The sequence below is a fragment of the Flavobacterium pedocola genome (assembly GCF_053764385.1).
Window position 1 is genome coordinate 346,029 of sequence record NZ_JBSNCR010000004.1, and the last position, 57,671, is coordinate 403,699.

General features: G+C 40.0%; 52 protein-coding genes and 3 tRNA genes (2 of these 55 cut by a window edge). 28 read left to right on the forward strand and 27 right to left on the reverse strand.

Annotated elements, in window-relative coordinates:
* From secA to ACWPKD_RS11535, 5 genes are all read right to left on the reverse strand, one after another.
* Positions 1–2,998 carry the 5' portion of a preprotein translocase subunit SecA gene (gene secA / locus ACWPKD_RS11515; protein WP_455412826.1) on the reverse strand. Its footprint begins 359 nt before the window's first position, so the window shows 2,998 of its 3,357 coding nt (coding positions 1–2,998); the start codon lies at positions 2,996–2,998; its stop codon lies beyond the left edge, outside the window.
* An 89-nt stretch (positions 2,999–3,087) separates the two neighbouring features.
* Positions 3,088–3,309: a DUF2795 domain-containing protein gene (locus ACWPKD_RS11520; protein ID WP_002986941.1), complete on the reverse strand. Its 222-nt coding sequence runs from the start codon at positions 3,307–3,309 to the stop codon at positions 3,088–3,090.
* A gap of 157 nt (positions 3,310–3,466) precedes the next feature.
* Complete coding sequence (locus tag ACWPKD_RS11525) at positions 3,467–4,039, reverse strand: cob(I)yrinic acid a,c-diamide adenosyltransferase (protein WP_455412827.1); 573 nt, start codon at positions 4,037–4,039, stop codon at positions 3,467–3,469.
* A 245-nt stretch (positions 4,040–4,284) separates the two neighbouring features.
* Positions 4,285–4,974: an ABC transporter ATP-binding protein gene (locus ACWPKD_RS11530; protein WP_455412828.1), complete on the reverse strand. Its 690-nt coding sequence runs from the start codon at positions 4,972–4,974 to the stop codon at positions 4,285–4,287.
* A gap of 342 nt (positions 4,975–5,316) precedes the next feature.
* A complete protein-coding gene (locus tag ACWPKD_RS11535; protein WP_455412829.1) occupies positions 5,317–6,096 on the reverse strand; it encodes an O-methyltransferase in 780 nt (259 codons plus the stop codon).
* Between the two features lie 146 nt (positions 6,097–6,242).
* Here ACWPKD_RS11535 and ACWPKD_RS11540 point away from each other — a divergent pair, with 146 nt between their 5' ends.
* Positions 6,243–7,796, forward strand: coding sequence for an SDR family NAD(P)-dependent oxidoreductase (locus tag ACWPKD_RS11540; RefSeq protein WP_455412830.1), 1,554 nt, complete (start codon positions 6,243–6,245; stop codon positions 7,794–7,796).
* 179 nt (positions 7,797–7,975) lie between these two features.
* On the opposite strand, the gene ACWPKD_RS11545 is transcribed toward ACWPKD_RS11540, so the two are convergent.
* Entirely contained in the window at positions 7,976–8,695 is a 720-nt protein-coding gene (locus ACWPKD_RS11545) for a hypothetical protein (RefSeq protein WP_455412831.1), read from the reverse strand.
* A 2-nt stretch (positions 8,696–8,697) separates the two neighbouring features.
* The gene (locus ACWPKD_RS11550) at positions 8,698–10,554 is read right to left on the reverse strand and encodes an ABC-F family ATP-binding cassette domain-containing protein (protein ID WP_455412832.1); all 1,857 of its coding nucleotides are present in this window, start codon (positions 10,552–10,554) and stop codon (positions 8,698–8,700) included.
* 111 nt (positions 10,555–10,665) lie between these two features.
* On the opposite strand from ACWPKD_RS11550, the gene ACWPKD_RS11555 reads away from it, so the two are divergent.
* The 14 genes from ACWPKD_RS11555 to ACWPKD_RS11620 all read left to right on the forward strand — a co-directional run bounded on the left by ACWPKD_RS11555 (position 10,666) and on the right by ACWPKD_RS11620 (position 20,427).
* Positions 10,666–11,826, forward strand: coding sequence for a glycosyltransferase family 2 protein (locus ACWPKD_RS11555; protein WP_455412833.1), 1,161 nt, complete (start codon positions 10,666–10,668; stop codon positions 11,824–11,826).
* 84 nt (positions 11,827–11,910) lie between these two features.
* Entirely contained in the window at positions 11,911–13,209 is a 1,299-nt protein-coding gene (locus tag ACWPKD_RS11560) for a dihydrolipoamide acetyltransferase family protein (protein ID WP_455412834.1), read from the forward strand.
* Between the two features lie 84 nt (positions 13,210–13,293).
* Positions 13,294–14,235, forward strand: coding sequence for a YARHG domain-containing protein (locus ACWPKD_RS11565; protein WP_455412835.1), 942 nt, complete (start codon positions 13,294–13,296; stop codon positions 14,233–14,235).
* Positions 14,236–14,859 carry a DUF2306 domain-containing protein gene (locus tag ACWPKD_RS11570; RefSeq protein ID WP_455412836.1) on the forward strand — a complete coding sequence of 208 codons (624 nt, stop codon included), beginning with the start codon at positions 14,236–14,238 and terminating at the stop codon, positions 14,857–14,859. It abuts the gene before it with no gap.
* A gap of 41 nt (positions 14,860–14,900) precedes the next feature.
* On the forward strand, positions 14,901–15,674 hold the full coding sequence (locus ACWPKD_RS11575) for an exonuclease domain-containing protein (protein WP_455412837.1): 774 nt from the start codon (positions 14,901–14,903) through the stop codon (positions 15,672–15,674).
* Between the two features lie 70 nt (positions 15,675–15,744).
* Positions 15,745–16,356 carry a fumarylacetoacetate hydrolase family protein gene (locus ACWPKD_RS11580; RefSeq protein ID WP_455412838.1) on the forward strand — a complete coding sequence of 204 codons (612 nt, stop codon included), beginning with the start codon at positions 15,745–15,747 and terminating at the stop codon, positions 16,354–16,356.
* A complete protein-coding gene (locus ACWPKD_RS11585) occupies positions 16,356–16,700 on the forward strand; it encodes an Hpt domain-containing protein (protein WP_455412839.1) in 345 nt (114 codons plus the stop codon). The genes ACWPKD_RS11580 and ACWPKD_RS11585 overlap by 1 nt, the downstream gene beginning before the upstream one ends.
* A 12-nt stretch (positions 16,701–16,712) precedes the next feature.
* Complete coding sequence (locus ACWPKD_RS11590; RefSeq protein WP_455412840.1) at positions 16,713–17,039, forward strand: hypothetical protein; 327 nt, start codon at positions 16,713–16,715, stop codon at positions 17,037–17,039.
* A gap of 82 nt (positions 17,040–17,121) precedes the next feature.
* On the forward strand, positions 17,122–18,369 hold the full coding sequence (locus ACWPKD_RS11595) for a competence/damage-inducible protein A (RefSeq protein WP_455412841.1): 1,248 nt from the start codon (positions 17,122–17,124) through the stop codon (positions 18,367–18,369).
* Between the two features lie 79 nt (positions 18,370–18,448).
* On the forward strand, positions 18,449–18,685 hold the full coding sequence (rpmB, locus tag ACWPKD_RS11600; RefSeq protein ID WP_026981159.1) for a 50S ribosomal protein L28: 237 nt from the start codon (positions 18,449–18,451) through the stop codon (positions 18,683–18,685).
* A 27-nt stretch (positions 18,686–18,712) separates the two neighbouring features.
* Positions 18,713–18,895: a 50S ribosomal protein L33 gene (gene rpmG, locus ACWPKD_RS11605; RefSeq protein WP_008253902.1), complete on the forward strand. Its 183-nt coding sequence runs from the start codon at positions 18,713–18,715 to the stop codon at positions 18,893–18,895.
* Positions 18,896–18,904: 9 nt separating this feature from the next.
* The gene (locus ACWPKD_RS11610; RefSeq protein ID WP_023570098.1) at positions 18,905–19,057 is read left to right on the forward strand and encodes a DUF4295 domain-containing protein; all 153 of its coding nucleotides are present in this window, start codon (positions 18,905–18,907) and stop codon (positions 19,055–19,057) included.
* A gap of 228 nt (positions 19,058–19,285) precedes the next feature.
* On the forward strand, positions 19,286–20,239 hold the full coding sequence (gene ftsY / locus ACWPKD_RS11615; protein WP_455412842.1) for a signal recognition particle-docking protein FtsY: 954 nt from the start codon (positions 19,286–19,288) through the stop codon (positions 20,237–20,239).
* Between the two features lie 5 nt (positions 20,240–20,244).
* Entirely contained in the window at positions 20,245–20,427 is a 183-nt protein-coding gene (locus tag ACWPKD_RS11620; protein WP_455412843.1) for a hypothetical protein, read from the forward strand.
* Positions 20,428–20,437: 10 nt separating this feature from the next.
* Here the strand turns inward: ACWPKD_RS11620 and ACWPKD_RS11625 are convergent, their stop codons facing one another.
* Entirely contained in the window at positions 20,438–21,505 is a 1,068-nt protein-coding gene (locus ACWPKD_RS11625) for a serine hydrolase domain-containing protein (RefSeq protein WP_455412844.1), read from the reverse strand.
* A 111-nt stretch (positions 21,506–21,616) separates the two neighbouring features.
* Between ACWPKD_RS11625 and ACWPKD_RS11630 the strand changes: the two genes are divergently transcribed.
* The 4 genes from ACWPKD_RS11630 to ACWPKD_RS11645 all read left to right on the forward strand — a co-directional run bounded on the left by ACWPKD_RS11630 (position 21,617) and on the right by ACWPKD_RS11645 (position 25,461).
* A complete protein-coding gene (locus tag ACWPKD_RS11630; RefSeq protein ID WP_455412845.1) occupies positions 21,617–22,036 on the forward strand; it encodes a lipocalin family protein in 420 nt (139 codons plus the stop codon).
* Positions 22,036–22,332, forward strand: coding sequence for a DUF721 domain-containing protein (locus ACWPKD_RS11635; protein ID WP_455412846.1), 297 nt, complete (start codon positions 22,036–22,038; stop codon positions 22,330–22,332). The genes ACWPKD_RS11630 and ACWPKD_RS11635 overlap by 1 nt, the downstream gene beginning before the upstream one ends.
* A gap of 113 nt (positions 22,333–22,445) precedes the next feature.
* Positions 22,446–24,899: a TonB-dependent siderophore receptor gene (locus ACWPKD_RS11640; protein ID WP_455412847.1), complete on the forward strand. Its 2,454-nt coding sequence runs from the start codon at positions 22,446–22,448 to the stop codon at positions 24,897–24,899.
* 4 nt (positions 24,900–24,903) lie between these two features.
* On the forward strand, positions 24,904–25,461 hold the full coding sequence (locus ACWPKD_RS11645) for a PepSY-associated TM helix domain-containing protein (protein ID WP_455412848.1): 558 nt from the start codon (positions 24,904–24,906) through the stop codon (positions 25,459–25,461).
* 298 nt (positions 25,462–25,759) lie between these two features.
* On the opposite strand, the gene ACWPKD_RS11650 is transcribed toward ACWPKD_RS11645, so the two are convergent.
* The 3 genes from ACWPKD_RS11650 to bshC form a co-directional block, all read right to left on the reverse strand.
* Positions 25,760–26,179, reverse strand: coding sequence for a nucleoside-diphosphate kinase (locus ACWPKD_RS11650; protein WP_455412849.1), 420 nt, complete (start codon positions 26,177–26,179; stop codon positions 25,760–25,762).
* 68 nt (positions 26,180–26,247) lie between these two features.
* A complete protein-coding gene (locus tag ACWPKD_RS11655; RefSeq protein ID WP_455412850.1) occupies positions 26,248–27,084 on the reverse strand; it encodes a formylglycine-generating enzyme family protein in 837 nt (278 codons plus the stop codon).
* A gap of 138 nt (positions 27,085–27,222) precedes the next feature.
* On the reverse strand, positions 27,223–28,815 hold the full coding sequence (bshC, locus tag ACWPKD_RS11660) for a bacillithiol biosynthesis cysteine-adding enzyme BshC (protein ID WP_455412851.1): 1,593 nt from the start codon (positions 28,813–28,815) through the stop codon (positions 27,223–27,225).
* 113 nt (positions 28,816–28,928) lie between these two features.
* Here bshC and ACWPKD_RS11665 point away from each other — a divergent pair, with 113 nt between their 5' ends.
* Positions 28,929–31,118 (forward strand): B12-binding domain-containing radical SAM protein, encoded by a 2,190-nt coding sequence (locus ACWPKD_RS11665; protein WP_455412852.1) that lies wholly within the window; start codon positions 28,929–28,931, stop codon positions 31,116–31,118.
* 78 nt (positions 31,119–31,196) lie between these two features.
* Positions 31,197–33,320, forward strand: coding sequence for an ATP-binding protein (locus ACWPKD_RS11670; RefSeq protein ID WP_455412853.1), 2,124 nt, complete (start codon positions 31,197–31,199; stop codon positions 33,318–33,320).
* Between the two features lie 61 nt (positions 33,321–33,381).
* On the opposite strand, the gene ACWPKD_RS11675 is transcribed toward ACWPKD_RS11670, so the two are convergent.
* The 3 genes from ACWPKD_RS11675 to ACWPKD_RS11685 form a co-directional block, all read right to left on the reverse strand.
* On the reverse strand, positions 33,382–33,927 hold the full coding sequence (locus ACWPKD_RS11675) for a YfbU family protein (protein WP_455412854.1): 546 nt from the start codon (positions 33,925–33,927) through the stop codon (positions 33,382–33,384).
* Between the two features lie 103 nt (positions 33,928–34,030).
* Positions 34,031–34,720, reverse strand: coding sequence for a response regulator transcription factor (locus ACWPKD_RS11680; protein ID WP_455412855.1), 690 nt, complete (start codon positions 34,718–34,720; stop codon positions 34,031–34,033).
* On the reverse strand, positions 34,707–35,978 hold the full coding sequence (locus tag ACWPKD_RS11685; protein WP_455412856.1) for a sensor histidine kinase: 1,272 nt from the start codon (positions 35,976–35,978) through the stop codon (positions 34,707–34,709). The genes ACWPKD_RS11680 and ACWPKD_RS11685 overlap by 14 nt, the downstream gene beginning before the upstream one ends.
* Before the next feature lie 180 nt (positions 35,979–36,158).
* Between ACWPKD_RS11685 and ACWPKD_RS11690 the strand changes: the two genes are divergently transcribed.
* Positions 36,159–36,566 (forward strand): DUF1573 domain-containing protein, encoded by a 408-nt coding sequence (locus tag ACWPKD_RS11690; RefSeq protein ID WP_455412857.1) that lies wholly within the window; start codon positions 36,159–36,161, stop codon positions 36,564–36,566.
* A gap of 74 nt (positions 36,567–36,640) precedes the next feature.
* Here ACWPKD_RS11690 and rimO read toward each other — a convergent pair whose 3' ends face one another.
* From rimO to ACWPKD_RS11705, 3 genes are all read right to left on the reverse strand, one after another.
* Positions 36,641–37,945 carry a 30S ribosomal protein S12 methylthiotransferase RimO gene (gene rimO, locus ACWPKD_RS11695; RefSeq protein WP_455412858.1) on the reverse strand — a complete coding sequence of 435 codons (1,305 nt, stop codon included), beginning with the start codon at positions 37,943–37,945 and terminating at the stop codon, positions 36,641–36,643.
* A 243-nt stretch (positions 37,946–38,188) separates the two neighbouring features.
* Positions 38,189–39,751 carry an OmpP1/FadL family transporter gene (locus ACWPKD_RS11700; protein ID WP_455412859.1) on the reverse strand — a complete coding sequence of 521 codons (1,563 nt, stop codon included), beginning with the start codon at positions 39,749–39,751 and terminating at the stop codon, positions 38,189–38,191.
* Positions 39,752–39,818: 67 nt separating this feature from the next.
* Entirely contained in the window at positions 39,819–40,892 is a 1,074-nt protein-coding gene (locus ACWPKD_RS11705) for a hypothetical protein (protein WP_455412860.1), read from the reverse strand.
* A gap of 101 nt (positions 40,893–40,993) precedes the next feature.
* Here ACWPKD_RS11705 and proS point away from each other — a divergent pair, with 101 nt between their 5' ends.
* From proS to typA, 6 genes are all read left to right on the forward strand, one after another.
* Positions 40,994–42,472 carry a proline--tRNA ligase gene (gene proS, locus ACWPKD_RS11710; RefSeq protein ID WP_455412861.1) on the forward strand — a complete coding sequence of 493 codons (1,479 nt, stop codon included), beginning with the start codon at positions 40,994–40,996 and terminating at the stop codon, positions 42,470–42,472.
* Between the two features lie 77 nt (positions 42,473–42,549).
* Positions 42,550–42,621: transfer RNA gene (locus tag ACWPKD_RS11715), tRNA-Glu, on the forward strand.
* Between the two features lie 18 nt (positions 42,622–42,639).
* Positions 42,640–42,711 (forward strand) — tRNA-Glu (locus ACWPKD_RS11720).
* Positions 42,712–42,743: 32 nt separating this feature from the next.
* Positions 42,744–42,815: transfer RNA gene (locus tag ACWPKD_RS11725), tRNA-Glu, on the forward strand.
* A gap of 158 nt (positions 42,816–42,973) precedes the next feature.
* Positions 42,974–43,225: a 30S ribosomal protein S20 gene (gene rpsT / locus ACWPKD_RS11730; protein ID WP_367230775.1), complete on the forward strand. Its 252-nt coding sequence runs from the start codon at positions 42,974–42,976 to the stop codon at positions 43,223–43,225.
* Between the two features lie 145 nt (positions 43,226–43,370).
* Entirely contained in the window at positions 43,371–45,170 is a 1,800-nt protein-coding gene (gene typA, locus ACWPKD_RS11735; protein ID WP_455412862.1) for a translational GTPase TypA, read from the forward strand.
* A 63-nt stretch (positions 45,171–45,233) separates the two neighbouring features.
* On the opposite strand, the gene ACWPKD_RS11740 is transcribed toward typA, so the two are convergent.
* From ACWPKD_RS11740 to gloA2, 10 genes are all read right to left on the reverse strand, one after another.
* The gene (locus tag ACWPKD_RS11740) at positions 45,234–47,639 is read right to left on the reverse strand and encodes a T9SS type B sorting domain-containing protein (protein WP_455412863.1); all 2,406 of its coding nucleotides are present in this window, start codon (positions 47,637–47,639) and stop codon (positions 45,234–45,236) included.
* 34 nt (positions 47,640–47,673) lie between these two features.
* Positions 47,674–49,956: a choice-of-anchor L domain-containing protein gene (locus ACWPKD_RS11745; RefSeq protein ID WP_455412864.1), complete on the reverse strand. Its 2,283-nt coding sequence runs from the start codon at positions 49,954–49,956 to the stop codon at positions 47,674–47,676.
* Between the two features lie 55 nt (positions 49,957–50,011).
* Positions 50,012–50,851: an ABC transporter permease gene (locus tag ACWPKD_RS11750; protein ID WP_455412865.1), complete on the reverse strand. Its 840-nt coding sequence runs from the start codon at positions 50,849–50,851 to the stop codon at positions 50,012–50,014.
* A 110-nt stretch (positions 50,852–50,961) separates the two neighbouring features.
* Positions 50,962–51,861: an ABC transporter ATP-binding protein gene (locus ACWPKD_RS11755; protein ID WP_455412866.1), complete on the reverse strand. Its 900-nt coding sequence runs from the start codon at positions 51,859–51,861 to the stop codon at positions 50,962–50,964.
* 53 nt (positions 51,862–51,914) lie between these two features.
* Positions 51,915–53,747, reverse strand: coding sequence for a hypothetical protein (locus tag ACWPKD_RS11760; protein ID WP_455412867.1), 1,833 nt, complete (start codon positions 53,745–53,747; stop codon positions 51,915–51,917).
* Between the two features lie 101 nt (positions 53,748–53,848).
* Positions 53,849–54,121, reverse strand: coding sequence for a DUF4242 domain-containing protein (locus tag ACWPKD_RS11765; RefSeq protein WP_455412868.1), 273 nt, complete (start codon positions 54,119–54,121; stop codon positions 53,849–53,851).
* Positions 54,122–54,368: 247 nt separating this feature from the next.
* Entirely contained in the window at positions 54,369–55,634 is a 1,266-nt protein-coding gene (locus tag ACWPKD_RS11770; RefSeq protein WP_455412869.1) for a DUF3887 domain-containing protein, read from the reverse strand.
* Between the two features lie 112 nt (positions 55,635–55,746).
* Positions 55,747–56,805, reverse strand: a complete 1,059-nt coding sequence (locus tag ACWPKD_RS11775) for a nucleoid-associated protein (RefSeq protein ID WP_455412870.1) — start codon at positions 56,803–56,805, stop codon at positions 55,747–55,749.
* Positions 56,806–56,918: 113 nt separating this feature from the next.
* Positions 56,919–57,467, reverse strand: coding sequence for an IS1096 element passenger TnpR family protein (locus ACWPKD_RS11780; RefSeq protein WP_455412871.1), 549 nt, complete (start codon positions 57,465–57,467; stop codon positions 56,919–56,921).
* Positions 57,468–57,553: 86 nt separating this feature from the next.
* Positions 57,554–57,671: the 3' end of an SMU1112c/YaeR family gloxylase I-like metalloprotein gene (gene gloA2, locus ACWPKD_RS11785; protein ID WP_455412872.1), read on the reverse strand. It continues 272 nt past the right edge of the window; 118 of the gene's 390 nt are visible here — the last part of the coding sequence; the start codon falls outside the window, past its right edge; the stop codon is at positions 57,554–57,556.

Below are 57,671 nucleotides of genomic sequence, written 5' to 3' on the forward strand. Positions count from 1 at the left end.
ACAGGTTGAACGCTTCGAATTTGTAGATCAATAGCGGATCTTTTTGCTCGTGTACGGCCAACTGAACCGATTGTTTCAATTCGTCCATTTTACGTAAGTGCTTTTTCCACGCTTCGTCAACAATGGCTAAAGTGATGTTCTTTTCGAAATCGGTCAATAATGTTTTTCCTTCGCTGGTGTAAGCTTTTTCCAGATCGGTAACCACATTCAGTGATTTGATACCGTCTGTGAAAGGTACTACGATACGCTCGTACTGGCCATTGTTGTTTTCGTATACATTTTTGATAACCGGGAAAGCATCTTTTGCATTGCGCACTTGTTTGCTCTCGTAAGTTTCCATTGCTGCTTTGTACACTTTTCCGGCAATTTCAACCTCAGTAAGTCTGTTGAAATCGTTTTCTGATACCGGTGATTCGATAGCGAAATTACGGATTAACTCGAACTCAAAGTTTTTGAAATCTTTGGTTATTTTGTTGCTTTCGGTAATCAATTCTGCCAAGTCATACATCATGTTCGCGATATCCACTTTCAAACGTTCTCCGTGTAAAGCATGACGACGGCGTTTGTAAACCACTTCACGTTGCGCGTTCATTACGTCGTCATATTCTAACAAACGTTTACGAACCCCGAAGTTGTTTTCCTCTACTTTTTTCTGTGCTCTTTCGATGGATTTGGTCATCATCGAGTGCTGAATTACTTCACCTTCTTTGATTCCCATTCGGTCCATGATTTTCGCCACACGCTCCGAACCGAACAAACGCATCAGGTTATCTTCCAAAGACACATAGAACTGTGAACTTCCCGGATCTCCCTGACGACCCGCACGACCACGTAACTGACGGTCTACACGACGCGAATCGTGACGCTCCGTACCGATGATGGCTAAACCACCAGCCGCTTTTACTTCCGGAGACAATTTAATATCGGTTCCACGACCGGCCATGTTGGTTGCGATGGTTACAACGCCCGGATTACCAGCTTCAGCAACGATTTGTGCCTCTTGTTTGTGTAATTTCGCATTCAATACGTTGTGCTGGATGCCTTTCATTTTTAGCATACGGCTCAACAATTCGGAGATTTCTACCGAAGTCGTACCGATCAATACCGGACGGCCTTCTGCCACCAATTGTTGTACATCTTCTGCCACCGCGTTGAATTTCTCACGAACGGTGCGGTAGATTAGATCCTCTTTATCTTTACGGGCAATTCCTCTGTTGGTTGGAATTTCCACTACGTCTAATTTGTAGATTTCCCAGAACTCACCAGCCTCAGTTACCGCAGTACCGGTCATACCTCCCAATTTGTTGTACATACGGAAGTAGTTCTGAAGGGTAATGGTTGCAAAAGTTTGGGTTGCTGCCTCGATTTTTACGTTTTCTTTAGCTTCAATCGCCTGGTGTAAACCGTCGGAATAACGGCGTCCGTCCATGATACGTCCGGTTTGCTCATCAACAATCAAAATTTTGTTGTCCATGATTACGTATTCCGTATCTTTTTCGAATAGGGTATAGGCTTTTAAAAGTTGCGTTAACGTGTGGATACGCTCGCTTTTCACACCGAAGTCCTGGAATAAAACTTCTTTGGCTTCTGCTTCCTGTTCTTTTGGAAGGTTTTGTCTTTCGATGTTGGCGATTTCTGTACCGATGTCCGGTAAGATGAAGAAATCGTCCGACGTATCTTTGGACATGAATTTGATACCGTTATCGGTCAATTCTACCTGATTGTTTTTCTCTTCAATTACAAAATACAAAGCTTCGTCAACCTGTGGCATTTTACGGTTGTTGTCCTGCATGTATTCGTTTTCCGTTTTCTGAAGGATTTGTTTTACCCCTTCTTCAGAAAGGAATTTGATCAAGGCTTTGTTTTTTGGTAAAGCACGGTAAGCTCTTAATAATTGGAAACCGCCGTCTTTAGTATTTCCTTCTTTGATCAAACGTTTTGCTTCCGTTAAGAAACCGTTCGCCAATTGACGCTGAAGGTTGTATAAGTTTTCGATTTTCGGTTTTAATTCGTTGAATTCGTGACGGTCTCCCTGAGGAACCGGTCCTGAGATGATTAGCGGGGTACGGGCATCGTCAATCAATACGGAATCCACCTCATCGACAATCGCGTAGTTGTGTTTTCTTTGTACCAATTCACCCGGCGTGTGTGCCATGTTATCACGTAAATAGTCGAAACCGAATTCATTATTGGTTCCATAAGTGATATCCGCTTCGTAGGCTTTTCTACGGGCATCGGTGTTTGGTTGGTGGTTGTCGATACAATCTACGGTCATCCCGTGGAACTCGAACAACGGTGCTTTCCAGGTGCTGTCACGTTTGGCAAGGTAATCATTCACGGTTACCAGGTGAACACCGTTTCCGGTTAAAGCATTTAAATACAACGGCAAGGTTGCCACTAATGTTTTTCCTTCCCCGGTCTGCATCTCGGAGATTTTCCCCTGGTGTAATACCGTACCACCAATCAACTGAACGTCGTAGTGGATCATGTCCCAGGTGATGGCTTTTCCGGCGGCATCCCAGGAGTTGGCCCAAACCGCGTTGTCGCCTTCAATAGATATATAGGATTTTGCTCCCGATAATTCGCGGTCTTTTGCCGTAGCCGTAACCGTGATCTGGGTGTTTTCTTTGAAACGGCGTGCGGTTTCTTTTACTACTGCGAAAGCTTCCGGTAAAATATCGTTCAATATTTTTTCTGAGATTTCATACGCTTCTTTTTCCAAAGCATCGATAGCAGCATAGATATCTTCTCTTGTGTCGATGTTGTCAGTAGCTTCAGCTTCCTGTTTTAATTCTTCAATCTTGGCATCTTTTTCTGCTCTTGCATTTTTGATCTGCTCTTTGAAGAAAGTGGTCTTAGCTCTTAATTCATCATGGGAAAGCGCCGCTAAAGCACTTTCGTAAGATTTAATCTTCGTAATGATGGGCTGGATAGCCTTTACGTCTTTCTGGGATTTGTCTCCCACAAAAGCCTTTATTATGCTGTTTATGAAACTCATAATTCTGTTGGTTTATATACTGATAAATGTGTGCAAATTTACACAAAAAAAAAGCCTCATCTGAGACTTTTTCGCTGTGTGTTTATTTTTTAATACTCATCCTCGTTCCAAAGGTAATCTTCATCGGTAGGATAGTCAGGCCAAATCTCTTCCATTGATTCGTAGATTTCACCTTCGTCTTCGATAGACTGTAAGTTTTCTACAACTTCTAAAGGAGCTCCTGTTCTGATCGCATAGTCGATTAGTTCATCTTTTGTGGCTGGCCACGGAGCATCGCTTAGATAAGATGCTAATTCTAATGTCCAATACATCTTTTATATCGATTTATAGTTTTATGCAAAAATAAATTTTATACTGAAAAAATCAAGTAAAATTCGTTTTATTTTAAAAAAAGTTAAGAACGTCGTTTTTTAGTGCTCAGTTTTCAGTTGCAGTTTTCAGTTTCTGAATGCTGAATACTGTGACTGATTACTGTTTACGCGGAATCCATTTTACTTCATCAGCGTGCAAGTCAAACGACAACTTCCGTGCCAAGACAAAAAGGTAGTCAGAAAGTCGGTTCAGATAGGTTAAAACCAGTTCATCGATGGCCTCAATTTCGTTCAGATGCGTGGTTAAACGCTCGGCACGACGGCACACACAGCGTGCTATATGACAATATGACACGGTAGTATGACCACCTGGCAAAACAAAGTGCGTCATAGGGGGTAAAGCGGTGTCCATCGCATCGATTTCGTTTTCCAGAAGCGTAATGTCTTCAGGAGAAATGCGGTTGATGTTTAAACGTTGTTGCCCGTTTTTAAGCACTTCTTTTTCCGGTGGTGTGGCTAAAATGGCTCCGAGGGTGAAAAGACGGTCCTGAACTTCTATCAGAATGTTTTTGTACAACGGATTGATGTCCTGATCACGGATTAAGCCGATATAGGAGTTTAATTCGTCTACGGTACCGTAACTTTCAATGCGGATATGGTGTTTCGGAACACGGGTGCCTCCGAAAAGTGCAGTGGTTCCTTTGTCGCCGGTTTTGGTATATACTTTCATGAATTGGTTATTTGTGGTTTGGTTATTCGTAATTCGTAATTAATCTAGTCGCTAAGTTACTGAGTTTTTCAAGGACTATCCAAACACAAAAGACAAAAACTCCCTAGCCCTGACAGCAGCGGCACGAAGTACAGCGGATGGCAGGAACATGGTTTGCCGGTTAGCCAAAACCATTCGCTCCCATTTAAAACGGTTGTTGATTATTGCTTTTTTCAGAAATTGAAAACTGCGACTGTAAACAGTGACTACCTGTTCGGATTATCACTCTCGATCATGCCGTCTTTTAAACGGATGATGCGGTGGGCATGTCTAGCAATGTCTTCCTCGTGGGTTACCAGGATTACCGTGTTTCCGTTGGCATGGATTTCGTCGAAAAGGTTCATGATTTCCACCGACGTTTTACTGTCAAGGTTTCCGGTTGGTTCATCGGCTAAAATAATGGACGGATGATTAACCAAGGCTCGCGCAACCGCTACGCGCTGACGTTGTCCTCCGGAAAGTTGGTTGGGTTTGTGGTCCATACGATCGGCAAGGCCTACCTGGGTTAAAACGGTAGTAGCGCGTTTGTCACGGCTTTCTTTATTGTGCCCGGCATAAATCATTGGTAAAGCCACGTTGTCTAACGCAGTGGTTCTGGGCATCAGGTTGAAGGTCTGGAACACGAAACCGATTTCTTTGTTACGGATTCCGGCCAGTTCGTCGTCTTCCATTTTGCTGACATCTTTTCCGTTAAGAATGTAACTGCCGGCAGTTGGGGTGTCAAGGCATCCCAAAAGATTCATCAAAGTTGATTTACCGGACCCGGAAGGCCCCATCAAGGCTACGTATTCACCTTTGTTGATTTGTAAATCGATTCCTTTTAAAACGTAAACGATTTCGTTACCAAGCGGGAAATCGCGGGTAATTCCTTTGATGTTGATGATGGGCTGTGACATTGCTGGCTTTTTTTCGGATTAAAAATACAAAAACGGATTCTGATACGATAATAAGTAGCCAATTTTTAAGAGTTGTTACAGCCTTACATAAAAACTCCCCACTCGTGAAAGCAGGGAGATTAAAAAAAGTATGATGTGCGATGAGTTATAACTCATCTCTGATGGGTCGTAACTCAATGTAAAGTTATTGATTTTTAGTAAGTTACAATTTTAAAATATGTTATTTGTTTGTTAAAATTCTGTCTTTTAAGGGATTAAAAGAATACTTTGTAATACCGCCAAAACTTTAGGGAATTGATGCTGTTTCAGGTATAATTTCGAAATGATCAGGTAGGAAGCGGCTTAAATCCGGATGGTGAAATGCTCTTTTTCCTGCTCGTAACGGAAGAATACGAAGCCCCATTGAAAAGTGTCGATGGTTACCGTTACTTTCGGATGGTTTTTGATGATTTCCCAGGCTTCCTCCATAGCTGCAGACCAATGAATGTCGTCGAAAATCCAAACGGTGTCGTTGGTGATGGTAGGTAAAAGCAATTCAAAATACGTAAGTGTAGCTTCTTTGGAATGGTTGCCGTCGAAGTAAATGAGTTTCCAGTCGCAATTTCCGGTCGCAGTTTTTGAAAAATAGTCTTTGAATTCCGTTACCTGAGCTTCAATATTAGTAAGATTGAATTTCTGAAATTGGCTTTGTGCCACGCCTGATGTTTCCGGGCAGCCCTCAAGTGTTACGATTTTGGCTTTAGGATTACCTGTCGAAAGGGCGGAAGTTGCCAGTCCTAACGAAGTCCCGATTTCTAAAATGGTATCCGGTTGGAAATAAGTAACGGTTCTGTATAATAATTCCGCTCGTTTTGGTGTAATTCCGGCGGTTTGTGCAATTTTAGAAATTTGTCTTGTGTTCGATTTGAAAACCCTTGAGCCAGCTCCAAAGTCTGTAACTTCAATTGTTTTTTTGTTGCGAAGTAATTCGTTTCGGTAGTGCTTCAGAATTTTGTACTCCGGTTTCGTTTTTCTGTCGTAAAAGCATTTCGTTACCAATGAATACACAAATGGCGAATGTACTCCGTGTTGGTTTTTGGAGTGCCAAAGAAAATTCAGATAAGCTTTTATTTGAAACAGCATAGTCGTGCACAAGGTTTTACAAACAAGAGGCGAAGATACAAAGTCATTTTCAGAAAGATTGAATCGTTTACAGTAAAAAGTTGAAACCAGATTTAAAAACTATATTTGCAGCCTTGGCAGTTCCGTCAAGACCGACACCTTGTTTTATGAAGACGAAAGATGAAATAGAGAATACAAACGCATTAACTTCGGAAGAAATTAATAAATGCATTGCGCTATTGACGCAGTTAAATACCAATACTGATCAGATATTTGATATTCCGAAAGAGCAGCGAACAGCCTTGATTAAAGCTGCTGGGCAATTCTCCAGACCGGATCGTGATGAACTTTCCCGCAGAAAAAAGGATGGAAGATTAGTAGCCAAACGCAAAAAGGAAAATGCAGACAAAACCGCGCGAAAAGAAACCGGAATAAGAAGTGCTCGCGAGGCAAGTATTTTTATTGCACCAAAATTATTAGCAGCTGCGGATTTGGTCAATAAAGAACAATTGGAATTGGAAACGCCAAGAAATTGTTACGTCTGTAAAACGCCCTTTACCAAACTGCACCATTTTTACGATACGATGTGCGGCGATTGCGGCGATTTTAATTATGCCAAACGTTTTCAGACCGCAAATGTAAAAGGACAAATAGCTGTGGTTACAGGCTCTCGTTTAAAGATCGGGTATCACATTACGTTGATGCTTTTACGTGGCGGGGCTACAGTTATTGCAACTACGCGTTTTCCGGTCGATTCCGCTTTGCGTTTTGCACAGGAAGAGGATTTTATGGAGTGGGGACATCGGTTAAAAATTCACGGATTGGATTTGCGACACATTCCCAGTGTAGAGATTTTCTGCAATTTTATTGAACAAAAATACGGTCGTTTGGATATTCTGATCAATAACGCTGCGCAAACGGTAAGGCGCCCCGCTGGTTTTTATGCGCATTTAATGGAGAACGAAGAACGTTCGGTTGCCTCTTTACCAAAACAAGTACAGGATTTATTGTTCGACCATACTGATTGTTTGCAGGAATTGAAAGTATTGACCATGGGCGCTTCTTCCAGTCAGAATATGCCGGTAACCTGGCATGGGCCGGAACCGGGGATTGGTTTGCGGGCTTCGGCTAAATTATCGCAGATTCCTTATTCGTTTGATAATACGCTGGTAGCGAATGAAGTTTTTCCGGAAGGCGAATTGGATGCCGATTTACAGCAAGTCGATTTAAGAAAAACCAACAGCTGGCGTTTAAAACTAGGGCAAATTGAAACTACGGAAATGATTGAAGTGCAATTGGTAAATTCGGTAGCGCCTTTTGTTTTGTGTAACCGTCTAGCAGAAGTTATGAAGAAGGACAACACGGGGCAAAAGCACATTATAAACGTTTCTGCGATGGAAGGTAAGTTTTATTATGGATATAAAGACGACCGTCATCCGCATACCAATATGGCTAAAGCAGCACTGAACATGTTAACGCATACGGCGGCAGGTTCTTTGGCAAAAGACGGTATTTTTATGAATGCGGTAGACACAGGCTGGGTTACCGATGAAGATCCGGCAGAGTTGGCAAAAAGAAAACAGGAAGAAGAAGATTTTCAGCCACCACTTGATATTGTTGATGGTGCTGCACGCGTTATGGATCCTTTGTTTGATGGGATCAATACCGGAAAACACTGGTGTGGAAAGTTCTTAAAAGATTATGTGCCGATAGCTTGGTAATACCCCGTTTCTAAATAAACAAAAACCACAGCAGAATTTTGTTTTGCTGTGGTTTTTGTTTTATCGTAAACATTTGGTTACCAAAGAATAAATAAATGACAATGCACTCCGTGTTGGTTTTTAGAGTGCCAAAGGAATTGCAGGTAAGATGTGATTATAGGCAACATTCCTTGGCTAAATTATAAACGGTAACCCACCCGAAAACCGATAGAGAAGTTCCCGTCAGTGCCTGACATTTCTTCCAAATCTTTACCAAAGTAATGAATGTTGTCTTTAGGAATGTGGCCTAAATTAGTGTCGTATTTTCTATCGAAGTTTTTGATATTTCGTTTAAGCCCGCCAACATACATATAAGGTTCAAGAACAAAATTTTGCACCGACATTTGGTATCCGAAACATAAATTGATTCCGTAAACTTCTTTATTAACTCCCAATTCGTCGGTTTGCATATTTGTTGCTGTATCGTAATCGCTTTCGTTGCGATAATAGGATTGATCGTAGTTATAGCTGTTCCTTCTGTAAAAAACCTGAATTCCGGTATAAATTCCGGTAGGCTTTTCTTTTGCTGTGTTTGAATCGTCAGCTTTCTTCTTTTTAAAGTAATCGTAGAAATAAAACCTTCCTTCGGTTATAACCCTGTATCCTGAGGTGTTGACAGAAATGGTATCTGTTTTTTTACCTAAATCATACAGTTGCACTCCAAGTTCGGTCTGCACCGAGAAATAGTTGTTAAGTTTTCGTTCTGCTGCAAATTGAATTGTCGGAAAGGAAAACACATCAACCGCAGCGGTAGTGTTCCATTTTACGATCCAGTTTTTTGGCTTTGTGTCTTCTGTTTGTGCTGATGTGCTGAAGGTTACAAAGACGAATAAAATAAAAAACAATAACTTTTTTCCCATGATTATTCTGATTTAGCAGAAAGTTCAAACCAGCGTTCTTCTTTTTCTTCTATTTTTTTGATGACGTTTTGCAATTCGTTGGCTTTCTTTTCTATATCTGCATCTATTACTTTTCCGTCCGAAAACAATTGCTCGATTTCTTTTTTCTTCAGTTCTAAATCTTTTATTTCACGTTCGAGTTTCTGAAATTCTTTCTGTTCGTTAAAAGTTAAACCTGAAGAAGCCGGATTGTTTTGTTTCCAGTTGACTTTTTCCTTCGGTTCTTCTTTTGCAGGCTCGGCACTGTCTTCGTAAGCACGGAAATCAGAGTAATTTCCAGGGAAGTTCTCAATTTCACCTTGTCCGCGGAATACAAATAAATGATCCACGATTTTGTCCATGAAATAACGGTCGTGCGAAACTACTAATAAACAGCCCGGATAATCCAAAAGGAAACTTTCCAGAACATTTAACGTTACAATATCCAAATCGTTTGTGGGCTCATCGAGAATCAAAAAGTTAGGATTCTGAATCAAAACCGTACACAAATATAAACGTTTCAATTCGCCACCGCTTAGTTTTTCAACGTAGTCATATTGTTTTTTGGCATCGAATAAAAAGCGTTCCAACAATTGCGAAGCCGAAATGATGCGGCCTTTTGCCAGCGGAATGTATTCGCCGAATTCTTTAATGATATCGATTACACGTTGTCCCGGTTGCGGATTGATACCGCTTTGGGTGTAGTAACCGATTTTTATAGTGTCGCCAACCACCACTTTTCCGCTATCGGCAGGAATGGTGCCGGTCAGCAAATTCAGGAATGTGGATTTTCCGGTTCCGTTTTTCCCGATGATCCCGATTCTGGCTCCGCGTTGAAAATCAAAAGTAAAATCGTTTAAAATGATTTTGTCGCCGAATTTTTTAGAGATTTTGTGAAGTTCGATAATCTTACTTCCCATGCGCTCCATATTGATTTCGAGCTCAACTACGTTTTCTTTTCTGCGGCTTTCGGCTACTTCCTTAATTTTGTAGAAGTCGTCCTGACGCGATTTTGATTTTGTGGTTCTTGCTTTAGGCTGACGGCGCATCCAGGCCAATTCCTTTACGAAAAGGTTTTGTGCTTTGTCAATCGTTGCATTTTCCGAAGCGATGCGTTCTTCTTTTTTCTCCAAATAATAGGAATAATTCCCTTTGTATTGGTAGAGTTTACCGTTGTCCAATTCTATGATTTCGTTGCAAACGCGTTCCAAAAAGAAACGGTCGTGCGTTACCATGAACAAAGTGATGTTTTCTTTCGCGAAATAACTTTCCAGCCATTCGATCATTTCTAAGTCCAAGTGGTTGGTCGGCTCGTCCAGAATCAGTAAATCCGGTCGGTTGATTAAAATGATGGCCAGCGATAAACGTTTTTTCTGCCCTCCGGAAAGGTTTTTTACCTTCAGTTTGAAATCTTCCAGTTTCAGTTTGAACAGGATCTGTTTGAATTGCGTTTCGAAATCCCAGGCATTGTGGCGGTCCATGTCGTCGAAGGCTTTCTGATAGGCTTCTTCGTCTTCTGGACGCTCCAATGCTTTTTCATAACGCTCAATAACGTGCAGGATTTCATTATCCGAAGCGAAAATACTTTCTTCAATGGTCAACTCATCCTGCAGATTGTGATCCTGGGACAAAAACGCCATTTTGATTTCTTTGCGCACCACGACTTGTCCCGTATCCGGCTCGTCTTCACCATTGATGATTTTCATGATGCAGGTTTTTCCGGAACCGTTTTTTGCGATAAAGGCAATTTTCTGGTCTTTGTTGATACCGAACGAAATGTCTTTAAACAGGGTTCTTTCGCCGAACGATTTTGATATGTTTTCTACTGAAAGGTAATTCACTGGACAGTTATAAATTATAAGTTATGAGTTATGAATTTTTTGTAAAAGCATAACTTTTGCAAAAGTAGCTTATTTATAGCGCAATCAAAATTTTCAAATTATATTTGCTTTATGCAACTCTCGGTAATCATTCTTAATTATAACGTCCGTTACTTTCTGGAGCAATGTGTTTTGAGTGTCCAAAAGGCATTGGAAAACATTGACGGCGAAATCATTGTAGTGGATAATTTTTCCGTAGACGATAGTTGCGCGATGATGAAAAAGCGTTTTCCAAACGTGAAGCTTATCGAAAACAAAGCCAATCTCGGATTTCCCAAAGGAAATAATATAGGTGTGGCTGCAGCTAAAGGCGAATACATCTGCATTTTAAACCCCGATACGGTTGTTGCCGAAGATACATTTCAAAAAGTGCTCCAATTTGCCGAATCCCAACCGGATTTAGGAATTATAGGTTGTAAACTCATCGACGGAACCGGAAACTTTCTCCCGGAATGCAAACGCGGTGTGCCGACGCCGTGGGTAGCGTTTACCAAAATCTTCGGGTTGTATAAAATTTTTCCAAAATCTTCTCTTTTCAATAAATATTATGCGCAGCATTTGTCTGAAAATGAAACTGGTAAAGTTGATATCCTTGTAGGAGCTTTTATGGTGATGAAACGCAAGTTGTATATGGAAGTAGGCGGTTTTGATGAAAACTGTTTTATGTATTCCGATGATATCGATCTGAGTTATCTGGTTTTGAAATCGGGGAAATCGAATTATTATTTCCATGAAGCTTCGGTTATTCATTATAAAGGAGAAAGCACGGTGCGCGACGGAACCTATATGAAGCGTTTTCGTGAAGCGATGCAGTTTTTCTATAAAAAGCATTTCTGCGGTTCGGTAATTTTTGATGTTTTGATGCGAATTGGTGCTTTTGCTTTTGCATTACTGAAGAAAAACCAACAAAAGCAAGTGGTTTATGATGTTGCTGAATATGTTTTGATTTCTTCGGATGAAATACTGCAAAACAAATTGGAAAACCAACTGCAAAAAAAGATAACTCGCATTGCTGATATTGACGAAAATCTGTTATTTTCGCAGGCAAAATCACCTGAAAAGCATTTGGAAATCCTGTTGGACAACAATAATGTTAGATTTAAGGAAATAATCGCTTTTCTGGAACAGTATAAAAACAAAGGATTTACCTTTAAAATCATTCCTGAAAGCGCTTCTTTTATGATTGGAAGCAACAGCAGTAATGATAGAGGTGAAATCCTTGAAATCGAGTAAAAAATTACATTTTGTGAAATTATAAATCAAAATAATTATTAATTTTGCAAACTAAACTTAAAAACACAACCTTAGTTTAAAGATATGGCAAAGTTTGAATTGAAACTGCCCAAGATGGGAGAGAGTGTTGCAGAGGCAACAGTAACCAATTGGTTGAAAAAAGTTGGAGACCGAATTGAAATGGACGAAGCAGTACTTGAAATCGCTACCGATAAAGTAGACAGCGAAGTGCCTTCTGAAGTAGCCGGTACCCTTGTGGAAATTCTTTTCAATACGGATGATGTGGTTCAGGTTGGACAAACCATCGCGATTATCGAAACAGAAGGTGGTGCTGCAGTAGCTCCGGTTGCGGAAGCAGTAGCAGCTCCGGTTGCGGAAGTGGCTAAAACAGTAGAAGCAGCAAAAGAAGTTGCAGCTCCTGCGGATTTTTCAGCTTCAGACAAATTTTTCTCACCATTGGTGAAAAACATCGCTAAAGAGGAAGGAATTTCTCTTGCAGAATTAGAGTCTATCCAAGGTTCAGGAAAAGACGGAAGAGTAAACAAAGAAGATATCTTAAACTATATCAAAAACAGAGGAAGTCAGCCAGTTGCGGTAGCTCCTGTGACAGCGGCTCCGGTAGTTGCAGCTCCAGCTGCAGAAGTAGCGAAAGCGGCTCCGGTATCTGTAAACGGTGGGGACGAAATCGTGGAAATGGACAGAATGCGTAAGCTGATTTCCGGATACATGGTTGCTTCAGTGCAAACTTCGGCGCACGTTCAGTCGTTCATTGAAGTGGATGTAACCAACATCGTGAAATGGAGAGATAAAGTGAAAAACGCTTTCGAAAAGAGAGAAGGAGAGAAGTTAACCTTCACGCCAATCTTCATGGAAGCCGTTGCAAAAGCCTTGAAAGATTTCCCTGGAATGAATATTTCGGTTGACGGTGAATACATCATCAAACGTAAAAACATCAATTTAGGTATGGCAGCTGCTTTACCAAACGGAAACCTAATCGTGCCGGTAATCAAAAATGCAGACCAATTAAACTTGGTAGGTATGGCAAAAGCGGTTAACGATTTAGGCAACAGAGCAAAAGCGGGTAAATTGAAACCGGACGATACACAAGGAGGTACTTATACAGTAACGAACGTTGGTACTTTTGGGTCTGTTTTCGGAACACCGATCATCAACCAGCCGCAAGTGGGAATCTTAGCTTTAGGGGCTATACGTAAAGTGCCTGCGGTTATCGAAACGCCGGAAGGAGATTTCATCGGAATCCGTCAGAAAATGTTCTTGTCACACTCTTACGACCATAGAGTTGTAGACGGTGCCTTAGGAGGAAGCTTCGTAAAACGCGTTGCGGATTACCTTGAGGCTTGGGACATCAACAGAGATATTTAAGCATTAGATTGTTTATAAGTTATACAACCCGGTTGGAATTCTTCAATCGGGTTTTTTATATTTGGATAGCAAATTTTAGAAACGATGAGAGCATCCGTGTTTTTTCTTTTTCTGGTTTTGATGGGATGTAAAGACGCCATCAAAAATGAAAAGAAACTGGTAATAGCCAAACCTGATAAGATTGATTTTGTGGTTCCGCAGGTCAGCAAAAGTCTGACGGTTAACGTAAAGGAGGATTTGTTAGGTTATTGGGTGGGTGATTTCAGACCGGATTTGACTGAGGATGAAACCGATTCGATTAATCTGAATGAATCTAAAGTGCTTGATGAATCGAGAAAGAGGATTACACTTTCCATTGATGAAATCAAGGGAGGTTCTATTAAAGGGCATTCGGTAGTTTCAGGGACGATCAGTTCCTTTGAGGGGACTTTGCTGGAAACCAAAACCGATTTCTTTATTAAGTTAACCGAAAACAACAACGACAGGACAGATGGCGTGTTTCAGTTGCGGATTGAGAAAAAAGATTCTGTAGTAAGTGGAAAATGGAATGTTAAACAAGCTGATGCGGTGAAGTTCGGAAAGAAAAAACTTGAATTGAAAAAGAAACTTTTCAAGTACGATCCCAATATTGAACTGCTATTAGAATTTATAGACACGGACAAAACAAAACATCTTGTGATGCGGGATACGATAGATGGGGAAGAGGAAGTCTATGAGGATGATGAATATTTTATGACTACAGGAAGGATATTCGAGAAAAATGCTTCTAAAGATTTACTGCAAAAAGATTTTGTGGCGAATTTGACCAAAGCAGACATTTTTATCCTACGAAATTCGATTTTTGCACGACACGGATTTGCTTTCCGCGATAAACAGCTGCGCATGTATTTCGAAAATTTTGATTGGTATATGCCCGTTTTCGGGGACGTGAAAAACGAACTGACCGAAGTGGAGAAAAAGAACGTGGAATTGCTGTTGCGCTACGAGCAGAATGCGGTGGAATATTACGATGTTTTCGGGCGCTAAATGAATGCAGGCCTTTTAAAATATACACTGCTTTTAGGATACGGTTATTTTTCCTTTTTGCTGTTGCTTATTACGTTGCAATATTTTCCAATGGATTTTGATGTGGCGTTTTTAAGGATCAAGCAGGAAGAAATTTCAAAAGGATATTACAAAATAGCTTTTTTTACGCATGTGTACACCAGTATATTTTTGATGGTTTTCGGAGGAATACAGTTTTTTGTAAAACAGGGGGTAAGGCAGTACTATTGGCATCGTTTGTCTGGCAGGGCGTATGTTTTTATCATTCTGTTTTTGTCCGGTCCTTCAGGGCTTGTGATGTCCTATCATGCCAATGGTGGCTGGATTGCAAAAGTGCCTTTTTTATTACTGAGTGTGCTCTGGATTTATTTTACGGCAAAATCCTGGACCAGTGCAGTAAAAGGACAAATTGCCGAACATCGAAAGTATGCCATCCGAAGTTTTGCCCTAACACTTTCGGCAGTTTCCCTGAGGCTGTTTAAGTATGGGATTGTTTTTTTGTTTCATCCGCCCCCGATGGATACCTACAGAATTGTCGCCTGGCTTGGCTGGACGTTCAATTTGCTGCTGGCGGAAATCATCATTTATAATAAGTTTAAAAAATAAGCCGCATATCGATTATCTTTGTGCGGAATACAATCAACAGCATGGAATTAAAACTCAACAGGCCTATTTGTTTCTTTGATTTGGAAACTACCGGAATCGATGTCGGGAAAGACCGGATCGTGGAAATCGCAATAGTAAAAGTATACCCCAACGGCAATAAAGAAAGTAAAACCTGGCTGGTAAATCCAACTATTCCGATTCCTGCGCACGCGACTGCGGTTCACGGAATTACCAATGAAAAGGTAGCCAATGAGCCTACTTTTAAAGAATTGGCGACTCAGGTACATAACATGATAAAAGATTCGGATCTGGCAGGCTTTAATTCCGATCGTTTCGACATTCCGCTTTTGGCTGAAGAGTTGTTACGTGCCGAAGTGGATTTTGATATGAAAAACCGCGTTTCGGTAGACGTGCAGACTATTTTCCACAAAAAAGAAGAGCGTACCTTAAGTGCGGCCTATAAATTTTACTGCGGACAATCGCTTGAGAACGCGCACAGTGCCGAAGCCGATACCATGGCTACCTATGAAATACTAAAAGCACAATTAGAACGTTATCCGGAATTGGAGAACGATATGAAATCACTTTCGGAATTCACCACCAGAAAAAAATCCGTGGATTTTGCAGGATTCATTGCTTTGAATGCTGAAGGGCAGGAGATTTTTACCTTCGGAAAACACAAAGGTGCTTTAGTGGATGAGGTGCTGGAAAAAGAACCGGGTTATTTCGGCTGGATCCAAAACGCTGATTTTCCGTTGTATACCAAAAAGGTGCTGACTGCTATTAAACTAAGAAAACTGAATACAAAACAGTAATAATAAAGTTTTCAGTCGCCGTTACAGTTGGCAGGCTGAAAACTGAGACTGAAAACTGAGACTGAATACTATGAAAATCATCTGCATCGGCCGCAATTACGCCGACCATATTTCAGAACTGAATAACGAACGCCCGTCCGAACCTGTTATTTTCATGAAACCGGACACGGCTATTTTACCGAAACAGTTTCCGTTTGTGATCCCGGAATTTACCAAAGATGTGCATCATGAGGTGGAGATTCTAGTGAAAATCAATAAAGTAGGAAAATATATCGACGAAAAGTTTGCACATAAATATTATGATGAAATAGGTCTTGGGATCGATTTTACCGCACGAGACTTACAGGCCGAATTGAAAAGTAAGGGGTTGCCGTGGGAAAAAGCAAAGGCTTTTGACGGTTCAGCGATAATAAGTGACTTTTCATCGAAAAAAAATTTCAGTTCACTTGAAAATATTAACTTTGAATTAACCAACAACGGAACAGTAGTTCAACGTGGAAATACTAGCCAGATGTTGTGGAAAATTGATGAGATTATTGCTTATGTTTCACAGTTTTTCACCTTAAGAACAGGCGATATTATTTTTACAGGAACACCTGCCGGTGTTGCGAAAGTGCAACCAAATGACGTTTTGGAAGGTTTTATTGAAGGACAACAACTTTTTAGAATACAGGTAAAGTAATGGCGATATATTATAACTTATCAAAAGTCTATGAAATTTCGGATAACGATACCGATTTTGCACAGCAGATTATTAATCTTTTTGTTGAAGAAGTGCCTCATGAATTGAAGTCAATTAAGGAGGGGATCGAAGAAAAAGATTATGCAAAAACATATGCCTCTTCCCATAAAATCAAACCTACCCTGGATTTGTTGGGAATGGATTTAGCCTATGAAGAAAACCTTCAGGTTATGGAATGGACAAAATCCGAAGGCAAAAGAAAAGAGATTAAAGAAGTTTTTAAAAGCTTAAAAGAACACATTGAAAACGCCCTGAAAGAAGTGAAAAAAGATTACAATCTATAACTTTCAGATACAATGCCTAATACCATTAAAGTAAAATTCGGCAATCATTTTAAAGTAAATGTACCGCGTGAGAATGCCGAAACCTTCGAAGCGGAATTGACTCAAAGAGGAGTAAAATTCTATATAGATTCCAATAAAAGATTGTTGGATGATTTTGTTACCTATTCTATCCTTAAGAAAAGCAGTGCAATTGTTGATTCGGTTTCTGATTCCGACAGTATTGTTTTTGCTGAAACTTCCGAAGAAAATAAGATCTTAAACCGTTATTTGTGTTTGGTGGCCTTGTTTTCAGTCCTTATGATTGTATTGCAGATTGTCGATAAGTTTATAAAGCCCTAAGTTTATTTCTTCTCTCTGACGTAGCTTTTTCTTTGCTTTTGCGAGGTAAGCACCTTATCTTTGGGTTCTATTCCAAAAGAAAATGAAAGCAACCATTGTTACTATTGGCGACGAAATCCTGATCGGGCAAATCGTCGATACTAATTCGGCTTTTATAGCCAAATCTTTAGATAAAATCGGAATTGGTGTTCATGAAATGCTTTCTGTCAGTGACGACAGAGCGCATATACTGGAAACGCTGTCTTCGCTTCAAAATGATTCCGATGTTGTGGTTATTACCGGCGGTTTAGGACCGACCAAAGATGATATTACCAAGAAAACCTTATGTGAATACCTTAACGATGAGTTAGTTACTGATCCGGTTGTCCTGGCGCATGTAACGGAACTTATTGAAGGTTTTTTTAAGCGACCGATTACACAAATCAATAAAGATCAGGCATTGGTGCCATCAAAAAGCCAAGTGTTGTTCAATAAAGTAGGAACGGCTCCGGGGATGTGGATGGAGAAAGAAAATACGGTTTTTATTTCGCTTCCGGGTGTTCCGTTTGAAATGAAATACCTGATAGAAAACGAGGTGATCCCAAGACTGGTTTCAAAATTCAACAGGCCATACATCGTTCATAAAACCATACGTACATACGGAATAGGAGAAAGTCTTCTGGCGGAGCAAATCGAAAGCTGGGAAGATGCGCTGCCGGATTTTATTAAGCTGGCCTATCTGCCGAGTCCGGGACAAGTGAGGTTGCGATTATCCGCACGTGGCACAGATGAAGGATTGCTTTATCTGGAATTGGATAAGCAAGTTGAAAAGCTTCATGAAATTATAGGGGAAGCTATTGTCGGTTTTGATGATGGTGAAACCATAGAAGTGGTTTTAGGGAAGTTGCTTAAAGAAAAAGCCTTAACTTTGTCCACCGCAGAAAGTTGTACGGGAGGAAAAATCGCTGCTACTTTAACGTCGGTTTCCGGTTCGTCCAATTATTTTAGAGGAAGCGTGGTAAGCTATGCGACTGAAACAAAGGTCAATATTTTGGGTGTTTCTCAGGAGCTGATTAATAAACACACGGTGGTAAGTGTGGAAGTTGCTGAAGCCATGGCTTTGGGAGCTCAAAAGTTAATGCAGTCGGATTACGCGTTAGCAACTACCGGAAATGCAGGCCCGAGCAAAGGCGAGGCGGATGCAGAAGTAGGAACGGTGGTGATTGCAATGGCGACACCAAACGGGGTTTATTCGGAAGAATTTAATTTTGGACAGCCTCGCGAAAAAGTCATTGACAGGGCGGTAACAAAGGCGTTGGAAAAAATTTACAAAGAAATTTTAAAAAACTAATCAGAATAGTTTGTGTATTAGGTTTCTTTTTTGTTACTTTGCACCCTGATTTTGAATAACGAATATAAAGATAAGTATAATGTCAAGAGTTTGTGAACTTACAGGTAAGAGAGCAATGGTTGGAAACAATGTGTCTCACGCTATGAACAAAACTAAAAGAAAATTTAGTGTAAACTTAGTTAAGAAACGTTTCTACATTCCTGAAGAAGACAGATGGGTAACTTTAAGAATTTCTACATCTGCATTGAAAACTATTAACAAAAACGGTATTGCTGCAGTTTTGAAAGAAGCTAAAGCTAACGGATTAGTAAAATAATTCGTAACCTAATAATATATATCAAAGATGGCAAAGAAAGGTAATAGAATCCAGGTTATTTTAGAGTGTACAGAGCACAAGACTTCTGGTGTTCCAGGAACTTCTCGTTACATTACTACGAAAAATAAAAAAAATACTCCAGACAGATTAGAGATTAAAAAGTTCAATCCAATTTTGAAGAGAGTAACTGTTCATAAAGAAATTAAATAATAGTAAGTCATGGCAAAGAAAACCGTAGCAACTTTACAGACAGCTTCAAAAAGATTAACTAAGGCTATCAAGATGGTAAAATCACCTAAAACTGGTGCTTATACTTTTGTTGAGTCAGTAATGTCTCCTGAAGAAGTGGATGCTTTCTTAAGCAAGAAATAATTCCATTATACAATTTATAGAAAAGCTACTTTCGTATGGAAGTAGCTTTTTTATTTTTATCTTTGCTGGGATTTGAAGCCAAACGTTTGGGCGTTTTTTACATGCAGTTCCTGCTGTGCGCTTTATCTCTCCACTGCGTTGCGAGGATACCGCTCCCATCAGGGCTAATAAAAACTTTTTGGATTCTTTTACACTTATAATTCATAACTTATAACTTATAATTGAAGAATGAATTTCTTTAAAAAAATATTCTCTTCTGAAAAGAAGGAAACGTTAGATAAAGGTCTTGAGAAATCAAGCACTTCGTTTTTATCCAAACTAACCAAGGCGGTTGCCGGAAAATCCAAGGTAGACGACGATGTATTGGACAATCTGGAAGAAGTTTTAGTATCTTCCGATGTTGGAGTTAATACGACCTTAAAAATCATTGAGCGTATCGAAGCGCGTGTTTCCCGGGACAAATATTTGGGAACCGAGGAACTGAATGCAATCCTTCGTGAAGAAATTGCCGGGCTTTTATCGGAGACCAATTCCGGTGAGGCTACTGAATTTGAAATTCCGGCCAACAAAAAACCTTACGTGATTATGGTGGTAGGGGTAAACGGTGTTGGAAAGACTACTACGATTGGTAAATTGGCACACCAGTTTAAAAAAGCCGGTCTTACTGTGGTTTTGGGTGCAGCCGATACCTTCCGTGCCGCAGCGATCGATCAGTTACAGATTTGGGCCGACCGTGTTCAGGTGCCGATTGTTCGTCAGCAAATGGGAAGTGACCCGGCTTCCGTGGCGTTTGATACTTTGCAATCTGCAGTAGCACAAAACGCCGATGTGGTTATCATTGATACCGCAGGGCGTTTGCACAATAAAGTAGGTTTAATGAACGAATTGACCAAAGTAAAACGTGTCATGCAAAAAGTGGTGGGGGATGCACCTCACGACGTTTTGTTGGTGTTGGACGGTTCCACCGGTCAAAATGCTTTTGAACAAGCCAAGCAATTTACCGCTGCGACAGAAGTTTCCTGTTTAGCGGTTACCAAATTAGATGGTACGGCAAAAGGCGGTGTGGTAATCGGGATTTCCGATCAGTTCCAGATTCCTGTGAAATATATCGGAGTTGGTGAAGGAATTGAAGATTTACAGGTGTTCAACAAGTACGAGTTTGTGGATTCATTCTTCAAATAATAGTTATGGAAAAGATACTTCAGTTTTTTAAATCAAAATCGCCACTGGCTTTTTTAGTGATAGGAGGTTTGTTGATTGTCCTTTCTGTCTTTCTTGAAAGGAAGTTGCCAACGCTTTTCTTAGGCATGCGATTGCTGGCCTTTGGTTGTATCCTTTACGGACTGATTAAATTTTTCAACAGAAAATAAAATAAAGGCGCTATTCGTATAGCGCCTTTATTTTTTGCCAGAGCACTTCGTCAAAATCGGAAAGTGCCATATTGCTTCCGTCCGCCGCATCGCCCATCCGGACAATAACCATTTTCATACTAGGAACCACATAGATCTTTTGGTCGTTTTTCCCTAAAGCACAGTACATGTCATTCGGTGCCGATGGAATTAAACTGCCTGAAAACTGCAATTGTGTTTGCGGTAAATGATAACTTGTTTTTCCATTGAGCCACCATAAATATCCGTAAGCAAGATTGATGCTTTGGGAAGTTGCGGTAGCGTTATTGAAAAACGGTGTGTTTACTATTTGGTTTTCGTTCCATTTTCCTTGATTCAGCGCCAATAGGCCAAAACGCGCCATACTCCTAGTATTGCTCCAATAGACGCTTAAATCACCGTTGGGAATCCACGAGCCATTCATCCCGATTTTATCCCGAAGTTTAACGTTGAAATAACTGCTCCAGCTCTGGCCGGTCGCATTGGCCACTACATCCTGAAGTTTTACATAAACATTGTGGTAAGCCCATCGTGTTCCGGCATCAGCGGTGTATTGCAGGTTTGAAGGGCTTACATTGTCGCCCAGCGCATCATTTAAACCCGAAGTCATGGTCAGTAAATGGCGGCAGGTAATGAGGTTTTCTTTATCCAAAGCGGCACTTGTCCATCCGTTTCCTAAATAATCGGATACTTTGTTGTTGCTGTTGATAAAGCCTTCCTGTTCCGCGATTCCTGTGGTTGTGGCGGTAAGCGTTTTTCCGGCACTGGCCCAATACCAGTTTGAAGTAGCCGAATGTCCGTTAAAGTAATTTTCCATGACTATCCGCCCGTTAACCAAAATGATAAAGCTTTTGCTGTTTTTTAAGACTAAATAATCCAGTAAAGGTTGTGACGCAGCGGCATTCCATCCTAAATCAGCTATGCTTTTGGTTTCCCAGGTATTTCCGCTTAGGGGTGGAAAATACATAGCGTCTGTAGGGGTGGTTTCTTCGGAAGAGCTTTCCTGGCTGCATCCGGCGTATAGAAATCCTAAAAACAGTAAAATAAATATTTTTTTCATCGTAGTCGGTTTCTGGTAAGACACTAAAATTATGAAATAGTTTAATGTGTTTCTTTTTATCGAATTATTTTCAACCTACATTTGTAGAAATCATTCAGAAGTAGAACCGATATGAGAAAAATTGTATTTACCATGCTGTTAGGCTTATTGTTTGTAGGCTGTCGTCAGGAAATTAAAGAGGCTGAATTGTCCAAAATCAATGGGTATTGGGAAATTGAAAAAGCTAAAATGCCGGACGGTTCCAAAAAAGAATACAGTGTAAATACCACAATCGATTATTTTGAAATAAAAGGTAATAAAGGTTTAAGAAAAAAAGTAATGCCGCAACTTGACGGCCGCTATCTAATGAATGATATTTCCGAAACCATTACAATTGAGAACAAGGATGGGAATTTTGTCATGAATTATTCCACTTCTTATGCGAAATGGAAGGAAGAATTACTGGAATTATCCGACGATCATTTGGTGGTTAAAAACGATCAGGATATTGAATATACCTATAAAAGAGCCAAACCTTTTTCTGTGAAATAATGGCAAAGCGTAACAATGAAGAAAGCCCGATTGGGGATGTGTTGAAACAGTTTATTGAGCAAAATAAACTCCAGACGGGCATGGATAAGATTAATGTCGCCGAGGCCTGGAAAAATCTTATGGGTAATGGCGTAAATAATTATACTACGGAAGTTTTGCTTAAAGGAACGACGCTTTATGTAGCCTTATCTTCAGCGGTTTTACGAGAAGAGTTGAGTTACGGTAAAGACAAAATTATCAAGATGCTTAACGATGAATTAAACAAAGAAATTATTAAAGATTTGATTCTTAGATAGTTAATAAAATACTCACTTTTTTATTTTTATTTGTTCTAAATAAACTTGTTTTTTTGACTCGGCTGGATTAGTTTTGCACCAAATTAAAATTAATCTAAATAAGCCTAACCAAAATGAAAAGCCTAACCAAAGTGGTATTTGCAGTTTTATTGTTTGCAGCGCAACTAAATGCTCAGACTACAGCAAGTATTAAAGGAAAAGTTACTTCATCGAGTAAAACCCCAATCGAAAGAGCAAGTGTTACTGCAAAAAACGCTTCTTTTCAAGTGTTAACCAATGCGCAGGGAGAATTCGTTATCACGAATGTAAAACCCGGAAAATATAATTTAGTTGTTTCCCACGTAGGATTTGTAACCGCAAGTTCCCACGTGAATATAAAAGATGAAAATACTACCATAACCGTTGCTGTAGTATTGGAAGAAAGTGCCAACGAGCTTTCAGAAGTAGTTGTTTCAGGAAGTGTCATTAAGAAAACGATGGCCAATGGAAAAAGCGGTATCAAAGTCATGGATTTACCACAAAGTGTTCAAATCATCGACAATAAAGTATTGGAGCAACAGCAAACCATCCGTTTAAGTGATGTTATCAAAAATGTTAACGGAGTTTATGTAGGTTCTGCCCGTGGTGGTGCTCAGGAATCTTTCTGGTCAAGAGGCTATGATATGACTGCGAATAACATGTTTAAAAACGGTTTCCGATACAACGGAGGTTCCATGCCGGAAGTTGCTTCATTGGAGCAGGTAGAGGCTTTAAAAGGAAGTTCGGCTTTATTGTTCGGAAATGTTTCTCCGGGTGGTATCATCAACATGGTAACCAAAACCCCGACATTTACAAAAGGTGGAAGCGTATCGTTCCAAAACGGAAGCTATGCGTACTACAAGCCCATCGTTGATTTTTACGGACCATTGAGCAAAACCATTGCCTACCGTTTCGTAGGATCTTATGAAAATGCTGAAAGTTTCAGAGATGTGGTAACCAGAGAGCGTTTTTATGTTAACCCGTCTTTCCTTTTCAAAATGAATAAGAAAACATCAATCTTATTACAAGGGGATTATTTGAAAGATTATTGGACTCCGGACTTCGGTACCGGGGTTATCGGAAAAGAGTTGGTGGATATCCCAAGAAATACCTATTTAGGAGCAAGATGGTCTAATGGTGTAACCACACAAGCCTCAGTTTCAGCTCAGGTAGCTTATAAAATCAATGATAATTGGAAGTTTAGTGCCAATAGTTCTGTGCAGGATTACAGTCGAAAATCGGAAGGAACAGAGCGTATCGTTGTGGCAGCCAACGGGAACTTTAACCGTCCTTTAGGAAAGAATTACAATACTGAACTGATTGCCGGGCAACAATTTAATTTCCAAGGAGTTTTCAATACCGGAAGCATCAAACATCAATTGTCTACGGGGATGGATACTGATTTCTCCTTTGCACAGGCGTATACGTATGCTTTCAGACCTGTGAATTACGATACAACGACTCCAAATGTTTACAATCCGTCTTCTTATGAAAACGATAACGGAACCCGTGTTGGAAGAAATTCAAAAATCGTAAGGACCGAAGCCACACGTTTCGGGGTTTATGCCCAGGATTTAATTTCGGTTACCGATAAACTTAAAGTGTTAGCAGGACTTCGTTGGTCATGGCAGGAATCCGAAGCGACAAATTATGAAGAAAGAACTCAAACTGTGGGAGGTGTTTTCAGTGTTATCCACGATGCAGCAAATGATCCGGATCCGGTAAAGGACCAGAAGCGACTGGACAGGGCTTTTTCTCCAAAAGGAGGTTTAGTTTACCAACCAACAAAGACACTTACATTGTTTGCCAGTTATGCGAATTCCTTCACACCTAATACCGGTACAGATATTTACGGTAAGACTTTGGAGGCTTCTATTATCGACCAGTACGAAGCTGGTGTTAAGAAAGATTTCTGGAGCGGGATGTTGAGCGCAAATGTTACGGTTTATCAGATTGTAAACAACAATTTTGCCCAAATGGCTCCGTTTTTAGCAGATGGAACACCGAACACTATCGATACCAACAAGAAAATGCTTTCAGGAGAGACAACCAGTAAAGGTGTCGAAGTAGATATCAATGCAAAACCTATTGAAGGGCTGAATATTTTAGTGGGTTACAGTTACAACGACATGCGTTTTACAAGAGTTTTAGGAGAAGGGATACCAGGTAGCTTTGTGAAAGGTGACCGAGTGGCCAGAACGCCTCAGCATACGGCAAACGCAAGTTTCTTCTATACCGTTCCAAACGGGTTTCTTAAAGGGCTTTCTTTCGGAAGTATCGCTAATTATATTGGAGACAGAATCGGAGGTTGGAACAACGATTACATTTTTAATACCACAACCAATCAGGTGGAATTCCGTGACCGTGAAATCCCTGTTGACGGATATGTTACAATTGATGCTTCTGTAGGTTACGAATGGAGACAATTTTCTTTACTTTGCAAACTGTCAAACATTACCAACGAGTTGAACTATTCGGTACACGAAAATTACAGTGTGAATCCGATAGCGCCTCGTCAGTACATGGCTACTTTAAAGTATAAATTCTAAGAAAATGAAAAAAAGAGACAAGACGATCAGAAACATCCACCGTGATTTTGGTTATTTCTACATTGGGTTAATCATTTCCTTTGCTTTTTCCGGTATACTGATGAACCATCGCGATAGCTGGCATGCCGAAAAGTATACGATTGAGACAAAAGCCGTAACCGTACAACTTCCTTCAGATGAAGAGGCCATTACTGAAAAATTTGCTGAGAAGCTGGGGAAGGAATTGGGTATCGAGGACAAATTCCGCCGACACAATGTAAAGAAAGGGGAATTGAAGCTTTCTTATGAGAATACCGATGTGGAAATCGATATCAAAACCGGAAAAGGAGAGATTGTGGCTTTCAAGAAAACACCTGTAATCAGTCAGATGATGAAGCTGCACAAAAATACCTCCAATTGGTGGATTTATTATTCTGATATTTTCGGATTGTCTTTAATTACCATAGCCATCACAGGTGCCATGATGATAAAAGCGGGCAAGAACACCTTCAGACAAAGAGGCTGGAAACTTGCTTTGGCCGGAATACTTTTTCCGATCCTATTTTTACTCCTGTTAGCTTAGGAGAATGAGTTTAGTTTAAATAGAAAAAACCCGATTCGTTTGAATCGGGTTTTTTGTTATGAAAGCGCGACAGGGTGTTGGGTGTTTATTTTCTGTTTGAGCGCTTTATTTGAGTTCGAGGTAATTTCCTATCATGGAGACAAATAAAATGCTGATAACGGTTTTAAATAGTACTTCAGGGTTCTGGGTGAAGTAGTTTTGCTTTACGAATGCTGTATAAAATAAAAAATCCCGATTCGTTTGAACCGGGATTTTTTTATGTGGATTTGTAACGGAATTACAAATAACTTACTTTGTATTAGAACTGCTCTCTTCCTGCGAAATGGAAAGCACCTTCGATAGCTGCATTTTCATCACTGTCAGAACCGTGAACCGCGTTCTCACCGATAGAAGTAGCATATTTTTTACGGATAGTTCCTTCAGCAGCTTCAGCCGGGTTAGTAGCACCGATTAAAGTTCTGAAATCTTCCACGGCATTGTCTTTTTCTAAAATTGCAGAAACGATTGGGCCTCTGGACATGAACTCAACTAATTCACCGTAGAAAGGTCTTTCACTGTGTACAGCATAAAATTTCTGAGCATCAGCTACGGTTAATTGTGTTAATTTCATGGAAACGATTCTGAAACCAGCTTCAGTAATCATATTTAAAATTCCTCCGATGTGTCCTTTTTCAACAGCATCTGGCTTAATCATTGTAAATGTTCTGTTTGTTGCCATTTTTGTATTTTTAATTTTGGCGCAAAAGTACCGCTTTCTTATTGAAAAACAATTGTGTTAACAGAAATTTATTTTGCAACGGTTCTTACCACACGGAAACCGAAAAAGTCATTGGTAGTGTTCGGGTTCCAGTTCAACTGATTGCTTGAAGGCTTTAAATATTCCAATTTGCTGCTGTCCCAAGAACCACCTCTGATACATCTTTTTTCACCTCTGTCCGGTCCTGTAGGGTTTTGTCTTTTTTCAACTTTGTGGAAGATAGGGCTGTAGTAATCGTAGCACCATTCCCAAGCATTTCCGCTCATGTCATAAAGACCAAGCTCGTTAGCTAATTTTGTACCGATTTTTTGCGGAGATTTTCTGCTGTTTTCAGCATACCACGCAATCATTTCGATATCATCACTACCGGCAAATTTGAAGTTTTTGGATTTTTTTCCACCTTTAGCAGCATATTCCCATTCTGCATCGGTTGGTAAACGGTAACCGTTAGCATTGAAGTCACAAACATATTTTCCGCCAACTTTGGTATAAGCAACTTTTAAGCCGTTATTTTTACTAAGCCAGTTGCAAAATTTAATTGCATCGGTCCAGGTAATATTTGTAATCGGGTATTCATCGTTCCAACCCCAGGTCGGTTTTTCCGGCATGTTCAATTTGTTTTCGGTAACATACGCTCTCCAGTCGGCAACGGTTACTTCGAACTTGCTCATTTCGAATGAACTAAGTGTTACGTCGTACGTAACTTTCTTTTTGTTTTTAGCTTCAGTTACAGCTTCTTTAGGGGTCATTTTAAAAGTTCCGCCTTCCACCATAACCATTTCCGGTTTTACGCTGGATAACTGTAGAAAAGAGCATAAAAAAAGTGCCAAAGCACTCAATCCAAACATAACGTAATTCTTTCTCATATAATAAATTTAACTTTTTATTAATTTAATGTTGCGAAAGTAACATTTTTTTGATTCTCAGTTATTTTCTAATGAAAAATGTTAGATGAAATGCTTGAAAATATCGATGAAATACATAAAATTACATCTGAAAATGCATTATTGTAAGTAAATAATGTAAAATTCTGATGAAAAAGGGTCGAGTGATGTTAAGAGTTTTTCTACTAAAGTAGCCCCTGCATCCGAAAAATATTCTGAAAAGTTACTTTTTCGTTCCTGAAGTGATTGATTTGGAAAGAGTTGGTTCTGAATTTCTGTTACGCGTTCCAGTTTTTCCTGATGGATTTTCTTTTCCGCTTTAAGTAATTTTTTTTCCAGATTTTCAAGCCCTTTGATTTGCTTAACTTCCTGAGCTTTAACCGCGCCTGTGAAAGACGGGTCGGTTTGGGTTGCCATCTGGTTTAATTTTTCAAACTGTTGTATTAAAAAGGCTTTTTGCTCAGTAAAATTAAGCTTGTGCATTGAATAATCAGCAGTTTTTCGGTTTAAGAGTTCCGGTTGTTTTGAGAACACATCTGCCCAGGTCAGGTCGAGCGCGTCCATTTTCTTAGCCTGTTTTTCAGAGGCCAGTAAAACGGAGTTACGGAGCATTAACATTGGAAAGGTTACTTTATGTGCATCAAAAGTCGATTTCAGTTGTAGCCAATAAGCAATTTCACCGCCACCTCCGATATAACATAAATTCGGTAAGATGATTTCCTGGTATAAAGGCCGCAGCAAAACATTCGGACTGAATTTTTCCGGATGATTTTCCAGTTCAGTAAACAATTCACTTTCACTGAAAACCCTTGTGGTGTTGTTGATGCGGTACTGGTTATTTTCAAAAACAAGACGTTCCCTTAAATGGTCTTCAATATAAAAAAGGTTGATTTCCCTTGGATTCACCTGAATGGTATAGTCATTCATCTGCTGAATGGCCTCCGTTACTTTTCGGAATGAGGTTTGAGCCGTCAATTCCTCTTTTATATAAGGAACCATCAATTGTTTTAATTCGGCATCATCACCATCCAGAATCACTAAACCTTCCTTTTTAAAGAGCTCGTTCACCAGATATCTGGTGGCGTCTGCTAAATTCTGATGTTCCAAATAGGCTCTTTGAAACAGCCCGCGCAGGTATTCTGCATTATCACCCTGACCTAATTCTTTGGAGAAAACCTCGAAAATTTCGTCCAGGCCTTGAGTGGAAAGTCGTCCAACCGGACCGAAACTGTCACGGTTCCAGTGGATCTTCTTGTTTTTGAAATAGAAATAATTGATTTCCTCAAAATCATGGTCTTCAGTAGCCATCCAGTATACCGGTACAAAATGATTATCAGGGTAAGCTGTTTTTAATTGTCTGGTTAAATTGATGGTGGAGACAATCTTGTAAATAAAATACAAAGGCCCTGTAAACAGATTCAACTGATGTCCGGTTGTAATGGTGAAAGTATTGGACTCGTTTAAAAGGCTGATGTTGTTACGGGTTGCTTCCGATAAAGTGACGGCCTGATTTTGCTCTATTAGTGAAGAAACCAGAATTTTACGGCTTTCCGAAGAAAAACTGTTGGCTTTTTCGGTAAGCTGAAGTTTGAAATTCTCCAGACTCGGAAAACGATGGTATAACGGCTGTACCTGTGGCTCCTGATTCAGATAATCTACAATAAGTTTTGAAAAATATCCGGAATTCTGAAAACTGATACAGTCGGTTGGCATAGTGTTTCTTTGTTTCTGCTAAAATAACAAAAATTAAGGTAAGGAAAATCGGTTTAACACTGCGTTATGAATTTCAATTTTTCGATTTACTTTTGTACTCTAAATATATAGTGTTGAAAAATATCCTCCTAATCACGCCACCTTTTACGCAACTGAATACTCCGTATCCGGCAACCGCTTATTTGAAAGGCTTTCTGAATACGAAAAACATCAGTTCCTTTCAGATGGATTTGGGTATTGAAGTGATACTGGAGTTGTTTTCCAAAGAAGGACTGCAGCAGATTTTTAAGCAGGTTGAGAAAAGTACTTTAGACTTATCGGACAATGCCAAACGAATTTATGCTTTGCAGAACGACTATGTAAAGACCATCGATTCGGTTATAGCTTTTCTGCAGGGAAAGAATCCAACACTGGCAAGACAAATCTGCCTGGACGGGTTTTTACCCGAGGCTTCCCGTTTTGCGCAACTGGACGATATGGATTGGGCCTTTGGTTCGATGGGATTGCAGGACAAAGCCAAGCATTTAGCTACGCTATATTTAGAAGATCTGTCCGATTTTATAGTGGAATGTATCGATGAAAATTTCGGGTTCAGCCGATATGCCGAGCGTTTGGGTAGAAGTGCGAATTCTTTCGATGAATTGTATGCGTATCTGCAATTGGAAACAACTTTTATCGATGCAATTACTTTAAAAATCCTGGAGCAACGATTAAAAGAAGTTCAACCGAAACTGGTTTGTTTTTCGGTTCCTTTTCCGGGCAATTTGTACAGTGCATTTCGTTCGGCACAATTTATTAAAAAGCATTTTCCTGAGATTAAGGTCTCTATGGGAGGCGGTTTTCCGAACACAGAATTACGCGATTTGAAAGATAAACGGGTATTTGAATTCTTCGATTACATCACCTTGGACGATGGTGAATTACCCGTGGAATTGTTGTATGCCCATGTAAATCATCCGGAGCATCATGAGTTTAAAAGAACTTTTCTGGTGGAACACGATCAGGTGGTGTACAGGAGCAATACCCTGCGTCATGATTACAAACAAAATGAAGTGGGAACACCGGATTATACCGATTTGCCATTGGAAAATTATATTTCCGTTATCGAAATAGCCAACCCGATGCACAGTTTGTGGAGCGACGGTCGTTGGAACAAATTAACGATGGCGCACGGTTGTTATTGGGGGAAATGTACGTTTTGTGATATTTCACTGGATTACATCAAAATATACGAACCCATTGCTGCTAAAACTTTGGTGGACCGAATGGAAGAGCTGATTGCACAAACGGGCCACAACGGTTTCCATTTTGTGGATGAAGCGGCACCCCCGGCTTTAATGCGGGAAGTGGCTTTGGAAATTTTACGACGCAATCTTACCGTAACCTGGTGGACCAATATCAGATTTGAAAAAAGTTTTACCGCCGATTTGTGTGTGTTATTGAAAGCTTCCGGTTGTATTGCGGTGTCTGGTGGTTTGGAAGTAGCTTCCGACCGTTTGTTGGAACTGATCAAAAAAGGGGTTACCGTTGAACAGGTTGCCAAAGTAACCCGAAATTTCACCGAAGCCGGTATCATGGTGCATGCGTATTTAATGTACGGTTATCCCACTCAAACTATTCAGGAAACGGTGGACAGTCTGGAAATGGTGCGTCAGATGTTTGAATTGGGGGTTTTGCAGTCCGGGTTCTGGCATCAGTTTGCCATGACGGCACACAGTCCGGTTGGAATGTTCCCGGAAGAATTTGGTGTGATTCCGGAGATGAACGAAATTACTTTTGCCAATAACGATATACAGTTTAAAGACAAAACCGGTATCAATCACGATAAATTCAGTTATGGTTTGAAAAAATCGCTGTTCAATTATATGCACGGGATTTGTTTTGACTATCAACTCCAGGATTGGTTCGATTTTAAAATTCCGAGAACCAAAATAGCTCCTGATTTTATCTACAATTGTCTGCAGGAAGAAAATCATTTCAATATAAAGCCTAATGCAAAAGTGGTTTGGGTAGGAGGAAAGCCCTATACCGATAGTTTCGTCAAAAGCAAAAAAGGCAACAGTTGGGAAATGATCCGGTTTTCTTTTCATGATAAGCGGGAATCTTTTGAAATTACCACGGATAAAGAACAGGGAATCTGGTTAGAAAAAATACTGAATAAACTTTCGGCTCAAAACGATAAAAAATTCACTTTCAATGAAGTGAAAACCGATTATGAAAAGGCCGGTTTGGACGATTTTGAACTGTTCTGGTATTCCAAACCACTGGTCACTTTAAGGGATTTTGGTTTGTTGGTATTGTAAGAAAGGTTTTTTAACGGAATTGTGAGAAAATAAACTTATTTTTTTATAACTTTAAGCTGAAGCTAAATAAAAGATATTATGCTTAAAGTCAATACGTTATCGACCTATTCCAAATCGTTGTTATTGATAACTGTATCAACTGTCTCTTTTGTATTGCTGTTCCTCTCCCTGTATTATTATATCATAAAAGAGGAAAAAGAGGTTCGAAAATCTTCCGTAACCCAGTTTGAAAAGGAAGTAAATTCCCTTTTGGTTTTAAATTCCGAATCCCATATTTCAATCATTTCCGATATTTCGTATTGGGACGAACTTGTCAAGTTTACCAAAAATGAGAATCAGGAATGGTTTCATCAATCCATCGGGAGCACCATTGAAGTGTACAGGGTTGAATATTTAGGGGTTTATAATCTGGATAATAAGCTGATAGGGAATGAGAATCATGGTGGTTTCAAAACAAAAGACATTGTTTCCGAAGCATTTCTGAAAAAATTATACAAATCGAAGTTTCTTAAGTTTTATACGAAAACCCCGGACGGAATCGTTGAAATTTTTGGTGCGACCATTCACCCATCCCATGATCCGCTGAAAACCAAAACAAGGCCTTCAGGGTATTTTATCATGGGACGATTGCTTAATGATACCTATTTGAAAAGCCTTCAGAAGATAAGCGGTTCCGAAGAAGTGCTTTTGGATATTAAAAATACTCCGGTCGAAGAAGCTTCCGGGAATTTATGGGTAACCACAGATTTGAAGGACTGGAACAACGAAACGGTTGCCCAAATCCGTTTTATGCGTCCTTTTACCGTTAGCTTTGCCAATACAAAGACCATTTTAAATATTATTATCGCCGTTTTTTTAATCAATTTGGTTATTACGGTTTTTTACAATAGAAAATGGCTGTATATGCCCTTGCAGCTGATTACAAAAACACTTGAAACCGGAAACAAGAAATCAATTGCGTTGCTCCGGAAAATACCGGGGGAATTCGGCTATATTGGGAACCTCTTTTTCGAAAACAACGCCCAAAAGGTCCAATTGGAAATCGCTAAGGAAAAAGCCGAAGAAAGCAACCGTTTGAAGGCGTCGTTCCTTACCAATCTGTCCCATGAAATCAGGACTCCGATGAATGCCATTGTCGGGTTTACCGATTTGCTGAAAAACAAGGATCTGACCGAGGAGGAGCGCAACGAGTATATTGAAGTGATCGGTCAAAGCGGGGCGAACCTGGTCTCGATTATTGATGATCTTATCGAAATGTCAAGGATTGACTCCAAATTGATTGCCCCGAATTACAGCAGTGTAAACCTTGAAAATTGTGTTCACGAACTTTATAAGTCGATTAAAATTACCATACCTGCTGAGAAATCCATAGATTTTAAATTGACGGAATGCACGTTGCCTTTAACGCAAAACATCATTACCGATGAGATTAAGCTCAAGCAAATTATTATAAACCTGATTACCAACGCTATTAAGTTCACCGATGACGGCTTTGTAAGTTTTGGGTATTGTCTCAATAAAGAGGCGAAAAGTATAGAATTCAAAATCGAAGATACCGGTTTGGGAATCGATGAAAAACACCACGGAATTATTTTCGACCGCTTTAAACGGGTGGAAGGTGATTATTCCATTAAAGTAGGCGGGCTAGGACTTGGACTGTCGATTTCTAAAGCTTATGTGGAAATGTTGGGTGGCGAAATAGAGCTTGTAAAATCAAAATTGGGAAAAGGATCTATCTTCAGGTTTACGATACCGTATAAACCGGATGAGTCCCAAAATAAAGAAGTTAAAATTAAAGAAACCGTTGAACTGGACGATAGTGACGGAAACGAAACCATATTGGTGGCGGAAGACGACAATATTAATTTTTTGCTCTTAGAGAAGATTATGAAATTGAAACATTATAAAATCATTCGGGCGAAAAATGGGGAAGAAGCTATTCTTATGGCTAATACCAATAAAAAAATCGATTTGATTCTTATGGATATCAAAATGCCGGTGATGAGTGGTTATGATGCCACGCTGGTTATTCGGGAAACCGATAAAGGTATTCCAATTATTGCTCAGACGGCCTACTCAACCCTGGAAGAAGTAAACGATATCATGAAAGCGGGTTTTACGGATTATATTTCCAAACCCATCAATAAAGAATATCTTTTTGAACTGCTGAGAAAGCACCTGTTTAAAAAAGAAAAAAAGTGAACCTTAATGCACTAAGGAACACCTTTTTCAACTACGTATCTATAAAAAATGTGTGTGTGGTTTATGTAGCAATTGAAATCACTTTTTTAGCAGCGCTTAAAAGATCAATCATGTATTTTAAATCATCTTTGCTAAGATCATATTGGTCGTTTTCCAGTAAATCGTATTGGTATTCAAGTAGCTTTCTGTATTTGGATAACGAAAAACGGTCTCTTGAATCCAGGTACATTCCGCGGTGCTCACGCCATAAATTCATTTTGTCAATCATGAAATTCATATAGTGGTAGTGCGGATCGCGATTGGCATCAAATCCCACGAAGGCTAATTTTTCAAGATCAAGTTCTGCTTTTTCTTTTGCCGACATGGATTTGATCGTAGAATTGATGCGACGGTACATGTGCAGGATCTGAGTAGTCTCTTCACATATTTCCAACGGAATCTCTTCTGTATTTACATCAAAAATTTCAAAATACTGTTCCGTATATCCGTTCTCCAATATCTCGATTTTAATTTCATACTCCTGGCTGTCGCTTTCCATTTTAGAAAGAATGCGAAACTGGTTGACTAAAATCTGTCTCTCCACAATTGATAAACTTTCCGGTATCATGTTTTTGGCTTTTGTGTTGTACACTACAATATTAGATAAACCTAAAAAAGTTTTATTGTGGTTTTTCCTCAACAAATGTTAAAAGGGTGAAAGGTGTTGTAAATTAACCAGTTGAGGAGAATTTAAATCCGATGCCGTGGAGGTTTTCAATGGAGATGCCTTCCTCGTTTATAAGGATTTTTCGCAGCCTGGAAATAAACACGTCAAGGCTTCTTCCCATGAAGTAATCGTCGTTGCCCCAAAGCGCTTTTAAAATCTGTTCGCGTTTAAGGACTTCGTTTTTGTTGTCAAGAAATAATTTCAGTAATTCCGCTTCGCGTTGGGTTAAGCTTATTTTTTCGTTTTCGTTGAAAATCAAGTAGTTTTTAGCATCAAAACTGTATTTGCCAACGTTGTACAGTGACTTTTCTTCAGTCTTGTTTTTTTGCGACCGCTTAAGGAAAATTTCGATCTTCAATACCAATTCTTCAATGCTGAAAGGCTTTACCAGATAATCGTCGGCGCCCAAGCGTAATCCTTTGATCCTGTCTTCTTTAAGGGTTTTGGCCGAAAGAAAAATAATCGGGATATCAGAATTGATTTTGCGTATTTCCGTAGCCAGTTCAAAACCGTCCATCTTTGGCAGCATGATGTCCAAAATGCAAATATCAAAAGCTTCTTTTTTAAACGCTTCCAGGCATTTGCTACCGTTGTTACAATGCGTAACCGAATACTGGTGCTGTTCCAGATTGTCCTTCGTTAGAAAGGCCAGCGTTTCATCGTCTTCGGCATAAAGGATTTTAAATACGCTCATTGTCGTTTGGTATTAAGATTGAAATGGTAAGGCCTTGGCTGTTGTTGTTTTTTGCACTGATTTTCCATTTGTGGAGCGTGCAGATTTTCTTTACATAGTATAAGCCCAGTCCAAAACCGGTAACTTCATTGCTTTTACTGTTCGGAATGCGGTAAAATTTGTCAAAAATATACGCCAGTTTCTTAGTTGGAATGCCTAAACCGTTGTCGGTGAAATCCATGCGCAGGAGTTTGGCTTCCTTGGATAAACGAATGCTGATCTGTGGTTTGGTTTCGCAGTATTTTATCGAATTGTCAATCAGGTTGTAAACAAGATTGGAGAAATGGAATTCATCGGCTGTAATCGTGTAATCGTGGTCTGCAGCAACGATTTTTATATCCGCTTCCGGATGTTTGAGCTGAATGTTCTCGATAACCTTTTCAAGCACCTGTTGCACGGAAATCTCCTCATGGTTGAGCTGCATCGGGCCATTGTCGGATTTGGCGATATTCAATATTTTTTCGATGTGATGGTTCAGTTTATTGCCTTGGTTTACAATGATGTCGGCATATTTTTCAAGCTTTTCATCGGATTTCACTAATTCGTGTTTGCTTAAATAATTAGAAGCGATAAGAATAGAAGACAACGGCGTTTTGAACTCATGCGTCATATTGTTGATGAAGTCCCGTTGCAGTTCCGAATATTTTTTCTGCTGTAAAAGGGTGAAAATTGAATACACATATACCAGTAAAACAACAATCATGGCAAGGGAAAGGACGAACCAGAACTTAAGCGAACTGAACAGGTAGCTTTTTTCGTTAGGAAAACGGACGGCAAAATAATACACCAGGTTTTTATGTTTCGGGAAATGCACCGTCTGCTTTGATTTCGATTTATCCGAAAACGAAATGTAATTGCCGTACACCATTTCATCGCTATGGCAATTGTACATGGCGTATTCGAAATCGGTGGAGATGTTTACTTTTTCAAACTCGGTTTTCAGATAATATTCCAGAATGTCCGGTTCGAAATCGTTGTCGACATTCACAATGTAGTAATCGTTGGAAACTTTCTGTACCGGATAGTCGGAAGGAAGTTCGTTGTTCAGCCCTTCATACAGTTTTTTTACTACTTCAAGCAAAGCGATATGTGCCTTCTGGCTGAATTTTTTCTCTTCCAGTTTAAAGGCTTCCTGCGTCCAGAGCAATTGTAACACCAAGATGCCGATAATGGCAATCAGTCCTAAAACAATGCTGATATTTAGTTTGGTTATTCTCAAGGGAACTGTAAATATGATACTGTAATATTAGTCAAAATTTAGATGCAATACTGCTGTTAACAAGTCATTAACAAACATTTGAAACCGGTTAACAGCTAGGAAAACAACATAGCACTACTTTTGAAATGTAGAATGCAAAGAACCAATACTAAATTATTCAACCAAAAAAAGTAAAAAATTATGAAAAAAGCAGTAATCGTTTCAATGTTGGCATTATCACTGGGATTAATGTCGTTTTCGGTAAATCCGAAACAAAATGAGCCTGTTAAAAAAGAAGTTGCAGGTTCCGTAATCAGCTGGAAGAGTGAGGCTGTCGATGTAGGGGAAATTCCTCAAGGGACTCCAAAAGTAATTGAATTTGAGTTCAAGAACACCGGTAAAGCACCAGTAATCATTACTAATGTAAGACCATCTTGTGGTTGTACCGCTTCGGAGTACACCAAAGAGCCGATCGCACCTGGAAAAACAGGAATAATCAAAGCTACGTTTAACGCAGCGGTTAAAGGGGCTTTCAATAAAACGGTTACGGTAACCACTAATGCGGAAGAAACCCCTAAAACGTTAACGTTTAAAGGTATAGTTAAGTAATAAAGGTTAGTTGAAAAAAAGAAAACTCCATTTAGCGATAAATGGAGTTTTTTATTTTTAAGGAAAGTCTTCAATTAAGCTTGCGGCTCTCCGTAAAGATCAAATTCAGTGGCATCTGTAATGGTTACATTTACAAAATCACCGGTTTTTAAATAATATTTCGCGGCATCGATCAATACTTCATTGTCTACGTCCGGGCTGTCGAATTCGGTTCTTCCGATAAAATACTGCCCTTCTTTTCTGTCGATGATACATTTGAAGGTTTTACCGATTTTCTCCTGATTCAGATCCCAGGAAATCTGTGCCTGAATGTCCATGATTTCAGCAGCACGTGCCTGTTTTACTTCGTCCGGAACATCATCCGTTAAATTGAAAGCATGCGTGTTTTCTTCGTGAGAATAGGTGAAACAACCCAAACGCTCGAATTTCATTTCTTCCACCCAGTTTTTAAGGATCTGGAAATCTTCTTCCGTCTCACCGGGATATCCAACAATTAAAGTTGTACGGATTGCCATTTCCGGAACCGCAGCACGGAATTCTTTCAGCAACTTGGTCGTTTTCTCATAGGTCGTTCCACGGCGCATTGATTTCAATACATTGTCGGCAATGTGCTGTAACGGAATATCGATATAATTACAGATTTTCGGTTCGCGTTTCATCAAATCCAGAACTTCCATCGGGAAACCGGTAGGGAAGGCGTAATGCAAACGGATCCATTCGATACCTTCCACTTTTACCAAAGCTTCCAGTAATTCGGCAAGATTGCGTTTTTTGTATAAATCCAAACCGTAATAGGTCAAATCCTGTGCAATTAATATTAATTCTTTAACGCCGTTTTTAGCTAATTTTTCGGCTTCGATTACCAAGTTTTCAATAGGAGTTGAAACGTGTTTTCCTCGCATCAAAGGAATCGCACAGAAACTGCACGGACGGTCACATCCTTCTGAAATTTTTAAATACGCGTAGTTTTTAGGCGTGGTCGTCAAACGCTCGCCAATCAGTTCGTGTTTGTAATCGGCTCCTAACGCTTTTAATAATAAAGGCAATTCGGTAGTTCCGAAATACTGGTCCACGTTCGGGATTTCTTTTTCTAAGTCCGGACGGTAACGCTCGCTCAAACAGCCGGTTACGAAAACTTTGTCCACCAAGCCCTGCTCTTTTTTATCGGCATATTCCAAAATCGTATTTACCGATTCTTCTTTGGCATTGTCGATAAATCCGCAAGTGTTAATCACTACGATATTCCCTTCCTGCTCGTGTACAACCTCTTTGCCATTGGCTTTCAGTTGTCCCATCAATACTTCACTATCGTAGGTGTTTTTAGAACATCCTAAAGTGATAACGTTAATTTTATTTTTCTTTAACGACTTGGTTCTCATATATTTACGAAACTTATTTTAAGAAAGTGCGCAAAATTACGCTTTTTATATTTAGGAGCACCATCGTTTAGGATTTTTTTAAAGGTTCGGTCCCGCCATCCGTTTTATTTTTATACCTGACAGGTTTTTAAAAACCTGTCAGGTATAAAAGATACCACTGCTGTCGGGGCTGGGGAACGCTTTTGGGAATAAAAAAAGCCACTCCGTAAGAAGCAGCTTTTTTTAATTATAACGTGTTGAATTTTAGAAATCCATGGTATAGGAAATCAAAATGTTGTTGTTTTTGGTGTTTATTTTAGCTGCATCGGTCATTCCTGACGATACAAACTGCATTTCCGAATCACGTTTTGAGAACGAATACGCCAAATCCAAACGCGAACCGATAAAGTTGTAACCCAAACCGGCTGTAAACCCTGTTAAATCACCAATGGTTTTCCCGTTTTTGTATGGGCTTTCCTCATAACGGTAACCGGCACGTAAACTGGCCTGTTTGATTTTGTATTCCGCTCCGATACGGAATTCGCTGGCCATGGTAAGTGCATCGGCCATTTCAGCGTTTAATTCTCTGTACATTGTCTCTCTTTTTGGACGGAATTGCGTGTTGCTGTAATCTTTAATGGCATAATCAAAACTGATAAGTCCTTTTTTACCAAACACATAAGCTAAGCTACCGGTAAATTTTCCGGGTGTCTGGATTTTGTACGGAGCGTAAATATTAGTAATATCCGGTGATACAAAAGTAGTTTCTGTGTTGACGCCGTCATCCGTTCTGGAACTGATCAGTTGCTGTGTCAGTTCGTCGTTTAAACGATACCAGGTTGGGGACTCATAGGCTAGACCACCTCTGAAGGATTCGGAAAATTTAGCAATTACACCCAAATTAAAAGAGAATCCGCCACCATACGTATACAGTTCGTTGTCAAATTGAATTTCCTGAACACCTAAGGCCGGATTATTACCGTTGCGTTCGTAAACCGATGAAGTTTTGCGGATATCGGTAAAATGAGCATTTAAATTAAGTCCGAAATATAACTTATCCTGATATTGTGTGGCTACGTTAGCAGTGATTTTTCCGTTATAACCAGTGGTTACGACGCTGTTCTGCTGGTAAAAGCTGCCGCCTGGGATGTAAGACTCGTAAAAAGGAGCAACGTCCGGATCTGGTGCGGTTCCGTCGTTATAGTTATAAAGGTAAGCCTGATAGCCTAAAAAAGCCTGTTGCGCCTCAAATCCGTTTGAGAGACCGGCTAAATAATCGTAAAGGTCGGTAATGGATTCTCCCGGTTGTGTTTCCATTAGGTCTTGCGGGAAAATGTTTCCGTTATTTCCTGTATTGGCAAAATTCAAAAAGTAGTTTCCAATCGAAGTGGTTGGGTTGGTTCCTCTTGAAAAATAGCTGTTGTTGAAATTGTTGTTAAGTTCAAAGTTGAATGCTATGGCAATTTTTTTCCAGTCGCTTTTACCGTTGTCGTTAAAAACAAAAACAGCTCCTAATTGGCTGATGTCCAATGTGCTGTCCGAATCAGAAGAAGAGGTCCCGAAATAATTGGAATTGTTCTTACTGTTAAAAATGCCAAGCGTTCCGGTGGCTGAATTGTGGTTGAAAACAGCTGAACCGGCCGGATTTACGTTAATGGCTGATAAATCGCCGCCAACAGCTCCGAAAGCGCCACTCATTGCCCGGAAGCGGGCTGTTCCGTTTAAGTCCGTAACCGCAAGGCGCAAGGCGTCTGATGCCGTGGTTTGCTGGGCAAAGGCATTAAAACCGGAAACTAGTATAAATACTGAAAGTAGATATTTTTTCATGTGTTTGTTTTTTCAATTGAACAAAAAAATCCCAAGTCTAACTACTCAGACTTGGGAAAATTGTATGTTATCTTCTGCCACCGCCGCCGCCTGAACGACCGCCACCGTAACTTCCGCCTCCTGAAGAGCCTGAACTTCTCGGGCTAGAATAACCTCCAGAGCTAGGAGCGCTGTAACTTCTTGGTGAAGAACTGCTTCTTGGTTCGCTGTAGCTTCTTGGAGAGGTGCTTCTAGGTTCGCTGTAATTTCTTGGTTGAGGTGCAACATTTCCTTCGCTTCCTCTTGGATTTACGATAGTGTTTTGTCTTGGGTTGCCATTCCCTTCACCTCTTGGGTTTGAAAAGGTAGGTCTTGGGTTTGAAGCATTGCTTCTCGGATTGGTAAAATTGCTTCTCGGATTTACGAAATTATTACTTCTTGGTGAAGCGTAATTGCCTCTTGGAGTTGCATTTGTTCTTACGCCCGGAGAATAACCTCTAGGGTTTCCGGATCTGTAATCATTGTGCGGTCTGCCGCCTCTTGGCCCGTAATTATAGGCGTAATTGTTGTAATAATGATGGTGGTGGTGACCATAATAGCCATAATAAGGATAACCCCATCCGCCACCGTAATAAGGATAGCCCCATCCGCCGCCGTAGTAAGGATAGCCCCATCCGAAGCCTATATTCCAGTAGCTTCCGTAATAGGAATTCCATCCCCAGCCCCAGTTCCATCCGGGTGAATACCAGGAGTTCCAGCCCCATCCGCCGTTCCAGCCCCAGTAATCATTAGTGTAATAATTTATGGTAACATTATCGGAATTGTCCCCCCAGCCGGCATAACTTTGTCTTGCCTGCGTTGGTTGAATCGAATCGTTTTGTGAAGAATAATTATCAACATCGGTAAAAACTGCATCACCCGCATCCGGATATTCGTTTCTCTGAGCGCCGAAATATTCTTTATACTTGTTCGCTTGAGCGACATTTTCTTCGCTGTACTTGTTTTGGACTTCGTTACGAGGTCGATCGGAATTGCCATAAACACCATCGTTGTCGTAATACGACGAATTCTGATAGGAACCGCAAGAAGTAGCCAAAAGTCCTACTAATCCAAATAGTGTGTAAATGGATGCTTTTCGGCTGGATAGGTAATAAGTTTTCATATCGCTGGTTTTTTTATTGTTGGACATAACAAAAATAACTAGTTTTGTCGAACTATTGTATCAAAGATAAGTTAAACAATATTTGTGCCAAAGTTTTAAAAATGAGCAAGAACTTAACAAAAAGAGCAGAAGATTATTCCAAATGGTATAATGAACTGGTCGTGAAAGCAGATTTAGCAGAGAATTCAGGAGTAAGAGGATGTATGGTGATTAAACCGTACGGCTATGCTATCTGGGAAAAAATGCAGAAAGAATTAGACCGAATGTTTAAAGAAACAGGTCATAGCAACGCATATTTTCCGCTATTTGTGCCCAAAAGTATGTTCGAAGCTGAGGAAAAAAACGCGGAAGGATTTGCAAAAGAATGTGCAATCGTTACCCATTATCGATTAAAAACCGATGAAGAAAATAAAGGGAAACTAATTGTTGATCCGAATGCAAAATTAGAAGAAGAATTAATCGTGCGTCCAACCAGTGAGGCGATCATTTGGTCCACTTACAAAGGATGGGTGCAATCCTATAGAGATTTACCGTTGTTAATCAATCAATGGGCGAACGTTGTGCGTTGGGAAATGCGTACGCGTTTGTTTTTGCGTACCGCGGAATTTTTGTGGCAGGAAGGGCATACCGCTCACGCTACTAAGCAAGAGGCAATTGAGGAATCGGTACAAATGATGGATGTGTATGCAGATTTTGCTCAAAACTTCATGGCGATTCCGGTCGTAAAAGGAGTGAAAACCGAAACCGAGCGTTTTGCCGGAGCAGAAGAAACGTATTGTATTGAAGCATTAATGCAGGACGGAAAAGCGCTACAGGCTGGGACTTCACACTTTTTGGGGCAAAATTTCGCCAAAGCTTTTGATGTAAAATTTGCCAACAAAGAAGGGAAGCAGGAACATGTTTGGGGAACGTCTTGGGGAGTTTCCACGCGTTTGATGGGAGCTTTGGTGATGACGCATTCCGATGATAACGGTTTGGTATTGCCTCCGAATTTAGCGCCGATCCAGGTGGTAATTGTTCCAATTCACAGAACGGATGAGCAATTAGAGGCGATTTCCGCTCAGGTAAACGAATTGATGAATGATTTGCGCAAAGCCGGTATTTCGGTTAAATTTGATGACAGGGACACGCAAAAACCAGGATTTAAATTTGCGGAATGGGAATTGAAAGGTGTTCCGGTTCGTTTGGCAATCGGTCCGAACGATTTGGAGAACGGAACCTATGAAGTGGCCCGTCGTGATACGTTAACAAAAGAAACGGTTTCCAAAGAAGGAATTGTGGGTTATATTCAGAATTTATTAGAGCAAATCCAAAGCGATTTGTTTGGTAAGGCTCTGGATTACAGAAATTCACATATTACGGAAGTAAATTCGTTCGAAGAGTTCAAGGAATTATTGGAGACCAAAGGAGGTTTCTTGGCAGCCCATTGGGATGGTACTCCAGAGACCGAAGAAAAGATAAAAGAACTTACAAAAGCAACCATTCGCTGCATTGCTTTAGACAGGAAAGAAGAGGCGGGAAGCTGCATTTTTACAGGTAAACCATCCTCAGGCAGAGTGCTTTTTGCTAAGGCATATTAAAAAATTAGTTTTTTTTTAAAAGGAGGCTTGCAGGAATAAAAAATAGTTGTATTTTTGCAACCGCAATTAGAAAAAGAGGCCCGTTCGTCTATCGGTTAGGACGCCAGGTTTTCATCCTGGTAAGAGGGGTTCGATTCCCCTACGGGCTACAACTTTTTTTCTAATATGGCCCGTTCGTCTATCGGTTAGGACGCCAGGTTTTCATCCTGGTAAGAGGGGTTCGATTCCCCTACGGGCTACACAGTTTACTGAAAACTCTAAAAACAGTCTTGGCCCGTTCGTCTATCGGTTAGGACGCCAGGTTTTCATCCTGGTAAGAGGGGTTCGATTCCCCTACGGGCTACAAAATTAGTTGTAAATAAGTTTTATGAAATAACGGTTGGTGTCTCGGCCCTTGTTTTATTAGTTAAAACCAAAGTGATTGTTTTAATATAATTGTGGGAGGTTTTTCTTTTTTAACTAGTAGTTTAAAATAATTATTACAATTAAAAATTTCAGAAAATGGCAAATCATAAGTCAGCTTTAAAAAGAATCAGAAGCAACGAAAAGAAAAGAGTATTAAACAGATACCAGCACAAAACTACACGTAATGCTATCAAAGCAATCCGTTTAGCGACTGACAAATCTGAGGCAGCTGCAAAATTATCTTCAGTTATCTCTATGATTGACAAATTAGCGAAGAAAAACATCATCCACGCTAATAAAGCTTCAAACTTAAAATCTAAATTAACAAGACACGTAGCTGCTTTATAGTAGGACGTTTCTCGTGAAAATACTAAAGCTCTCATTTTGAGGGCTTTTTTTGTATCATTAAAAGATTAAATTTTTGCTAACTACTTCATAATTAGGATTTTTAATCCAAAAAAATGTTGTACTTTTGCACCTTCAAAATTAGTATATGACTTCAATTAGAAACATCGCGATTATTGCCCACGTTGACCACGGTAAAACGACTTTGGTTGACAAAATCATGTATCATTGCCAATTGTTCCGTGATAACGAGAACACCGGTGATTTAATATTAGACAACAACGACCTTGAGAGAGAGCGTGGAATTACTATCGTTTCCAAAAACGTTTCCGTAACGTACAAAGGAACTAAAATTAATATTATCGATACTCCGGGTCACGCCGATTTCGGTGGTGAAGTAGAGCGTGTACTAAACATGGCAGACGGTGTTTTGTTGTTGGTGGATGCTTTCGAAGGACCAATGCCGCAAACCCGTTTCGTATTGCAGAAAGCAATCGATTTAGGATTAAAACCATGTGTGGTAGTAAATAAGGTTGACAAAGAAAACTGTACGCCGGAAGAAGTACACGAGAAAGTTTTCGACTTAATGTTTGAATTAGGTGCAGAGGAGTGGCAGTTGGATTTCCCAACGGTTTACGGTTCGGCTAAAAATAACTGGATGTCTACGGATTTCAGAAATCAAACGGAAAACATCGAGCCGCTTTTAGATATGGTATTGGAGCACATCCCTGCACCAAAAGTATCCGAAGGAACACCTCAGATGTTGATTACTTCTTTGGATTTCTCATCTTTTACAGGTCGTATTGCTATCGGTCGTTTGCAAAGAGGAGAGTTAAAAGAAAACCAGAACATTTCCCTTGTAAAACGCGATGGGAAAATCATCAAATCTAAAATTAAGGAATTACACACTTTTGATGGTTTAGGCCGTAAAAAAGTAGAAAGTGTAATGGCTGGAGATATTTGTGCGATTGTTGGTTTAGAAGGTTTTGAAATCGGTGATACTGTTGCAGATTTCGAAAATCCGGAAGCATTAGCGTCTATCGCTATTGATGAGCCAACAATGAGTATGTTGTTCACTATTAATGATTCGCCTTTCTTTGGTAAAGAAGGTAAATTCGTTACTTCCCGTCACGTAAAAGACCGTTTGACTAAAGAGTTGGAGAAAAACTTAGCACTTCGTGTTAACGAAACAGATTCTGCTGATAAATTCATGGTTTTCGGACGTGGAGTATTGCACTTATCGGTTTTAATTGAGACCATGCGTCGTGAAGGATACGAGTTGCAAATCGGTCAGCCACAGGTTATCATCAAAGAAATTGATGGAGTGAAATGTGAGCCGATCGAAGAATTAACAATTGATTTACCTGAAAACGTTTCCGGTAGAGCAGTAGAATTCGTAACCGTTCGTAAAGGGGAAATGTTAAGCATGGAGCCAAGAGGTGAGCGTATGATCATCAAATTCAACATTCCTTCAAGAGGTATTATCGGTTTGAGAAATCAGTTGTTAACTGCTACCGCTGGTGAGGCAATCATGGCACACCGTTTCTTGGAATACCAACCGTACAAAGGGGAAATCTCTGGACGTATCAACGGTTCGTTAATTTCTATGGAAAACGGAAAAGCAATTCCTTATTCCATCAACAAATTACAGGACAGAGGTAAATTCTTCGTAGATCCGAATGAAGATGTGTACGAAGGACAGGTAGTGGGTGAAAACTCTCGTGGGGATGATATGGTAATCAATATCACGAAAACGAAACAGTTAACTAACTTCCGTTCTGCAGGAGCTGATGATAAGACAAGAATTATCCCGGCAATCAAATTCTCTTTGGAAGAAGCTTTAGAGTACATCCAGAAAGATGAGTACGTAGAAGTTACACCGAAATCGTTACGTTTACGTAAAATCTACCTAAACGAGAACGACAGAAAACGTTTCAAAATTGATTAATTTCAAGATGTTATAAATAAAAAACCACTCAATTGAGTGGTTTTTTTATTGCTTTTTATTTGGTTATCTTTTTATGGATACGTGGCCTTTAACTGTTCGGCCGTCTTCCAAATGCATTACATACCAGTAATCGGAAGAAGGAACCGGTTGCCCGTTAAACGTTCCGTTCCAGCCTTCACCGCTAGGGGACATTTGTTTTAAAAGTTTTCCAAAACGGTCAAAGATGTAAATGATACTGTTGCTGAAATGCCCTCGTTCCATTCCTTTTATTTTCCAGGTGTCATTAAAACCGTCACCATTTGGTGTAAAGAAATTCGGGATGCTCAACAGTGAAATCTCGTGTTTTTGAATTCCGCAGCCATCCTTATCGGAAATGTAAATATTGTGAATACCCGGTGTTACGTTGTCAAAATAATTGCTGTCCTGAAAAGGGCCGTTTGGTAAATCCAGACTGTAAGTATAATCGTTTTCATCACCCTGAACAAATACGGTAACTGTGTTGTTATCGCTTAAATCTACGATTTCAACATTTTCCACAACCGCCAAATCCGATTCTTTTACGATAACGGTTCTCACTTTAAAACAGCCAAGACTGTTGGTGACCTTTACGGTATAGGTTCCTGCTGCAAGTACATTGATCGTTTGAGTAGTTTCACCATTTGGCGTCCAGCTGTAGGTAAAACTGTTAGGGTTTTGTGTGCCAATTCCAGCGTTTAAGGTAACCGGAACAGTAGGTTTGTTTAAACAGTAAACATCGTTATCATTGATGGTAATTGAAGGTAGTTTGTCTACGATCAATCGGATGATGTTGATACCGATACAATCGTTTCCGTTCTCAATTCTGGCATATACCACTTGAGGAGTTATGGGTGTATTTCCTTGTGTATTGGTGTAGTTTACAGGTAATGCATTTGTTTCAAGCAAGGCATCATTACTCGTAGCGAAATAAGTGACTGTGTTTCCGCCGGTTTCAAAACCTGCATCGGCTAAATCAAATTCCGTGAACCCGTCTTCAGCTCCGTCGTCGTCACAATGGTGTAAAGTAGCTGTGACAGTAGGATTAACATTTACGTTCAAGGTCAAAGTGGTTATGCTGTAACAACCAGTTGTAGTGTCAGTAACCTTAACCGCTATATTTTGCGGGTTTTGGGTATTGATGAAAGTACTGTTTAAAGCACCTGTATTAGCCTGTGCATCGGTAGCAGTCAGGAAGAATGAAGTGGTATAATTGCTATTGCCGCCTGTTAGTGCCGAATTGGCCTGCGTTAATTCAAAAGTGGTGAAACCATCAGGGCTTAACTGAAAATCACACTGGGTCAATTGAGAAGCAACCGCGTTTGGAATCCTTTCAATAATCAGGTCGAAAGGTTTGTATACAAAACAACCGTTAGCGGAAGTGATTTTTGCCCAAACTGTTTCATTGGTAAAAGCGGCTTGATTGGTATACGGGTTGGGTAAAACCGTCGGACTTCCGTTTGAGGGATGATAAGTGATGGTCAAACTTGGGTCGTTATTGGTCAGAACAGCATTGTTGTCATTTAAATTGAAAGCTGTAAAACCGTTATTGTCTAAATCGCATTCGTGCAGATTAGCCGGATCGTTGGTAGTAAAAGGTGTTACGTTTAAATTGATCTCCTTGGTTGAAAAACATCCGGTTATACTATTGGTTAATCGTAGGATAAGCTGTTGCGGGTTTGAGGTGTTTCTGAAGTTTGTAAGATTGGAAACGCCATTGGTGTTAGTCAGGGCATCGTTTAGGTTCAAGTGGAAGGTAGCTACCACATTGGATTGGGCTCCGATGGCCAGAGCACTGCTAGGGGTTAAATCGAAATTAGTAACATCGTCGTCTGTGCCGTCTGTGTCACATTTACTGATATCTAGAGTGTTTCCGCTGGTAGTATTGTTTACTGTCGGTGGGGTACTGAAAGTCGCCGTCCCTGTCCAATCTAACGAAAAGTTACTGGTTCCGACAGGTCGGTCAATAACAATAAAATAAACATCGCCGGCCGTTGCGTTGATGGAACTTACAAAGCTGTTCCCCGCAGGGCCCGGTCCTTCACTTACATCGGTTTCCGTATCCGAAAGCCCCGTCAGGTTGTTTGTCTGATTAGACGCTGCCGGATTGGTGGTAGAACATCTTATGGCCATTCCAATGTTGCCACAGGTCGCATTAGGACCAAAAACAAAAAAGTCAAAATCTACGTCTATATCAGGGTTTTCAGGGGTTAGTGTAAAGGCCAGGGTTCCACTGTTTTCAATAACCACTTTTAGCCAGATACTGTTGTTTTCTTCACTGGAACACGAATTGGAACCGCTCAACTCCTGAATTCCCGCATTGGTGGCAGAAAGTCCGCTGAAATTGCTGTTACCGCAGGCGACAATCGCATCCGTACAATCATTTTGTGAAAAAGAAAGCTGAAAACAAATGAAAAAAAATAAAAATAAGCCTTTTGACCTGAAACTCCACATAATATAACTTTTGCGGCAAAAGTAACGGAAACTCTTACCTTTTCAAAGCAAAATGGCCTTTTATTATTCTGCCGTTTTCAAGTTCAAGTGTAAACCAATAATCGTTAGACGGTAATGGGTTGTGGTTGAAGGATCCATTCCAGCCGATACCTGTGGAACTCAGTTGTTTAAGCAGTTTTCCGTAACGATCGAAAATGTAGATTTTAGCACCCGGGTGTTTCAAGGAAAGATTCTCTATCTGCCAAAAATCATTAAACCCGTCACCGTTAGGCGTAAAAAAGTTAGGGTAATCCAATACATAAACCAGTTCTGATATTGTGATGCCACAATTGTTTTTGTCGTGAACATACACCGTATATTCCCCAGGAGGCAGTCCTGAAAAAAGGTTGCTGTCCTGAAAATTCAGATTGTCCAGTGAATATTCATAATCCCCAATTCCTGTTACATGGATTAAAATAGCGTTGTTGTGACCATTAAAGCTCTCTACTTCGATATTGGTAATGGTAGCAGCTGCAGAGGCCGTTACCGTAAATGTTTTTGAGGCCCTACATCCTTTGTTGTTGGTTACTGTCACGGTATAAGTCCCTGGTGATGAAACAGTAATTGAAGCAGTGGTTTGTACAGGAGTAGTGTTCCAACTGTAAGAAGAAAAACCGTTTTGAACACCAAGTGTCAGCGTATTGCCAAGACAAAGAGCTTTGGTTTCATCCTCAAAATCATTCGGTGAAAAAGTGTTAACTTTTAGACTCACCGGAAGAATGCCGTAACATTCTGAACCATTGACAATTCTTGCGTAAAGAATTTGTGTATTGGCCTGTGTATTCGTAAATGGACTGCTTATTGGATTATTCAGCAAAACTGCATCCGAGGCGCTACTGAAATAGTGTAGCACACTGCCGACGGGTAAAGTATTGTTGTCCTCAATTGTCTGCGTGATTTCATTCAGGTCGAATTGTGTGATTCCATCCTGATCGTTATCGGCATCGCATTTTTCAACCGGAGGAATACTGTTCAATGTGTTATTGGCAATCTGCAGGGTAATTTCGGCATAGGCTACACAATTGTATTGGTTTTTAACCCTTACCGTAACAGTATTGTCCGTAAGCAGGTTTTGGAAATTTGCAGGGTTGTTTATCCTGTTTTGCAGGTTTTGCGCGTCGGTAAGTGTTTGATAATAGCCTTCAATCGTCATATTAGCATTGCCTCCGGTGATAATATTGGCTGCTGTGGTCAGGTTAAAAGTGGTTATTCCGTCATTATTGTCGTCACACTGGGTCAAAGAAGTATCATTAGCGGTAAGCGATGCATATTCCACGGTAATATACCCCCGAACGGTACAGGACGGAAGCACAGTCGAAAACGTATAAGTTCCGGGTTCGGTAATGGTGTAATCCGGAGAAGAGGTATTAATGTGTCCAGAAATAGGCGTTCCGTTTTTGCTCCAGGTAAAATTCAAGGCGCCCGGAAGCGGTGTAGGGGTTATAGATAGCGATTCTCCTTCACATAGCGGGTTGTTTGTGATAAAAAGCCGGTCGGTTCCAATATTGATTTCGTTTTCGAAACTCTCTCCACCAATAAAAATAGCCGAATCGTACAAGTTGTTACCCTGATCGGCAACGACCATTTTAATATGATAGGAAGCACCGGGAACGATATTGGCCTCGGCTTTTAATACAATGGTTTGCCCGTTAAAGTTGGTCGGGTGGTTTGTCCCGTTGAACCCACCGAAATAACCTGGGTTTGCCGCAGGACAGTTAGGCGTTTGCGCTCTTACAGTCGTTACTTTTACCGGGATAGAGGTGCCTGGAATAACGGCTAGGTTCTGATAAACTGTACTGCTGTTCTGACGCAATAAAAAAGCAAAACCATCCGAATAATTACATTGGTTCGCTCCCGGATTCGACAGGTATTGTTCCGAAGAAAAAATATAATCGAAACTCATGTAATCGGTAACTGCTGTAAAGTCGAATTCAACTACAGTAGCGTTTATGGTGCTGGTTTCACTGATGGCGGTCTCCAAATCACTGTCACCAGCCCAACCGGTTGGTCCTTCGCTTAAAAGAGAAGCGTTAGGCCCTTCTGCCGAACTTGCTTTTCCCGTGGAAATAAGCAATCCTTTGGCAAGCGGAAAACCGGAACCATTGCTGTCAAATGCCGCAAAGCTTTTTTCGCCTGCACCAAAATCATAACCGTTTATGCGGATATTTGTAGGCTGAATGCAACTTCCCGCCGGAAATAAGGACTGAACCAGTTCCGTTGGGTTTTTTGAATTGTCTATGGTAATGTATTGTGCAGATGCTGAATAGGTTATCAACATCAAAAATAAAGAGAGAATAAACTTTTTGTATTCGTGCATAGCATCTGCAAAGATACTATAAATCTCTTTTTTGCAGAATTTTATATGACATTAACACAAAAATAACAGTCCATGCCAAGACGATCAGAATTTCGTAATAGTGCACGCTGTAGTCTTTTTCAAAGGCTTTACCACCGATCATTTCCCCGGCACTTTTAATAACGGACAGTCTTGAAATAGGTTCTTTAATCAGGTTGCTCATCGATTCCAACGGGAAGAACTGGCTTACCTTTTCAGCGATATTGGTGTCTTTGAAGAATTTCCATTTCATCAGGCCGATGGCAATTCCTTCGGCAATGTTCCAAACAAATAAAAAGCCCAATGCAAAAGCCGAACGTTTCACTAAAATCCCTAAAAACAGACAGAATGAGAAGAACCCGATCAATTTGATACAGTACGCAACAAGATACTCCAGATCAGAAAAAACGATGCCGATTTCGTTATAAGAAGAAAAGGTGTAGCCTAAAATCAGCGACATCAGGAAGACGAAAACTGTTGATCCTAAGGCGAAAAGCACTATCGTGGAAAATTTCGACTGAATGAACTCTTTTTTGCTCATCCCGTCAATCAAATTCTGTTTCAAGGTACCATAACTGTACTCGTTGGCCATCATCGACACGATAACAATGGCTAAAAATAGTTTCAGGATTGCGGCTACCCAAGTGTTAAAATGCCAGATATAAGGGAAGTTGAAAATTCCCTGTTCGGCAATGTGTAGCTGGAAAGCGCCAAATTCAAATTTGATGGAAGCTATTAAGGCGATAAAGGAAAGCAGCACAAAATAAGCAATGATTAAGACTTTGCTGGCTCTGTTTTTCCAAAGTTTCTGTAATTCTATATCTAAAAGACGTTTCATTTTTGTTGGTTATTTGTTGATTGGTTATTGGGTTATTTGGGATTTGATAGTTTCAATCATCATGTTTCTCTTTTTCTTCTCGCTTTTCCCTTTTCCCTTTCTTGTGCTTCTTATGACTGATGACTGGTAAGTTGTAAAAACTGCTCTTCAAGGCTGTGTTTACGCTTCACCAGATGGTTTAAACTGATGTTGTTCTGAAACAGATAACGGTTCAGCTCGGCAGCTTCCCACGGTGCTCTCAGGTAGACATACAATTTCCCGTCTTCTTCTTCAATCTTCTCAACGGAAGCATGGTTTTGAAGTAGGGATTTCAACAGTACGTTGTCGTTGGTCTGCAGTTCGAAAAAACCTTCGTTGGCCACAATACCGTCAACAGAACCGGAGTACAGGATTTCTCCTTTTCGGAGTACCACAACGTGCGAACACACTTTTTCCACTTCATCCAAAAGGTGAGATGCCAGTAAAATGGTGGTGCCCAATGAGGCAATATGTTTGATGATGTCACGGATCTGGCGGATTCCCTGAGGATCCAATCCGTTGGTAGGTTCGTCAAGAATAAGGATTTCGGGGTCGTTTAACAAAGCCGAAGCAATCGCCAAACGCTGTTTCATTCCGAGTGAAAACGTTCGGAACTTACTGTCTTTACGGTCCAAAAGCCCAACTACTTCAAGTTTTTCATCTACTTTTTCGTACTGAATCCCTTTGATTTTACAAACCAGTTTCAGGTTTTCTTCAGCGGTCATGTAGGGATAGAAATTCGGACGCTCAATAATGGCGCCTACTTTTTTCAGGGCTTCATGAGTGTTTGATTTTCCGTCAAACCATTTGTAGTCTCCGGAAGTTTTGTTCACTACATTTAAAATGATCCCCAATGTTGTGGATTTTCCACTTCCATTAGGGCCTAAAATCCCGTAAACATTCCCTTTTTTTATTTCGAAAGAAACATTCTTTACGGCATGAACTTTTCCGTAATGTTTGTTAAGATTGTCGATGGTTAGGATAGTTTCCAATATGTTTGTTTTTTGATTGTTATTGTTAGACGAATCACTGTGCGTTTTGTTACTTACTGAAAAGGAACTATGTAGGGTTTTCCAATCTGGAAATCGGGCAGTTCGATGTCGCTGTTTTTTAAGGTGTTGGTTTTTAAGATGTTGTCCCCGGCATCCGGTATGTTCGGGTAATACGAAAAAGAAATCTGAAAACTGTTGAACACCAGATAATCATTACTGATCAAGACACCAAGACCGAATTTTGAGTACAAACGACCGCTCAACAGGGTTTGGCTTTTATCTGAAACCATTCCGAAAGTGGCATTGAAGAACGGGCTCATACGGAAACCATACAAACTTCCCGGTACATAGGTTTGCGTCTGGAAAGTCGTCAGGAGTTTTTTTGTTCCGTATAAATTGGAACTGAAACCCTGGATTCCGTTGCGGTCATTGATGTTTACCAAATCATTTTTTAAAGGGAAGCGATTGTTTCCGATGATAAGTTGCGGGCTGATGAACTGGCGGATTTTCCAGTTGCCCAGTTCGATTAGGTCTGAAAAATAAAGAGCATCCAGGCGAACGGCGGTCTGTTCGGGATTTCCGTGATTAAAAAAGCTGCCGAATTCAATTCCGCCACTGAAATACCCCAATCGGTAAAAACCTCCAAAAGCGAATCGCCCGCCAAAATAGCCTCGTTTGTTGTAATTTTTATCCTGAAAACCTGTTGTGACCGAATATGTCTTTCCAATCTGTACATATTCCGGAATCCCGTTGTTGAAAAGATATCTGTCTTGGATAAACTTTCTGGAAGTGATACCGATACTGGTCAGATACAGTTTAGAATCCGTGAAATACCGATACGGATCAAATTCAGGCAGCGGTTTTTCGATAAACTTTTGATTTGAAAAACGAAGCGTTGTAACCAAATTGGAAATTCGGTCGTCTTCCGTTTTTCCTTTAAAAATACGGAAGGAGTGACCGGCCCAGAGGTCCAGGGTTTCAAATTTGAAATTAAAGACTTTGCTCTCATTGGCCAGATTGCTCAGGGAATCTGTGTAAAAACGCTGTTGAAAGCCGGCACCCGCAGCCCATCGTGTATAAGGCGAGAAAAAAGAACGGTCCATGGAAACACTTTTTACGTAATTGTTGTCGAAACTTACGTCATACAACAGGGTAGTGGTAATGAAAGTGTTCTTAAAATTGGGAATGGTGTAGCGCATACCGTAGGCGCTTTCGTCGTCTGAAAAACGTTTTCTGAAATTGTTTTCAAACTCATGCCCCATACCCATGAAATTTCGCTCTGTTAGCTCAAGGTTTCCGTTGGAAGTCGAAACATAACCGGTTGGGATCAAACTCCAGGAATCCAGGGCAACAATAGAAATATCAACAGAGTCTTGGCTGGTATTGATGGCAACGGGTTTGATACTAACATTTCGGATATACCGCTGCCGTTGTATAAGTCGCTCGGATTCTTTAACCAGCAGGGAATCCAAACGGTCGTTCTTTTTAAAAAGTAAGTTGTTGCGGATGGTCCATTTTCGGGTTCTGCGATGAATGACATTACCGGTCTTCTCAATCCATTTTTTTGGTTTTTTATTCGGATTATCGACAGAATATCCAAAGGGATCTAGGGTTTCAATGGTAATATTACGGATGATTTTACCTTCGTATTTCGCAAAAAGGTTTTTGTTGGGTTTTGTTTGTTTTTTTCGTCTGGAATCTGAAGTTTTAGAGGTGGGTTTGAAAATTAACCGATGGACGAATTTTGTAAATTTCCTTTTCTTGGAATACTGTTCAATCTTATTGTACACTTTGGTGGTGTCCTGCGATACGTTTTTTACCTGTGCAGCAAGAGGCTGAAGGGAAAAAAACAGCAAAAAAAACAACAATAGTATTCGATTGGACATTTAAAGCAAATAAAGAATAACTGCGTAATTTACCTTTTATTGTTGTGAAAGGCAAATAAAAAAGGCCGTAAAGACCTTATCTTTTTAAATTATGAAAAAAATTACTCGGATGTAGTAGGATCAATAACCGTACTTACTTTACTGACAGCGTTTGCCGGGAAGCCTCCCTGTCTTGCATGCTCGCGAACCATTTCTTCGTTTGGTGCAATGTATACGCAATAAATTTTGTCATTGGCGACATAACTGTGCAGCCATTGGATTTCCGATCCCATTTTTCTTAAAACATCACAGGAAGTTTTTGAAATGTCTTTTAACTGTTCGGAATTCAGGTTTCCGGCTCCTGGAATTTCCCTTTCGATTACATATTTAGGCATAATTTTAAAAGTTAAGATACTCCTACTCGTATGGCTTTTCGGTTCTGCCCCGTTTTTTAAAGTGATTTACGGCTTCACCTCCAAATGATATTGAGCCATTAAAATGATTTTCAGTAGAGCAGATTGCTTAAGGGTATACCAAATATAAGAAAAAATCCCCAAACATTGCTGCTTGAGGATTCTGTATTTTATTGAATATCAATATTATAATATGTGTTTAGGGTTCTTTTTTCTTAAAAAGTTGAACCTATAATTTTGCCACAATAAAACTGAAAATATCATCGATTACTTTTGGGTCGACTTTTGATTTTACTAAATACTCATCCGGATTCGGTTTTCCTGTTCCGCTTATGAATAAATGATTTAGAGCAAGATAGCTGATGAATTTCGCTCTTTTGTTCTTTTGAAGTGTTTTTTTCCACAGGTTAAAATCTGTCATGGTAACCTGATAATCCCTTTCTCCCTGTAAAACTAAAATAGGGATTTTTGTTTTTTGAACTTCGGTTAAAGGTTGATAGTCCAATAAAGATTTCCAATACGCGGCGGAAAGATCCAGGGGCAATTTGTCTTTAGGGGCTTGCAGGTTAAACTCTTTTGAATTTAAGAAAGCCACTTTTTCTTTTATTTTAGTTATTTCAGCATTCCCTTCTTCGGATGGCTTCAAACCGACTAAGTACTCGTATTGTTCAACAATAAGTTTGTCTAAAGGTCTTGCGTTCCCCGCCATAAGCACTATTTTGGAAACCTGTGTCGTTTTGTTGGCAATTCGGGGTAATAAATTAGCACTCAGGCTATGTCCGATCAATGTGATTTCATAGTCTTTGTAAGCAGGATCTGCTTTAAAATGCGCAATGATGTTCAGCGGATCTGAAACGACTTCATCATCGATGGTGCTCTGTTCCGTAAAAGATTCCGGGTTGGAAAATGTTCTTTTGTCGAAGCGGTAGGAAGCAATGCCTTTTTGGTATAAACTTTCCGCTGTATCTTTAAACGGTTTGTTTTCCCAAATGGTTTCGTCCCTGTCCTGTGGCCCGGATCCGTGTAAAAGAATCACTAATTTTTTAAGATTATTTTCAGCAGGAATCAGTAAGGTACCTTTTAGTTCGACACCGTTACTTTTTATGTTGTATGCTTTGCCGATCGAGTTTTCTTTACCGAATTCTTTGTGAGGCGTGAAAAAGAAACCCGCAATTTTACCGGTGGTTTTTTCGGGAACAATCTTGATGTCCAGTTTCATTTTTTCAAATTCGGAATAGTAATAATAGACGCCATCTAATTCATTGATCTCCAAGACGGTTTTGAATTTACCCAATTGCATTTCAATTTGCTTTGAGGTTTGCACCAGAACCGGCAGCGGAAGTTGTGCTTTTACGGCTTCATCAAAATAGGAGTAGGCTTCTTCGTATTTTTTATCCACCAGCAAAGTCTGAATGAAATCGCTTCCTAATTTTTGGTTTTGTGAAAACGTCAGTAAGGAAAATAAAAGTAAAAAGAGCGTAAAAAAATGTTTCATAATTAAGTTTATTGGTAGTAACAAAAATAACGATTATACGATGAGCGATAAGTGGGTTCCATAAAAAAATCCCCGACAGTTTCTGCCATCGGGGATTTTGTATTGAGTTGTATTAACTTTTTTGTTCTTTGTTGAAATACACTAAGTAGTAATACATCTGTTTTTCTTCGTCCCAGCCTTTTTCCACGAATTTTTCGGCGCTTTCCGGGTTGATGAAATCCAGTTTGATCTGAATGTTGGTATCCAGTTCGATTACGTTTTTCATCTTTTTACGCGCATCGGAAACGGCAGCGTTGGCGATAGGGAAGGTTGTTAAATCTTCAATGCTGTATTTTTCGCCTTTGTCTACTTTGAAGTTTTTGAACTCCGAAATCAGGTCCGGATTGTCAATCACTTCATTTAGGAACAAGGATTCCTCGAAGTTGTCGTTTTTCGCGAAGTGGTTTACGGCACGGTTCATGAACATTACTTCTTCTTTTTTGTCTTCCGCAGGTAAAACAACTTCTTTTGCGAAGTCCTGGCAGAATTTCAGGTATTTTTTAGTGATGAAGTTTTCATCCTGGAACGCATCTACTGAAAGGAAATGCTCTAACCAATAACGGGCATCGTAACGGTTGCTGTCTACGGTTAAAATCTTGTAGCCTTCTTCTTTTTTGTAGTTGAAGATCAGACAGCCTTTGTCAAGTTTATTTAGGTTGATCCCTTGTTGCAGAATCATCTCCAGATTGGATTCTTTCTCTTCGAACTGAAGGAAATCCGCTTTTAATTCACTTTTGAAAACACCGATGGCATCCACCACATTGTTGTCGATGGAAACATTGGTCAGGTAAGCCACATAAACCTCTCCGTTTTTAATATGCGGATGGTTCGACTGCTCGAACAAGTGCTTGGTAATCTTTTTGGAAACTTCATGTACGCTGCCCGGATTCGCGAAAATCTCATTGGCAAAATTGTACATTTCGTTGTAATCCAGATCTACATCGTGTGCGAACTGGAAGTAATTTTCTTCCTTATCACGGAAAGGCTTGAAGAAAAACTCCTTCAAAAGCGGCATAATCTCATCGTTAAGATTGTAAGGCTGCTCCGAAAGGAAAATTGCTTCGTTACGGCTTTTGTTTCCAACGCGGTGGATGGATAAATTGTCGATGTGAGTGTTGAAAAGATTAATCATTTTGCTTGTATTTTAGATGAAAGAACCAAGAAAAAAGAAAAATCTCAAATCTTGGTCCCAGTTTATTATCAAGTATATCTTGTCTCTTGCTTCTTGTCTCTTGCTTCCTAAAACTAATTCCAGTTATTGTCCTCGTACCCAAAGTCTTCGAAAGAATCGTCTCCGTCAAACATGTCGTAGTCCTCATCATCGATATCGTCTTCAAAATCACCATAGATGTCGTCTTTTGAAATCGTTGGCGATTTGAAATCATTGGTTGGCGCATCGCTTGGCAATTCCCCGTGTGCGAAAAGTAAATCCGGATAGATAACGCCTGGCTCTTCGGTTTCTACAGCGGCTAATTCCACAAAGAATGTCCACATGTTGAAGAAGTCGTAAACGTAAATAATTTTAGTGTCGTCTTCATTCAAAATTGACGATAACGGATAATCGGCCATGGTTTTCATTTCTCCGGGAACATCTCCGGCGTCAAACAAAGGAATTTCGTCTTCCTGTGTCCAGGCATCATCACACGTGTAAAATGAAGCCATTTCCATACCGTCGAACCCGAAAGCATTCACGATGGCGTTGTGTAAATCTTCTAATGAATCGTCTTCAAGGATGGCAATATCGCGGAAAATATCTTCTTCAGCATCTAATATCACTCTAAACTTATAAACCATGATTTGTGTAATTTTTGGAAAGGTCAAAGGTAAAATATAATTGCGAATTTAGAGGTCGGATTTGCGAATTGTTGATAAGATTTTAATCAGCTCGCATAGAATTCGATAGGCAAACCGTCAGGGTCGGCAATGAAGAAAAATGACTTGTCAGTATATTCATCGATTCGGATGGTTTCGGCCTCAATTCCGTTGGAAAGCAGGAAA

Excerpts from the sequence above, each read along its gene's own strand:
- rpmG (WP_008253902.1), top strand. The coding sequence starts at position 18,713 with ATGGCAAAGAAAGGTAATAGAATCCAGGTTATTTTAGAGTGTACAGAG.
- ACWPKD_RS11775 (WP_455412870.1), bottom strand. The coding sequence starts at position 56,805 with ATGATTAATCTTTTCAACACTCACATCGACAATTTATCCATCCACCGC.
- ACWPKD_RS11575 (WP_455412837.1), top strand. The coding sequence starts at position 14,901 with ATGGAATTAAAACTCAACAGGCCTATTTGTTTCTTTGATTTGGAAACT.
- ACWPKD_RS11620 (WP_455412843.1), top strand. The coding sequence starts at position 20,245 with ATGGAAAAGATACTTCAGTTTTTTAAATCAAAATCGCCACTGGCTTTT.
- ACWPKD_RS11580 (WP_455412838.1), top strand. The coding sequence starts at position 15,745 with ATGAAAATCATCTGCATCGGCCGCAATTACGCCGACCATATTTCAGAA.
- ACWPKD_RS11740 (WP_455412863.1), bottom strand. The coding sequence starts at position 47,639 with ATGTGGAGTTTCAGGTCAAAAGGCTTATTTTTATTTTTTTTCATTTGT.
- ftsY (WP_455412842.1), top strand. The coding sequence starts at position 19,286 with ATGAATTTCTTTAAAAAAATATTCTCTTCTGAAAAGAAGGAAACGTTA.
- ACWPKD_RS11705 (WP_455412860.1), bottom strand. The coding sequence starts at position 40,892 with ATGAAAACTTATTACCTATCCAGCCGAAAAGCATCCATTTACACACTA.
- ACWPKD_RS11635 (WP_455412846.1), top strand. The coding sequence starts at position 22,036 with ATGGCAAAGCGTAACAATGAAGAAAGCCCGATTGGGGATGTGTTGAAA.
- ACWPKD_RS11640 (WP_455412847.1), top strand. The coding sequence starts at position 22,446 with ATGAAAAGCCTAACCAAAGTGGTATTTGCAGTTTTATTGTTTGCAGCG.
- ACWPKD_RS11700 (WP_455412859.1), bottom strand. The coding sequence starts at position 39,751 with ATGAAAAAATATCTACTTTCAGTATTTATACTAGTTTCCGGTTTTAAT.
- ACWPKD_RS11645 (WP_455412848.1), top strand. The coding sequence starts at position 24,904 with ATGAAAAAAAGAGACAAGACGATCAGAAACATCCACCGTGATTTTGGT.
- ACWPKD_RS11630 (WP_455412845.1), top strand. The coding sequence starts at position 21,617 with ATGAGAAAAATTGTATTTACCATGCTGTTAGGCTTATTGTTTGTAGGC.
- ACWPKD_RS11535 (WP_455412829.1), bottom strand. The coding sequence starts at position 6,096 with ATGCTGTTTCAAATAAAAGCTTATCTGAATTTTCTTTGGCACTCCAAA.
- ACWPKD_RS11555 (WP_455412833.1), top strand. The coding sequence starts at position 10,666 with ATGCAACTCTCGGTAATCATTCTTAATTATAACGTCCGTTACTTTCTG.
- ACWPKD_RS11770 (WP_455412869.1), bottom strand. The coding sequence starts at position 55,634 with ATGAAACATTTTTTTACGCTCTTTTTACTTTTATTTTCCTTACTGACG.
- ACWPKD_RS11595 (WP_455412841.1), top strand. The coding sequence starts at position 17,122 with ATGAAAGCAACCATTGTTACTATTGGCGACGAAATCCTGATCGGGCAA.
- ACWPKD_RS11760 (WP_455412867.1), bottom strand. The coding sequence starts at position 53,747 with ATGTCCAATCGAATACTATTGTTGTTTTTTTTGCTGTTTTTTTCCCTT.
- ACWPKD_RS11675 (WP_455412854.1), bottom strand. The coding sequence starts at position 33,927 with ATGATACCGGAAAGTTTATCAATTGTGGAGAGACAGATTTTAGTCAAC.
- ACWPKD_RS11525 (WP_455412827.1), bottom strand. The coding sequence starts at position 4,039 with ATGAAAGTATATACCAAAACCGGCGACAAAGGAACCACTGCACTTTTC.
- rimO (WP_455412858.1), bottom strand. The coding sequence starts at position 37,945 with ATGAGAACCAAGTCGTTAAAGAAAAATAAAATTAACGTTATCACTTTA.
- ACWPKD_RS11610 (WP_023570098.1), top strand. The coding sequence starts at position 18,905 with ATGGCAAAGAAAACCGTAGCAACTTTACAGACAGCTTCAAAAAGATTA.
- ACWPKD_RS11590 (WP_455412840.1), top strand. The coding sequence starts at position 16,713 with ATGCCTAATACCATTAAAGTAAAATTCGGCAATCATTTTAAAGTAAAT.
- ACWPKD_RS11565 (WP_455412835.1), top strand. The coding sequence starts at position 13,294 with ATGAGAGCATCCGTGTTTTTTCTTTTTCTGGTTTTGATGGGATGTAAA.
- ACWPKD_RS11655 (WP_455412850.1), bottom strand. The coding sequence starts at position 27,084 with ATGAGAAAGAATTACGTTATGTTTGGATTGAGTGCTTTGGCACTTTTT.
- proS (WP_455412861.1), top strand. The coding sequence starts at position 40,994 with ATGAGCAAGAACTTAACAAAAAGAGCAGAAGATTATTCCAAATGGTAT.
- ACWPKD_RS11585 (WP_455412839.1), top strand. The coding sequence starts at position 16,356 with ATGGCGATATATTATAACTTATCAAAAGTCTATGAAATTTCGGATAAC.
- ACWPKD_RS11690 (WP_455412857.1), top strand. The coding sequence starts at position 36,159 with ATGAAAAAAGCAGTAATCGTTTCAATGTTGGCATTATCACTGGGATTA.
- ACWPKD_RS11680 (WP_455412855.1), bottom strand. The coding sequence starts at position 34,720 with ATGAGCGTATTTAAAATCCTTTATGCCGAAGACGATGAAACGCTGGCC.
- rpsT (WP_367230775.1), top strand. The coding sequence starts at position 42,974 with ATGGCAAATCATAAGTCAGCTTTAAAAAGAATCAGAAGCAACGAAAAG.
- bshC (WP_455412851.1), bottom strand. The coding sequence starts at position 28,815 with ATGCCAACCGACTGTATCAGTTTTCAGAATTCCGGATATTTTTCAAAA.
- ACWPKD_RS11570 (WP_455412836.1), top strand. The coding sequence starts at position 14,236 with ATGAATGCAGGCCTTTTAAAATATACACTGCTTTTAGGATACGGTTAT.
- ACWPKD_RS11540 (WP_455412830.1), top strand. The coding sequence starts at position 6,243 with ATGAAGACGAAAGATGAAATAGAGAATACAAACGCATTAACTTCGGAA.
- ACWPKD_RS11750 (WP_455412865.1), bottom strand. The coding sequence starts at position 50,851 with ATGAAACGTCTTTTAGATATAGAATTACAGAAACTTTGGAAAAACAGA.
- ACWPKD_RS11745 (WP_455412864.1), bottom strand. The coding sequence starts at position 49,956 with ATGTTGATAACCTATTCAGCATCTGCACAATACATTACCATAGACAAT.
- ACWPKD_RS11530 (WP_455412828.1), bottom strand. The coding sequence starts at position 4,974 with ATGTCACAGCCCATCATCAACATCAAAGGAATTACCCGCGATTTCCCG.
- ACWPKD_RS11780 (WP_455412871.1), bottom strand. The coding sequence starts at position 57,467 with ATGGTTTATAAGTTTAGAGTGATATTAGATGCTGAAGAAGATATTTTC.
- ACWPKD_RS11560 (WP_455412834.1), top strand. The coding sequence starts at position 11,911 with ATGGCAAAGTTTGAATTGAAACTGCCCAAGATGGGAGAGAGTGTTGCA.
- ACWPKD_RS11670 (WP_455412853.1), top strand. The coding sequence starts at position 31,197 with ATGCTTAAAGTCAATACGTTATCGACCTATTCCAAATCGTTGTTATTG.
- ACWPKD_RS11650 (WP_455412849.1), bottom strand. The coding sequence starts at position 26,179 with ATGGCAACAAACAGAACATTTACAATGATTAAGCCAGATGCTGTTGAA.
- rpmB (WP_026981159.1), top strand. The coding sequence starts at position 18,449 with ATGTCAAGAGTTTGTGAACTTACAGGTAAGAGAGCAATGGTTGGAAAC.
- ACWPKD_RS11625 (WP_455412844.1), bottom strand. The coding sequence starts at position 21,505 with ATGAAAAAAATATTTATTTTACTGTTTTTAGGATTTCTATACGCCGGA.
- ACWPKD_RS11765 (WP_455412868.1), bottom strand. The coding sequence starts at position 54,121 with ATGCCTAAATATGTAATCGAAAGGGAAATTCCAGGAGCCGGAAACCTG.
- ACWPKD_RS11545 (WP_455412831.1), bottom strand. The coding sequence starts at position 8,695 with ATGGGAAAAAAGTTATTGTTTTTTATTTTATTCGTCTTTGTAACCTTC.
- typA (WP_455412862.1), top strand. The coding sequence starts at position 43,371 with ATGACTTCAATTAGAAACATCGCGATTATTGCCCACGTTGACCACGGT.
- ACWPKD_RS11520 (WP_002986941.1), bottom strand. The coding sequence starts at position 3,309 with ATGTATTGGACATTAGAATTAGCATCTTATCTAAGCGATGCTCCGTGG.